Annotated in this window: 40 protein-coding genes, 5 pseudogenes and 1 riboswitch (1 of these 46 running past the window's edge); of the genes and pseudogenes, 30 read left to right on the top strand and 15 right to left on the bottom strand. The window is 37.8% G+C overall.

Going from position 1 to position 57671, the window contains the following annotated elements; genetic code table 11:
* The 3 genes in view from gcvP to gcvT are tightly spaced (at most 6 nt apart) and all read right to left on the bottom strand, a layout consistent with a single transcriptional unit that may run on beyond the window.
* Positions 1-402, bottom strand: the beginning of a protein-coding gene (gcvP, locus tag ACFIMQ_RS06180) for an aminomethyl-transferring glycine dehydrogenase (RefSeq protein ID WP_375703623.1). It extends 2394 nt beyond the left edge of the window; the window shows 402 of its 2796 coding nt (coding positions 1-402); the start codon lies at positions 400-402; the stop codon falls past the left edge of the window.
* 5 nt (positions 403-407) lie between these two features.
* On the bottom strand, positions 408-776 hold the full coding sequence (gene gcvH / locus ACFIMQ_RS06175; protein ID WP_375703611.1) for a glycine cleavage system protein GcvH: 369 nt from the start codon (positions 774-776) through the stop codon (positions 408-410).
* A gap of 6 nt (positions 777-782) precedes the next feature.
* Positions 783-1895 (bottom strand): glycine cleavage system aminomethyltransferase GcvT, encoded by a 1113-nt coding sequence (gene gcvT / locus ACFIMQ_RS06170; protein ID WP_375703610.1) that lies wholly within the window; start codon positions 1893-1895, stop codon positions 783-785.
* Between the two features lie 136 nt (positions 1896-2031).
* A riboswitch (glycine riboswitch) is annotated at positions 2032-2129 on the bottom strand.
* Positions 2130-2576: 447 nt separating this feature from the next.
* Between gcvT and ACFIMQ_RS06165 the strand changes: the two genes are divergently transcribed.
* Positions 2577-3239 (top strand): LON peptidase substrate-binding domain-containing protein, encoded by a 663-nt coding sequence (locus ACFIMQ_RS06165; RefSeq protein WP_375703609.1) that lies wholly within the window; start codon positions 2577-2579, stop codon positions 3237-3239.
* A gap of 13 nt (positions 3240-3252) precedes the next feature.
* On the top strand, positions 3253-3459 hold the full coding sequence (locus tag ACFIMQ_RS06160; RefSeq protein ID WP_375703608.1) for a Trm112 family protein: 207 nt from the start codon (positions 3253-3255) through the stop codon (positions 3457-3459).
* Between the two features lie 1803 nt (positions 3460-5262).
* On the opposite strand, the gene ACFIMQ_RS06155 is transcribed toward ACFIMQ_RS06160, so the two are convergent.
* Together ACFIMQ_RS06155 and ACFIMQ_RS06150 are read right to left on the bottom strand one after the other, a co-directional pair.
* Positions 5263-6279: a bifunctional riboflavin kinase/FAD synthetase gene (locus ACFIMQ_RS06155; RefSeq protein ID WP_375703607.1), complete on the bottom strand. Its 1017-nt coding sequence runs from the start codon at positions 6277-6279 to the stop codon at positions 5263-5265.
* Positions 6279-7124 carry a TIGR01459 family HAD-type hydrolase gene (locus ACFIMQ_RS06150; protein ID WP_375703606.1) on the bottom strand — a complete coding sequence of 282 codons (846 nt, stop codon included), beginning with the start codon at positions 7122-7124 and terminating at the stop codon, positions 6279-6281. The genes ACFIMQ_RS06155 and ACFIMQ_RS06150 overlap by 1 nt, the downstream gene beginning before the upstream one ends.
* Positions 7125-8295: 1171 nt before the next feature.
* Between ACFIMQ_RS06150 and ACFIMQ_RS06145 the strand changes: the two are divergent.
* A pseudogene (locus tag ACFIMQ_RS06145) lies at positions 8296-8688 on the top strand (helix-turn-helix domain-containing protein); the annotation flags it as partial.
* 377 nt (positions 8689-9065) lie between these two features.
* Here the strand turns inward: ACFIMQ_RS06145 and ACFIMQ_RS06140 are convergent.
* The 3 genes and pseudogenes from ACFIMQ_RS06140 to ACFIMQ_RS06130 form a co-directional block, all read right to left on the bottom strand.
* A pseudogene (locus ACFIMQ_RS06140) lies at positions 9066-9458 on the bottom strand (integrase); the annotation flags it as partial.
* Between the two features lie 466 nt (positions 9459-9924).
* The gene (locus ACFIMQ_RS06135; protein ID WP_375703605.1) at positions 9925-10161 is read right to left on the bottom strand and encodes an EexN family lipoprotein; all 237 of its coding nucleotides are present in this window, start codon (positions 10159-10161) and stop codon (positions 9925-9927) included.
* A 1026-nt stretch (positions 10162-11187) separates the two neighbouring features.
* Positions 11188-11913 carry a hypothetical protein gene (locus tag ACFIMQ_RS06130; RefSeq protein WP_375703604.1) on the bottom strand — a complete coding sequence of 242 codons (726 nt, stop codon included), beginning with the start codon at positions 11911-11913 and terminating at the stop codon, positions 11188-11190.
* A gap of 398 nt (positions 11914-12311) precedes the next feature.
* Here ACFIMQ_RS06130 and ACFIMQ_RS06125 point away from each other — a divergent pair, with 398 nt between their 5' ends.
* The 21 genes and pseudogenes from ACFIMQ_RS06125 to ACFIMQ_RS06025 all read left to right on the top strand — a co-directional run bounded on the left by ACFIMQ_RS06125 (position 12312) and on the right by ACFIMQ_RS06025 (position 41250).
* Positions 12312-12632, top strand: a complete 321-nt coding sequence (locus tag ACFIMQ_RS06125; RefSeq protein ID WP_375616686.1) for a TrbC/VirB2 family protein — start codon at positions 12312-12314, stop codon at positions 12630-12632.
* A complete protein-coding gene (locus ACFIMQ_RS06120; RefSeq protein WP_375703603.1) occupies positions 12633-12941 on the top strand; it encodes a type IV secretion system protein VirB3 in 309 nt (102 codons plus the stop codon).
* A gap of 22 nt (positions 12942-12963) precedes the next feature.
* Positions 12964-15318 (top strand): VirB4 family type IV secretion/conjugal transfer ATPase, encoded by a 2355-nt coding sequence (locus tag ACFIMQ_RS06115; RefSeq protein WP_375616684.1) that lies wholly within the window; start codon positions 12964-12966, stop codon positions 15316-15318.
* A complete protein-coding gene (locus ACFIMQ_RS06110) occupies positions 15315-15800 on the top strand; it encodes a type IV secretion system protein VirB5 (protein WP_375616683.1) in 486 nt (161 codons plus the stop codon). Before ACFIMQ_RS06115 ends, ACFIMQ_RS06110 begins: the two co-directional genes overlap by 4 nt.
* Positions 15787-16773, top strand: coding sequence for a type IV secretion system protein (locus ACFIMQ_RS06105; RefSeq protein WP_375616706.1), 987 nt, complete (start codon positions 15787-15789; stop codon positions 16771-16773). Before ACFIMQ_RS06110 ends, ACFIMQ_RS06105 begins: the two co-directional genes overlap by 14 nt.
* 211 nt (positions 16774-16984) lie before the next feature.
* Positions 16985-17287: a type IV secretion system protein VirB7 gene (locus ACFIMQ_RS06100; RefSeq protein ID WP_375616682.1), complete on the top strand. Its 303-nt coding sequence runs from the start codon at positions 16985-16987 to the stop codon at positions 17285-17287.
* On the top strand, positions 17241-17945 hold the full coding sequence (locus ACFIMQ_RS06095) for a virB8 family protein (RefSeq protein ID WP_375616681.1): 705 nt from the start codon (positions 17241-17243) through the stop codon (positions 17943-17945). The genes ACFIMQ_RS06100 and ACFIMQ_RS06095 overlap by 47 nt, the downstream gene beginning before the upstream one ends.
* On the top strand, positions 17942-18808 hold the full coding sequence (virB9, locus tag ACFIMQ_RS06090) for a P-type conjugative transfer protein VirB9 (RefSeq protein ID WP_375609219.1): 867 nt from the start codon (positions 17942-17944) through the stop codon (positions 18806-18808). Before ACFIMQ_RS06095 ends, virB9 begins: the two co-directional genes overlap by 4 nt.
* The gene (gene virB10, locus ACFIMQ_RS06085) at positions 18801-19961 is read left to right on the top strand and encodes a type IV secretion system protein VirB10 (protein WP_375703602.1); all 1161 of its coding nucleotides are present in this window, start codon (positions 18801-18803) and stop codon (positions 19959-19961) included. Before virB9 ends, virB10 begins: the two co-directional genes overlap by 8 nt.
* A complete protein-coding gene (virB11, locus tag ACFIMQ_RS06080; protein WP_375703601.1) occupies positions 19958-21028 on the top strand; it encodes a P-type DNA transfer ATPase VirB11 in 1071 nt (356 codons plus the stop codon). Before virB10 ends, virB11 begins: the two co-directional genes overlap by 4 nt.
* Before the next feature lie 65 nt (positions 21029-21093).
* Positions 21094-21309: an antitoxin VbhA family protein gene (locus tag ACFIMQ_RS06075; protein WP_375703600.1), complete on the top strand. Its 216-nt coding sequence runs from the start codon at positions 21094-21096 to the stop codon at positions 21307-21309.
* A gap of 10 nt (positions 21310-21319) precedes the next feature.
* Entirely contained in the window at positions 21320-22954 is a 1635-nt protein-coding gene (locus tag ACFIMQ_RS06070; RefSeq protein ID WP_375703599.1) for a BID domain-containing T4SS effector, read from the top strand.
* Positions 22955-23111: 157 nt separating this feature from the next.
* Positions 23112-25031, top strand: a complete 1920-nt coding sequence (traG, locus tag ACFIMQ_RS06065; RefSeq protein ID WP_375703598.1) for a Ti-type conjugative transfer system protein TraG — start codon at positions 23112-23114, stop codon at positions 25029-25031.
* Between the two features lie 516 nt (positions 25032-25547).
* Positions 25548-27176 carry a BID domain-containing T4SS effector gene (locus tag ACFIMQ_RS06060; RefSeq protein WP_375703597.1) on the top strand — a complete coding sequence of 543 codons (1629 nt, stop codon included), beginning with the start codon at positions 25548-25550 and terminating at the stop codon, positions 27174-27176.
* Positions 27177-27424: 248 nt separating this feature from the next.
* A pseudogene (locus tag ACFIMQ_RS06055) lies at positions 27425-27607 on the top strand (type IV secretory system conjugative DNA transfer family protein); the annotation flags it as partial.
* A gap of 1609 nt (positions 27608-29216) precedes the next feature.
* Positions 29217-30815 (top strand): BID domain-containing T4SS effector, encoded by a 1599-nt coding sequence (locus tag ACFIMQ_RS06050; protein ID WP_375616674.1) that lies wholly within the window; start codon positions 29217-29219, stop codon positions 30813-30815.
* A 306-nt stretch (positions 30816-31121) separates the two neighbouring features.
* Positions 31122-32468 (top strand): BID domain-containing T4SS effector, encoded by a 1347-nt coding sequence (locus ACFIMQ_RS06045; protein ID WP_375703596.1) that lies wholly within the window; start codon positions 31122-31124, stop codon positions 32466-32468.
* Positions 32469-32811: 343 nt separating this feature from the next.
* Entirely contained in the window at positions 32812-33735 is a 924-nt protein-coding gene (locus ACFIMQ_RS06040; RefSeq protein ID WP_375703595.1) for a BID domain-containing T4SS effector, read from the top strand.
* A 355-nt stretch (positions 33736-34090) separates the two neighbouring features.
* Positions 34091-35401, top strand: a complete 1311-nt coding sequence (locus tag ACFIMQ_RS06035) for a BID domain-containing T4SS effector (protein WP_375616671.1) — start codon at positions 34091-34093, stop codon at positions 35399-35401.
* Positions 35402-35706: 305 nt separating this feature from the next.
* Positions 35707-37701 (top strand): BID domain-containing T4SS effector, encoded by a 1995-nt coding sequence (locus ACFIMQ_RS06030; RefSeq protein WP_375703594.1) that lies wholly within the window; start codon positions 35707-35709, stop codon positions 37699-37701.
* A 318-nt stretch (positions 37702-38019) separates the two neighbouring features.
* Positions 38020-41250: a BID domain-containing T4SS effector gene (locus tag ACFIMQ_RS06025; protein ID WP_375703593.1), complete on the top strand. Its 3231-nt coding sequence runs from the start codon at positions 38020-38022 to the stop codon at positions 41248-41250.
* 214 nt (positions 41251-41464) lie between these two features.
* Here ACFIMQ_RS06025 and ACFIMQ_RS06020 read toward each other — a convergent pair whose 3' ends face one another.
* Positions 41465-41644, bottom strand: a complete 180-nt coding sequence (locus ACFIMQ_RS06020; RefSeq protein ID WP_375703592.1) for a hypothetical protein — start codon at positions 41642-41644, stop codon at positions 41465-41467.
* A gap of 375 nt (positions 41645-42019) precedes the next feature.
* Between ACFIMQ_RS06020 and murJ the strand changes: the two genes are divergently transcribed.
* The 4 genes from murJ to ACFIMQ_RS06000 all read left to right on the top strand — a co-directional run bounded on the left by murJ (position 42020) and on the right by ACFIMQ_RS06000 (position 45915).
* Positions 42020-43591: a murein biosynthesis integral membrane protein MurJ gene (gene murJ / locus ACFIMQ_RS06015; RefSeq protein WP_375703591.1), complete on the top strand. Its 1572-nt coding sequence runs from the start codon at positions 42020-42022 to the stop codon at positions 43589-43591.
* A gap of 60 nt (positions 43592-43651) precedes the next feature.
* The gene (gene trpS / locus ACFIMQ_RS06010) at positions 43652-44722 is read left to right on the top strand and encodes a tryptophan--tRNA ligase (RefSeq protein WP_375616667.1); all 1071 of its coding nucleotides are present in this window, start codon (positions 43652-43654) and stop codon (positions 44720-44722) included.
* A 62-nt stretch (positions 44723-44784) separates the two neighbouring features.
* Positions 44785-45276 carry a universal stress protein gene (locus ACFIMQ_RS06005; RefSeq protein WP_375703590.1) on the top strand — a complete coding sequence of 164 codons (492 nt, stop codon included), beginning with the start codon at positions 44785-44787 and terminating at the stop codon, positions 45274-45276.
* A gap of 60 nt (positions 45277-45336) precedes the next feature.
* A complete protein-coding gene (locus ACFIMQ_RS06000) occupies positions 45337-45915 on the top strand; it encodes a NifU family protein (RefSeq protein WP_375616665.1) in 579 nt (192 codons plus the stop codon).
* 1400 nt (positions 45916-47315) lie between these two features.
* Here the strand turns inward: ACFIMQ_RS06000 and ACFIMQ_RS05995 are convergent.
* Together ACFIMQ_RS05995 and ACFIMQ_RS05990 are read right to left on the bottom strand one after the other, a co-directional pair.
* Positions 47316-47651: a zinc ribbon domain-containing protein YjdM gene (locus tag ACFIMQ_RS05995; protein WP_375616664.1), complete on the bottom strand. Its 336-nt coding sequence runs from the start codon at positions 47649-47651 to the stop codon at positions 47316-47318.
* A 1186-nt stretch (positions 47652-48837) separates the two neighbouring features.
* The gene (locus tag ACFIMQ_RS05990) at positions 48838-50466 is read right to left on the bottom strand and encodes an alpha-D-glucose phosphate-specific phosphoglucomutase (RefSeq protein ID WP_375616662.1); all 1629 of its coding nucleotides are present in this window, start codon (positions 50464-50466) and stop codon (positions 48838-48840) included.
* Between the two features lie 216 nt (positions 50467-50682).
* Here ACFIMQ_RS05990 and ACFIMQ_RS05985 point away from each other — a divergent pair, with 216 nt between their 5' ends.
* Positions 50683-51207: a peroxiredoxin gene (locus ACFIMQ_RS05985; RefSeq protein WP_375616661.1), complete on the top strand. Its 525-nt coding sequence runs from the start codon at positions 50683-50685 to the stop codon at positions 51205-51207.
* A 561-nt stretch (positions 51208-51768) separates the two neighbouring features.
* Here the strand turns inward: ACFIMQ_RS05985 and ACFIMQ_RS05980 are convergent.
* The 3 genes from ACFIMQ_RS05980 to pyrF all read right to left on the bottom strand — a co-directional run bounded on the left by ACFIMQ_RS05980 (position 51769) and on the right by pyrF (position 56282).
* Positions 51769-52314: a replication protein gene (locus ACFIMQ_RS05980; RefSeq protein WP_375616659.1), complete on the bottom strand. Its 546-nt coding sequence runs from the start codon at positions 52312-52314 to the stop codon at positions 51769-51771.
* A gap of 1117 nt (positions 52315-53431) precedes the next feature.
* Positions 53432-54922 (bottom strand): histidine--tRNA ligase, encoded by a 1491-nt coding sequence (hisS, locus tag ACFIMQ_RS05975; protein ID WP_375616658.1) that lies wholly within the window; start codon positions 54920-54922, stop codon positions 53432-53434.
* A gap of 514 nt (positions 54923-55436) precedes the next feature.
* Positions 55437-56282 (bottom strand): orotidine-5'-phosphate decarboxylase, encoded by an 846-nt coding sequence (gene pyrF, locus ACFIMQ_RS05970; RefSeq protein ID WP_375616656.1) that lies wholly within the window; start codon positions 56280-56282, stop codon positions 55437-55439.
* A 517-nt stretch (positions 56283-56799) separates the two neighbouring features.
* Between pyrF and ACFIMQ_RS05965 the strand changes: the two are divergent.
* Positions 56800-56904 (top strand): annotated as a pseudogene (locus tag ACFIMQ_RS05965) (transcriptional regulator); the annotation flags it as partial.
* A gap of 623 nt (positions 56905-57527) precedes the next feature.
* On the opposite strand, the pseudogene ACFIMQ_RS05960 reads toward ACFIMQ_RS05965, so the two are convergent.
* Positions 57528-57671, bottom strand: a pseudogene (locus ACFIMQ_RS05960) (DNA adenine methylase); the annotation flags it as partial.

The following is a 57671-nucleotide window of genomic DNA, read 5'->3' as shown; positions in this document are numbered from 1 at the left end:
AACAGGCAAACCTGTTAGTTCACTAACCAATGTCTGAAAATAAAACAAAAGTTCTAAACGACCCTGGCTAATTTCTGCTTGATAAGGCGTATAAGCAGTATACCAAGCCGGATTTTCAAACAGATTTCGTAAAATAACCGGAGGCACATAAGTTCCATGATATCCTTGCCCAATAAAACTTTTGTGCACATGGTTACGCTCCATCATCTTGGAGAGTTCTTCCAAGGCTTGGTTCTCACTAGCAGCCTCTGGAAGATTCAATGAACGTCCCAAATGGATAGAATGTGGAACAGCTTGAGAAATGAGTGTCTCAACACTATCAAGCTCTAAAACATCAAGCATTTTTTGTGTTTCATCAGGACGAAGCCCAATATGTCGAGAAGAAAAAGAACGCTCGATCATGCTACTCATCCAATCAAATCCTTATAAGCATCTTCATCTAACAACTCATCCAGTTGAGTTTCATCTTGCAATGTCATCTTCCATAACCAGCCTTCTGTTTCGGGTTTCTGGTTTACCAGTTCAGGATTATCAGTCAATGCTTCATTTCTTTCGACCACTTCACCATCAAGAGGCGCATAAACATCTGAAGCCGCTTTCACCGATTCCACAACAGCCGCCGCCTCCCCCTTGGAAAGTTTTGTCCCACTTTGCGGTAAATCAACAAAAACCAAATCCCCTAATTGCTCTTGCGCATAATGCGTAACCCCAACAGTCACTACTTGTCCTTCAACTCTAAGCCATTCATGGTCTTGTGTAAAATAAGTTTTAGACATAAAAAATCATCCTTTAAAATAACGTTGTTCAACAAAGGGAAGAGAATGAACTGATAGTGCAATCTTTTTGCCTCGCAGTTCTGTAAAGACTTGTGTTCCTTCAACTTTACAATCAACAGGAACGTAACCCATTGCGACAGGCCCCTCAAAAGAAGGACCAAAACCACCTGATGTTACAACTCCAATCTCATGGCCTTGATCATCGAGAAGCACTGCACCGGCACGAATAGGTTGGCGCGTCTGCGGTTTTAATCCAACGCGACAACGAGTAGGTCCTTTTTGCAGTGCTTCAAGAAAAGCCTTTGCACCATAAAATTGTGCTTTTTCTCGAACACTTTTAGGAACAGCCCATGTTAGAGCCGCATCAATAGGTGTCGTATCAGGGGTAATATCATTTCCATGCAAACACAGCCCCGCTTCCAACCGCAAGCTATCGCGTGCGGCAAGTCCAATCCACTCAACACGAGAATCACTCAGCAATTTTTCAGCCAACATATGCGCATGCCCTATAGGCAAAGCAATTTCAAAACCATCCTCTCCCGTATAACCAGAACGCGTTATAAACCAATCTTGTTGTGGTTCGAACCCTTGCATAAAGAACAATTCATTCCCTGGTAGATCTGCATCTGCAAGAACAGCTGCTGCTTCAGGACCTTGAAGAGCAAGCAATACCCTTTCAAGGGCAATCACTTGACATTCAAAATCAACAGCACGCTTTTCTAATTCTACAAAATCAGCCTGTGCATTCCCAGCATTGGCAACCAACATAAAACGGCACTCTGCCAAACGGGTAATAATAAGATCATCAAGAATACCAGCCTGCTCATTAAGCAAATAATTATACCGTGATTGCCCAATCTTTAAAGCTGCTGCATCAATGGGAAAAGCATAGGATAAAAATTCCACTGCTTGTGCCCCTTCAATGGTAATCAATTTCATATGAGAAATATCAAAAAGTCCTGCATGTGCACGCGTATGAAGATGCTCTTTCAAAACGCCAAGAGGATAAGTTAAAGGCATGTTCCAACCCGCAAAAGCGCCAAATTTTGCTCCTGCTTTTTCATGCAAATCATATAAAGGAAGTGTTTTTAAAAAAGATGTTTCTTGTGCTGTGCCCATAATAACTCCAAAGCCGCGTAACGCCCACACAATATGGCCGCTTCTGCACCCCTCTGTCATCAACCTGAGAGACTCGCGAAAAGACCTTTCGCTTACACCTTCGGCGCGGGCTCTCCCGACTTTCCAGATCTGCCTTCTTCCTTTTACGGTCCTTAAAGCCTGAGAGATTATGGGCTATTTCCCCTTCGGCGGCAATGCGAAAATTTGCAATCTGCACTCTCCCGCAAAAGAATGAAAGAAACGATAACGCTCTTTCCAGCATATTTAAACCTATAGCCTATCTTTATCACACTGTCATCAGTAAATTGATGAAAATACTCTCATTTTAAAACTTGCATAAGCGGCTTCAAAGGATTTATAATAGTATCCTTTTGAACTTTACAAAAATTGTAAGGAACGCATTTTAGGAAATTTAAGACAAAAATCAAAAGCTATCAAAAAAGATACCCCTTGAAAATCATGCAAAACGTCACACACTAAAAAGATCGCAAAGCAATATTCTTTCTCGCGCGGTTCAACCTTAAAGATAGGGTTTCATATTCTTTTTGAGAATAAGGACTTCAAATATTTTATAAGTATGATTTTAATGCACAAGAAGTGGATTTTCTGCTTTACTCAATAGTGTCACAAATTGCAACTATTTACAGACTAAAACTACCGAACAAAGGTGACAAAATACTCATGAAAGCTGGTAATATCTCTTACAATTGTGAAAATGATCTTCCAAAGCAAATTGCTCTTTTTCCTTTAGAAGGTGCACTCTTACTACCCGGTGGTTTTTTATCACTCAACATTTTTGAGCCAGAATCACTTGAAATGATTGAAAACGTTATGGTAACTGATCGTCTATTGGGCATTATTCAACCACTTTCATCGGATACAAACCGCTTCTCTACACAACTTTATAAAACAGGTTGTATAGGACGCATTACAAACTACAGTGAAACAGGAAATGGACAACTGTTCATTATCTTACAAGGTGTTTGCCGCTTCACCTTAGAACAAGAATTGAAAAACACAAAATCCTATCGAACAGCTCTCATCCAATCAAACATAAAAGACTTGCAAGAATTTGATATTGAAGAAAGCATTAACCGAGAGAACTTACTTGACGTTGTAGAAAAATATCTAACCATCCATGAAATGGAATATAATTGGAGCAGTATCATAGAAGCCCCTACACCTATATTAGTTAATGCTTTTTCAGCTCTTATTCCCTTTACACCAGCAGAAAAACAAGCTCTCCTTGAAGCTCCAGATATCAGAAGTCGTGCCCAAACTCTTCTTGCATTAACAGAACGCTCACTCATGAAGCAAACAGGAACAAATTACCGTTTAAACTAATGGACGTCCAAACATGAAAAAAATGACCACAGATCCTAAAATGCTTGAATTGCTCGTCTGCCCAATGACAAAAGGCACGCTCTCTTTCAACCCAAAAACACAAGAGCTCGTTTCTTACAAAGCCAAACTTGCCTATCCTATTCGTGATGGCGTTCCCATTATGCTTGCTTCGGAAGCACGCCCTTTGCAAAATAATGAAGAAATAACGCGTAAAAAATAAAAAATTTCCAAGCAATTTCCCTCTACAAGCCCACTGTTATCAAGCCTCTATCCCTATGATATCTCAAGTGTTGACGAATTCTGAAAAAAAGCGTTTTACAATATAGTAATACACCGATTTAAAAGATATTTATATCGCTTTACACCTTGTAATAAAAGCCAAAAATATCATCAGATTCTCTCACATTCCAGCCTGTTCATACTGTGGAGCAATCAAAACCATTTGTTTGTCCAATACAAGCATCTGAACAAAAACAATTAAAAAGGGAATAAAAATGGCCCTTATGAACCTTTTAAATACAAAGGTCATAATAACATTTTGAATCAACCCAAGTGAATGAAGTTTATTAAATATAAAGGTAATTATATTTCATGGACTTTACATTATACCATTCACGAATACCATCGTGAAATAGATATGGGGAGCATTGATAAATGTTTTTTTAACAAGCACATAAATTAGCAAAACAAGTATATTCCGTTTGGAGCTTCTATTTTTTACATAAAGGATGTTATCCTATTCAAAAAACAAGAAAAACAAAAATCCGAGGCAGTGCATCATCTTCATTTTCATTATTTAAGAGATATTGCTTTGGGCACTTTTGAAAGTAGCAAAGTCGAATTTAAAAGAGATGAGTACGCTAGACGGATTTCCTCCTTTATAACCTCATATTTTCCCATAATGAGTATGTAGATCGGTTTTAGAAATTACCCAAACAAGAGATACGCAATACACTCGCTCTCATTTGATAACAAAGGTAGGAACAGCTAATAGAGCTCTTATCCGTCTCAATCTTAGTCTCAAACATGCTCCTGCGTTAGAATTGGATGTTGATTTACAAATAACAACACATGAGAAGAACAACGCCATAAAGTCACGAATAGACCGAAAATGGAATGGAGAAATGCCCCAACTTTTATCCAACCTTTCTATCAAAAAAAACAATGATACCATTGTCTTTGCGTTTGCTTATCCTTACTGGAGTGGCTTCCTTTTGCCTTATATATATGCGTTTATTTGTGAAAGATAAATGAAAATATATAGACAGTTCTTGGCTTGAGAATATGCAAGAGCTACCGTGATACGACAACAAAGTTGTGCCTTTATCATCAAAAGCATTAGAAATTATGAAACAAGATCGCCCGCTTTCTCATAATGATTTCTTTTGTCTGTAATCAATCGCGGTCTCCTTAATGTGAATTCCCTATCACAACATATGAGAGAAACGAGACTTAAAGCCTTTCTCATCAGCTTCATTCTTGTTTACGCGATTGGTTAACACGAAAGCCGCTGCTGACCATTGATCTACTTTACGAGACTCGACAAACTAAAACCCGCTTAAAAATTTTCATCATACGACGAACAAAAAATACTACATGCGTAAAGTTTTACATGAGCCAAATATCATTATAAAAGGCGATATAGTATAAACGACATAATAATACAAATCAGAAAAAAGAAGCAATAAACTTTAAAATAAAAAACATCAATTTTAAAAACAGCATTTCTCCCTTTTCACATTTATTATCATTGCCCAATACTCTTGGTACTTATTCATTTACTACATCTTGCACCATGGATTTTAACGAATCAGAAAGAAACAAGCAGTAAACTTTTGAATGATAACAAAAGCCATAAAATTAACTTTGAAAAAGATAATGCCTAAATCAGATCTTCAGATATTCGATTCTCCCTCTCAACAACGGAAAAAACATATATTCCACGACGTTTTGGAATATATCTTTGTGATTATAATCACTTTAAGTGCTATTTTTACTGCTCTTCTCTCTTTTTCAGATAAATTTAAGGCATATTTTTAAAAGTAAGCAGCCTATCTAACTGTGATAATGGTTGTACTGTCTTTAAAATTTCTTTTGCTTTTTTTTCATCACGGTGCATTTGTGCAATCAAAGGTTCAAGCCCATCAAATTTTTCTTGTCCGCGCAAAAATTGAAAAAAAGAAACGGTACAGCTTTCCCCATAAAGGTCATCGTTAAAATCAAACAAATAGGTTTCCAAAAGTGGTGTACCATCTTTAACAACCGTTGGACGACAACCAAAGCTTGCAACGCCATCATACAAAACACCGTTCGCACGACGCAAACGTACCGCATAAACACCATGTGCCAAACGAACTTGAGGAGGCAACATCTGATTAGCAGTAGGAAATCCCAAAAGGCGTCCAAGTTTTTCGCCTTGAATAATATGGGAGCATACGCGATAGTGATACCCTAATAAATGGGCTGCTTTGTCCACTTCGCCTTGTGAGAGAAGCTTCCGAATACAACTCGAAGAAATGATCATCGGTTGTGAATCTTGATGACGAGAAACGCATGGATGAGAAAAGCAAGGAACTTGCACGACCTGAAATCCATATTCTTTTCCTCTTTGGCAAAGAAGATATACGTTTCCGCTTTTCTGATGACCAAATTGAAAATTTTCGCCTGTCACCACAACGGAAACATCAAAAACTTCCTTTAAAATCGACTTAATAAATTCATCTGCTGAAAGAGCAGCAAACTGTGCATCAAACGGCTGTTCAATCACGCCATCAAAGCCAAGGATTTTAAAAATTTCAGCTTTTTCAGCAGCCTCTGTCAAACGATAGACAGGCGCTGAACGTCGAAAAAAACTTCTTGGATGTGGTTCAAAAGTTAAAACAACTGCTGGTTTCTTTTTTATCGTCGCGAAATCAAGCGCTTTTTGTAACACCACCTGATGCCCGCAATGAACACCATCAAAATTTCCAAGTGCTAACACGGCTCCCCGCCAAGCCGAGGGAAACATATGAATTCCCTGAAGACGCAAAAAATTAGCCATTACTGAAGTGCCCACATGATTGCTTGTGGTTTATAACCATGACGTTCCAGAAAAGAATGCAAAGCTTGCTTATCCACCACACCATTCTTCATATAATCATAACAATGAATCCCCCCCATAATATAAAGGGCATCCAGCCCAAAATGAGCCGCCCCCTTAATATCCGTTAAAAGACCATCACCAATAGCCAAAACTTGACTTTTTTCTACTGTTCCCCGTATTTTTTGAAGTTTTTCAAAGGCACATTCATAAATAGGCGCGTGAGGTTTTCCAGCGATGCGGACTTCCCCTCCTAATTGTTGATAAAGACGCGCTAATGCACCAGCACACCAAAATTCCTTATTTCCATAATGGACAATTACATCAGGATTAGCACAAATAAAAGGTAAATTCCGCGCTCGCATACGATGAAACATCTCCTCATAAGCAGAGGGTTCTTCGTCAAAATCTTCAAGAAAACCACTACAGACAACAACAGAAGCCTCCCATTCTTCAACAAATTCACACTCTAACCCTTCAAACAGCACCAAATCACGTTGTGGCCCAATGAAAAAAACTTTACGCGGTGCAGTCCGAATGAGATCACGCGTGACATCCCCTGAAGTGATAAGTGCATCATAATAGTCGCTATGAACATTCATACTTTGTAATTGGGCAGCAACACCTTCCCGTAGTCGAGGAGAATTGGTCAATAAAATAACAGTTTTTCCCATTTGGCGAATTTTATACAACGCCTTCAACGCTGGTTCAAATGCATGTACACCGTTATGTACAACACCCCATACATCGCAAAAAACAGCATCATAATGTGCTATAATAGTCTCGATATGGGTAAGCTCATTCATAGTGCACCTATCTCTATTTGTCATTTATCAAGCTGTCTTTTACTTCAAAATTACTTATCGAAAGATAATAGTTCTGTCATCTGCTTTCTCAAACTATACCCCAACTTTGTATCGCCTATAGAGATCATACGAAATAATAAATAAAATAAATTATCGTTAAGTTGTGCAAAATTCTAAAATGCTTTATATCAAAAGCTTATCATTCCCAAATATTCATTTTTCTTATTTAACAACAAATGCATTGATACAGTTTTTTTATCTAAAAAACTCAAATTCTTTGCTTGGAAAATAAACGAATATCCCCCTTAGAAAAAACCGCTTCTTTAAGTATAAAATCTTTAATTTATAACAATAATTTATTATTAATGTATCATGAGAAAGCTAAATATCTTTTCTCATTTCAAATCTGTTTATATTGAATCAACCACAACTATTTTCTTGCATATTATAAGCGGGATGAGCGTGTAGATAAAAACACTTGAAAACTAAGAAATAAAATACCTCTTATGGTCCCTCTCAAATACAAAAACTGTCGTAACATTTTGAACTGACAAAGAGTATGTGCTGTCATACAGCTTTTTTTTCAATAAAGATAGAAGTATGACTTTTATACCATGCATGGAGGCTTTACCGTTATACACTTCACGAAACGCCATTGGTGAAATGGGCTTTAGCATTGGGAAATGTCCCTTAAAAACCAACATGTGAATATACAACAACCAAATCTATTCTGTTTTAATTTTGTTTTGCATGAGGGATATTCACTCATAAAAGCTTTCCCCTATCATCATGATATCTAAACCGTATTTAAAAAAACCATTTTGCTCACCTATATAAGAAAAACAAATCTTTTTGGTTATTGATTAAGTACAGCACCATAAGCGGTGCTTTAAGCTTAAAAGCCAAGCTTTATCTTTGTGAAAAACAGAATTGAGAACATAACTTGAATGAGTAAGCGTAAAAAATTGAGAAGCAAAAAACCTTTTAAAGGATGTTTTGATCGTATACGCCAACAATCAATAGGGAAAACAAACCTGAAACCTCGATACATAAATTTACTCCGCGTTACGGATATCTCGGAATTCCGGGAGGCTTTGCTATGTCTAGGTGCTTTCAGCACTACAAGCAAAAAGCTGATTCGAGGTCAGTGCTTGTTACTCCCAGAATACCAATGCGAGGGCGCTCGCAACTGGAGGGAAAAGTGCATGTTCAAAATTCTCATATTGATCTTTTTGTAGGTAAAAAATTCGCTTTAGGCGAAAAATGTTGAAGATGTCTCAAAAAACATTAGGACACCGTTTAGGTGTCACTTTCCAACAAATCCCAAAATAAGAAAAATGTTTAAATCGTGTGAGCTCAGGATGTTTAAAAGAAATTTCCGATATTTTGAATATTCTACTTGCCTTTCTTCTACACTGATATTGTCGCAAAAGAAAATACCCCATATCATCATGATGAAATCGCAGCAAGCAGAGAAGAATTTTTGCTTTTTAAAAATTTTAGAGTCCTCTCATCTGTCAAACAGAAAGCAATTTTAAACTTAATTTGTGATCAAAATAAAAGCGTTTGCATAGGTATAGGATGCCACACGCTTTGTTCTTGGCCTTCTCCTCACACTTCAAAGGACGCCCCCCCTCCTCAAACCGGTTGATAAACGATCCGCCTTTTCAAGAATAACTCCTTCGCAGCTTCCCATTTCATAGGGTTCCTTTCCCCAAATTATAGGAATAAGCCCTCCTTTGAATATTTACCGCACTTCTCTCATCAAAACAGCCTATGCATAAATTTTTGTGTCTTACATCACCATACCGCAAACAATAGTGTTTTACAGAACAATAGGACAAGCATTCATACGTATAAAGGGTAGCCCCCTCTTCGCTGTGGACACTCCATTAATTTTAAACGATGTGCATTTAATATACTTTCGTAAGATGCCTGCTTATAAAGGCATAAAGGTGAAAACCATTTACCATCTTTCCCATCTCCTTTTAATTCAGCTTTACGGCTTTCAAAAATACCCAAAGCAATATCTTTTAAATAATGCAGATTGCTTATTGCCTCACGCTTTTGTTTATCGCGTTCTTTAATGGGGTAACAACCCTCACGTAAAATAGAACGCCACCCAATTTCCAATTCATAGACTTGTTAAAAAAAAACATCTCTTAAAGTACCCAAGCCCACTTCGCGACAATGCCCATGAATGGTATAATGGTAAATTCATTGAGCAGCCCCATCTTTACGCTTGTGGGGAAGCAACCCGGCAACCATCACAAACTTTGCCAGCTCCCAATGTTGCAACAGCTCTTGGCACTTAAGACGATTCATAAGAACTATTTTTAGTCCTTTCTTATACAAATTCTATCCACATACTCACCCCGCTTGTGATATGCAAGAAAGTGATTTTGATTGATTCAACATAAACAGGTTTGAAATGAGAGAATCTTACGATATTCGGGACTCTCACTCAACATACAAAACAGTAAATTATCATTATAAATAAATTTATTGTATAAAGACTTGGTATCGTTATACATTCCTAAAAGCATGTTCTTTCCTCTAAAGTTTCAATGCGATACCAATGCCATCATAAGACAACGCGATCCTATACTCTCGTGAGAATAATCCTCAATTTTACAAAGTTGAAACAAACAACATAATGACCAATACAATTTGAGGCAATTATCTAAAAAATGATAACGATTACTACCTATAAAAATTAAAGAAGCAATTATTCTTTGAATAGTAACTTCTTTATTGAGACATTAATATATCAAAATTTATTGTAGAGTGTATATTTCTATTAAAAGCCGTGTTTACGACCTGTAGAATCAAGCTTTGGCGAGAAAAATAGTTCATTATCTGCTTGGAGAACATTTTGACAATTTTTAGATTCCTGAACAGCTAGTCCTGAAAGAAAACATTTCTTTCCCCATTCTTCTCTTAATTTTGCATCTTTCTTAAAATCTTCCACACTATAAGTTTTTTCACATCCCACAACGAATAATAGAGCCATGCATAATAAAATAATTTTTTTCATTTTACCCCTCTTTAAAGAGCTTATTTGTTAACATCATCCCCCAAATGGATTTTTAATTTTCACACTGTATGAGAATACAGCCTTACTATTACTTGCTTGCTTTCACAGCAAATACTCTGAGTAAAATAACGCAAGAAGAGCTCACGACAACCATTGTATGAATTTGTCATAAATACCATGAGAATGAAAAAGCCAAAACTGACCACAAATGATGAAATTAGAAGGTGCATTAATGCTTTTGTTCAACTTATTCAAATAGTTACATTGCAATAGGCATCGCCCCTAGCCCTATAAAAAGCCTATGAGCATTATAATACTTAAGTCTCACGATCATTAAACCACAAAGCCATAACAAAAAAGTATGAGCTCTTTTTACCTATTTGTATGTTGATTATTGTTCCCCAGCGAAGGCCTAAATAGAAACGTTTTTTGATATATAGAAAACAATCAGCAATGCAAATCATTTTTACGAAGATTTCTTCGTGTAGAGTCTATTTGAAATACATCCATTTTTTGGAAATCTGAATTTAAAAGCAGATAATTATGAAAGCTTTTCAAGAAATGCAACAGATTGATCACTTTTAAATAAGTAAAAAACGTGATCCAATCCTGAAGACAAAATTCTGATGAAAAAACTTTTGCTATGAATTCTTTTAAGGCATTGTGAAAGATTCTATCCGTTATATCAAACCTTACACCATTTTGAAATTTGTTCATTTTTACTTTTATCAACACCACTCTAGAAATCCGTTTCTTGAGCGTTTTTTATCGCCTCACTTTCTCCTTCAAACACAAATACTCAAAAAGACTTTGCCACCAACAATGACATTCCCGCCTCTTTTTAAAGCACATCAATAAGAGAAGCTATTTTAAGAGCAAATCTCTCTTCAACATGAATGTATCATCCATTTACTTCATAAACGAAAATAATCTCACCGTTTATTCAAATTTGCTCTACGATTTAGTACAATTTTATTGATAAAGTTTTTCTATAAAGATTTAAGTCAATAGGTTCGTTAAAACCAATCATGGACTAGCAAAGGGGTTATAGGATCCATTATCTCGCCGCCATTTTAAAGGTTCAGTGAAATCACTCGACCAAAGACCAATCTTGTTGCCACGTGCTTTTTCTTCCGCATGATGATACTGGACTGGAATAGGATTTTTCCCCTCTTTTGAGAGTACCAACATACCTTCTGTAAGACCTGCCTCAGCTAAATCAACCCCTTGAACAAAACATTGCGCATAATAAACACCATTGTGCATCAAAGCCTGTTTACAGGATAAATCCTGCCCAAGTGTTTTGGTGACAAGCCAAGCCATTGTAACCACACCACAGGACCATTCTTGATCATTTAATCTTGCTTTTTGACGGGGTGCACATGTGTCCACACCATAAAGATGAATATCACGGGAGATATGTGAGCGCCAAGATTGTGCAGCAGGCGTCAGTAATTTAAATGTAACCCCACTTGTAACAGAAGCCTTACCATGAAAAACAACAGTATTATTTGCAACATCATTTAATGAAACACTCTTCTGCAAATCGAGAGCTGGTTCATTTTTTTCTAATTGCTGTTTGGTGATAGATCTACCCAACTTTTTTTCTTCTCGATAGAGATCGACAATATCTTGGATATCTTGCGTCTCAAATGGTTTAAGAATGCTAAAATCCATTTTATCTTTATATTCGCTTAATCCCCACACTGTAGCCCCCATAATGTAAACAATAACAATTAATTTAAATGGCATCTCTTAACACGCTCGCTCAAAAAATTCGTTTTTTTCCTATCATTTCAGATTATTGATCAGCAATCCCCTTGTTTTTAAAGAAAAAATCCAAATATAAGTGTTGCAGATTAACTACATTTTGTAAAGAATAATATTCTTTCTTGCATTGTTTCAATATTGTTGTCTTTACCAAGATATACAACTTAAAATTGCCATTTTCATATAACACAATCTCAATTTGAGAAGACTTCTGTCTCTTTACAAAGAAGAGCTTGAGAGTGAACAGATCCACTATCAAGGCTTTTAAAACAAATAAATGAGGAGAATTAAACTGTTATCAAATGACAGCACTCTTCAGTTTGTTAGAGGCAATGGAATGTCGACATATGAACAAATATTATTTGTTAAAGAGAGGTAAAATGACAGATAATAGATTCCAGAACATCATTTTTATTGTGACCATGCTGCTTTTTACAGCAGTGCTTGTATCTGATCCTTCTTATGCTGCTTCTGCTCCTAGTGGAGGTGGTCTGGGAAATCTTGATGGTGTTTTAGGTAACATTGTCACAATGATGACGGGTGGAACGGCAAGGCTCATTGCTATTATATGTGTTGCTGCTGTGGGGATTGGCTGGATGTACGGCTTTATTGATTTACGCAAAGCAGCTTATTGTGTTCTAGGGATTGCTATTGTTTTTGGCGCCCCTACTCTCGTCACTAAATTAGCAGGCACAACATAAATGAACGAAGATACTCTTTTCCTTGCCTGTACGCGCCCAGCCATGTTTGCCGGTGTTACAATGGAAGCGATGGCGTTCAATGTCATGGCGACATCCATTATTTTCATTTTGACCAGTGATTTTACCATGTTTGGTCTTGGGATTGGGATGCATTTTATTTTGCGAGAAGTGACAAAGTATGACCACAACCAATTTCGCGTATTATTTGCATGGCTCAATACACGAGGAAAACAAAAAAACCTCAACCGATGGGGAGGAGGTTCTACCTCCCCTTTACGCCTTGTCCGCACGTATAAGGAACTAAGTTAAAGGAACGAAACCGGTGAACCAGATGTCAATCATGAAACGGGAAACTTTACCTGAAGAATATATTCCCTATATACGCTATATCAACCAACATGTCGTTGCTTTAAATTCACGCTGTTTAATGGTTGTGATGGCTGTTGAGGGTATAAATTTTGACACTGCAGATATTGATCAATTAAATTCTTTACACAACCAATTAAACACCCTTTTAAAAAATATCGCAGACGAACGGCTTGCTTTATATTCTCACATCATCCGCCGTCGTGAAACGATTTATCCAGAAGGCCATTTTCTTTCATCTTTTGCAACAAAATTAGATGAAAAATATAAAAAGAAAATGGTTTCGCAAGAACTGTATCGAAATGATCTGTTTATTTCACTGCTTTGGAATCCCGCAGCGGATAAAACCGAAAAACTAGCTTCATTTTTTCAGCGCTTGAGCAAAGCAAAAAAAACTCATTCTGAACCTGATGAAGAAGCTATTCGTAAACTCGAAGAGTTAAGTCAAGATCTTATGCAAGGTTTGGAGGAGTATGAAGTCCGTCTGCTATCAATCTATGAACATGAAGGACTTTTATTTTCCGAACAAAGTGAATTTCTCCACCAGCTAGTGGGGGGAAGACGTGAGCGTATTCCTCTCACATTTGGAACTATTGCTTCAACAATTTACTCGGATCGTGTTATTTTTGGAAAAGAAATTATCGAAATTCGCCATGAAAGCAATGAACGCTTTGTGGGCATGTTTGGATGGAAAGAGTATCCTTCTAAAACACGCCCTGGTATGACAGATGGTCTGCTTACGGTACCATTTGAATTCATTCTAACACAATCCTTTGTCTTTAAAAGTAAGGCAGCCGCCAGTGCGATTATGAGCCGCAAGCAAAATCAAATGATCAATGCGGCTGACCGTGCTAGCTCACAAATTGATGCATTGGATGAAGCGCTAGATGATTTAGAATCAAACCGTTTTGTTTTGGGAGAACACCACATTTCTTTAGCTGTTTTTGCTGATCATCCCAAAATATTATCTGAAAACTTATCAAAAGCACGTTCCCATTTAACCAATGGGGGAGCCGTGATTGCCAGAGAAGATTTAGGATTGGAAGCGGCATGGTGGGCACAGCTTCCTGGAAACTTTAGCTATCGTGCGCGTTCAGGCGCCATTACCAGCAGAAACTTTGCCGCTTTATCGCCTTTCCATTCTTTCCCTGTTGGCAAACTAAACGATAATGTTTGGGGGGCTGCTGTCGCATTGCTAAAAACACAGGCTGGTTCACCTTACTATTTTAATTTTCATTATGGTGATCTTGGAAACACATTTGTTTGTGGTCCATCGGGATCTGGTAAAACAGTGATTGTTAATTTTCTTCTTGCACAATTACAAAAACACAATCCAACTATGGTTTTTTTTGATAAAGATCAAGGAGCAGAGATTTTTGTACGAGCTGGAGGTGGAAAATACAAACCTTTAAAAAATGGACAATCCACGGGGATTGCGCCCTTAAAGGGCATGGAATACACCGAAAAAAATAAAATCTTTCTTCGTAATTGGATCTTAAAGCTAGTAACTGCTGAAGGTCAAATCGTAACAGAAGAAGAGCGACAAGATATCGCCAAAGCCATTGATTCCTTGGAAAACTTACCCCCAACCCAACGCTCTCTTGGTGCCCTTCAACTGTTTTTTGACAACACATCCAAAGAAGGGATTGCCATACGGCTGCAACGCTGGATTAGAGGCAATGATTTAGGATGGGTTTTTGATAATGATCAAGATGATCTCAATTTAAATGCACAGTTCATTGGATATGACATGACCGATTTCTTAGACAATGAAGAAATTCGGCGCCCCTTAATGATGTATCTATTTCACCGCATTCTTGATTTAATTGATGGGCGGCGCATCATTATCGTCGTTGATGAATTCTGGAAAGCTTTGGAAGATGATTCATTCAAAGCTTTTGCGCAAGATAGGCTAAAAACAATCCGTAAACAAAATGGCTTGATGCTCTTTGCAACACAAAGCCCTAAAGATGCTTTGAACTCAACAATCGCGCACACAATTATTGAGCAATGCCCCACCCAAATATTTTTTCCAAATCAAAAAGCAAATTACAATGATTATGTCGAAGCTTTCAAACTTACTGAGCGTGAATTTGAACTGATACAGTCAGAATTAAGCAGAGAATCCCGTCGTTTTCTCATCAAACAAGGACAAAGTTCCGTCGTTGCAGAACTTAACTTACGTGGAATGAATGATGAGATCGCCGTTTTAAGCGGCACAACAAAAAACATTGAACTCATGAATGAAATTATCAACGAATATGGAGCTGCCCCGGACAAATGGCTGCCCATATTTTATCAAAGGAGAAAAAATCAATGAAAAAATATGGCTTAGTTACACTGTTATCTTTTTCTTTTATTTCTCATGCAATAGCGCAAACAACACCCGATGCAGATGAATATTATAAACAAGCACTCGAGAACACACAAAAATTAAATGCTGCAAAATCAGAAACAGCTGAAACCATTTATAAAACTGCAACTGAAACTGCAAAAAAAATTAAAGAAATAAGTGATCAGCTTGAGCAACTTAAATCAAAACCAGATACAAAACCCGAAGAATTGCAAGTCCTTCGACAAGATCTTCAAGTAAAACTTTCTCTTCTTCAAGCCGATCTTCAAGTGGCTTCTTTAAAACTTCAGTCTCTTGACATGATTCAAGCAAGAGATACGAAAACAAAAGACGAATTGCGTGAAGAAAAGGAGCAACAAAAGCATAAGTATCTTGCGGCCCAATTAAAAGAAAAAGAAAAAGAATTAAAAGAAAAACTTGAAAGTACGCGTACAAATGTCAGACTTTAGTTTTTCTCCCTTTGAAAGCGTTTCTGGGTATATTTTAAAACCCCTTGATAATGTGATGGACACAACGGTGAGTGGGCTGTCTTCTGCTATTTCAGCGCCCATAAATCTCGCCGCAATTATTTTTATCTTTCTTTATGGCTATAATGTTATGACAGGTCGCGTTGCGCTTTCGATGCATAGTCTTCTCAATAATGTTGTTAAAATTGTTGTTGTGACAACAATGGCAACGAATGCGGATACATTTAATACTTATGTCAAGGATATTTTCTTCAATGATTTATCCAACGCTATTGGGAATGCGCTGAACAGCAATCCAGCAAGCTCCAATGTTTTTGATTATATTTTGTTAAAGGCAAGTTCGCGCTATCAAGAAGTCTTATACAATGCTTGGTTTTTTGAAAAAATCATTGTGGGTCTTCTTGGTTCTATCATGCTTCTCGCCGTTATTCTTTTTTGTATAGGTGGTTTTATTGTGCAAATGTTTGCACAAGTTGCACTCGTCATGATTATAGGTCTTGGTCCTCTATTCATTAGTTTGTATTTGTTCAATGCAACGCGAAAATACACCGATGCATGGATTGCAACTTTGATCAATTTTACCATTTTACAAGTTCTCGTGATCATGCTTGGAACCATTATATGTCAAGTTATCCTACAGGTTCTCAAAGTTTCATATGAATCAATTTACGTTCTTTTCCCCCCTGTCATCGTCATTTCGATCATAGGAGTTATTATCTTCCGTGCGCTTCCCGGTATTGCAACAGCGCTGGCCTCTGGCGGACCATACTTTAGCGCTGGTGTCTCTTCAGGAGGACAGATTTTCACAATGCTTGCCAATGGTGCAAGAACGAGCGGTAATGCAGTAAAAAGTGCCGCTTTACAAATCTCAGGTGCTGCCAGTAACGCTGCTAAAGGTGCGGCAGGCGCGGCAGCAAAAGCAGGAAGATCCGGAGGTGGTCGTGGTCGGTTTTAAGATAAAGCGCCTCTTTATAAAGAATAAGCATTTTTGTTTTTGCCTTGTGTGTGCCCTTTGGCGCACGCACCATGATCCTGTTCCAGATAAGTCCTAACATCTTGGGTCTTACAACAAAACCAATCAAAGTCTTGCATCACATAGACTTGTAAAAGTGTCCAGAATAAAGGCTCTCATGCATTGTATTCTAAGATATTTGTGAGTTCAAAAAATGAAACGAAAAATAACTTTTGTTATGGTCCTAACAATCGCTCTTACTGGTTGCGCCTCTTTGAGTGGACCCAAAAAACCACCACGCTGTAATGGCAAACATACACGTGCTTTAAATAAAGATAAGTGGAATTGGGACAATAAAAACGTTGTCCATCCAGAAAAGAGCGTAAAGCCTGTTACCACTCCCATCATTCTCAATACTTTGGAAAGTGAAAAAGCAACAGCCAATTCAGCTTTATTAAAGCCAATTATTCATGAAGCACAATCTGATAAAATTGTGGAGGTTACGCGTGAAAAGTGATGCCCTTGAAGAATATATAAAAGAAGCGCGTTCATTTGACATTGACCGCATGCATAGCATGCGCGTGCGAATGAAAATTTCCATGGCTTTAACAGTACTTTTGGGATTGATGACGATTGCGCTAGCTTTAGCTGTCGCAGCTTTGACGCCTTTGAAAACAGTAGAGCCTTTTGTTATCCGCGTTGATAACTCAACAGGCATTATTGATACTGTAAGTGCCCTCAAAGAATCCCCTAACGACTATGATGAAGCGATAACGCGTTATTTTGCCAGCCAATATGTTCGTGCCCGTGAAGGTTTTCAAGCATCAGAAGCAGAAAATAATTTTCGCTTAGTTTCTCTTTTATCTTCTCCCAAAGAACAAAACCGTTTTGCAAAATGGTACGCGGGCAATAATCCAGAAAGTCCGCAAAATATTTATCATAACATGATTGCTACCGTCACAATCAAATCAATCTCTTTTATAAGCAAAGATCTTATCCAAGTTCGTTATTATAAAACGATCAGAGACTTTAATGAAAAAGAAAGTATTTCCCATTGGATTTCAATCTTAAATTTTTCCTACGTAAACGCACACATTTCAACGTCTGATCGTCTTATCAACCCTCTTGGTTTTCAAGTATCGGAATATAGATCTGATCCAGAGGTGATAAAATGATCAGACTTTTACAAACAATCTCTTTAATTTTTACGATCACTCTCAGCTTTCACACAGTCCTCTCATTTGCGGAAACAGCGCCTATTAGCGCACGTAAAGATAACCGCATCAGATTTGTCAATTATGACCCCTACAACGTCGTACAAATTATTGGCTCCATTCGCTCTTCGGTTCAATTAGAATTTGCCGTTGATGAAGAAGTAACTTATGTAGGAATTGGAAATTCAGTTGCTTGGCAAGTTGCACCAGCTGGACACTTTGTTTTTCTCAAACCACGTGAAGTCCAGCCTGTAACCAATTTACAAATTGTCACAAGCCGCCAAGATGGAACACAACGCTCTTATCAATTCGAGCTACAAGTCCGTGAAGGCGATGTTTCAGCCGGCAATGAGACGTATTTCTTGGTAAAGTTTCGTTATCCAGAAGATGAAGCCTTACGTAAGAAATTAGCCGAAGCAGAAAAAGAAAAACAACGTGAAGAAAACTTTGTCAATGATATTTTAAATATCCATGAAGATTTTGGACCACGCAATTGGGCTTATGAAGCCCAAGGCTCTCCCCTCATTGAACCTGCTTCTGTCTATGATAATGGGAAAACAACAACCTTTACCTTTTTAGGCAACATTGAAATCCCTGCCATTTACATTGTATCGCCTGATGGGCAAGAGGCCCTTATTCCCAAATCGATTAAAGGCAACAAGGTTATTGTCCATGCAACATCTGCACAATTCACACTACGGCGTGGGAACGAAGTATTGTGCATTTTTAATAAAAGGTTCGTACCAGAAGGAATTAACCCTGAAACGGGTACGACATCACCATCTGTACAACGTAAAGTGAACATAGGAAGCAGCCATGAATAACACCGTGGATGAAAAAAACATTAATGATCGCGATACAATAAAAAATGCTCAGGGAAAAAGCCAACAGAGCAATGTAGGGAAAGCAGTCGCTCTTGTTATTCTTTTTAGTGTCTGTCTTTATTTAGCCTATTCAACACTTGTCACAGAGAAAAAACAACCGGTTGAATCTTCAAAAGAAGAAAAAGTTATCAAACAAACAGAACTTTTCCACCCTGCAAAGCCTACCCCTACCCCCCTTGAACAATCTCAACGAAAGAACGCTCTGTTGCCACAAATCGAGCTACCAACACCAACCATCAATCAATCAAATTCTAATGATCCACTGTTGGAAGCAGCACAACGTGCTCCTGTATTAGCTTATGCGCATACACAACAAAGCAAAATAGATTCACAAACAAATAATGGCGCTTTGCCTCACCAACTTGAAAGCAAACCTGATGAAACGACACAACGTTTTAATCATCTTCTCAAACCCACAGTGCTTGAAGGTATTCGCGCTTCAGCTCTTGGCAATCGAAATTATATCATCACGATGGGAACTTCTGTCCCTTGTATCTTAGAAACAGCCATCAACAGTGATCAACAAGGTTTTGCCAGTTGTATCGTCTCCAGAGATATCTTATCAGACAATGGTCGTGTTGTTCTTCTTGATAAAGGCACTCAAATTGTTGGTGAATATCGCGCTGGCTTGAAAAAAGGCCAAACACGTCTCTTTGTGCTATGGAATAGAGCAAAAACCCCTAATGGTATCATTATATCCTTAGCTTCACCTGCAACAGATGCTTTAGGGCGTTCTGGTATGGATGGAGACATTGATAATCATTGGTTGGAGCGGATTGGATCTGCACTTCTTGTATCACTGATAAAAGATGCAACAAGCTATACCAATAAACGTTTATCAAAAAAACAAGAAAAAGAAGAAACTGAAACACTCTCTTCAGGACAAAATATTGCAAATATTGTCGTCGAAAATTACGCCAATATTCCTCCAACATTATCCAAAAACCAAGGAGAAATGGTGAATATTTTTGTTGCCCGCGATTTAGATTTTTCCAGTGTTTATAAATTGAAAGTCATCGAAAACAAAAAACAGATTATCCATCGAGCTGTTTCAAAAAACTTTTACAAAAATTCTACGATACCTTTAAAATGAACCACAACTTACATACCATGAATAATGAAACTGTCGCGATTGTTCTCACAAAACTTAAACCCATCAGTGCTTTTTTGAAAGATGATAGTCTTTTTGAAATTGTTATCAATCGTCCCTATCAAGTAATGACTGAAGGATTTGATGGATGGAAAACAATAGAAGTACCAGCTCTCTCTTTTAATGAGCTTATGGGTATTGCGAAAGTTGTCGCATCCTATTCCAAGCAAAACATATCGGACAAAAAACCAATATTATCTGCCACTCTACCAGGCAATGAACGCATTCAAATTGTCATTCCGCCGGCTGTCGAAAAAGACACGATTAGTATGACAATTCGTAAACCATCATCGCAGAGTTTTTCTCTCGAAGAACTCGCAAATAAAGGACTCTTTTCGCTCTGTGAGCAGGTATCTTTCACGCCATTGAATAATTATCTTTCTCGTTTTAATGAACTCAAAATCATCGAGCATAACTTAGCCAATGCCTACTGTAATAAAGACTTTGTCTCCTTTTTAAATCAAGCTGTAAAATGCCAGAAAAATATTTTAATTGCGGGAAAAACCGGTTCAGGTAAAACAACATTATCAAAAGCATTAATCGCCAAAATCCCTCAAGAAGAGCGTATTATCACCATTGAAGACACGCAAGAATTGGTGATACCACACCCTAACCATGTCTCAATGTTCTATTCAAAAGATGGACAAGGCTTAGCCTCCGTTGGCCCCAAAGAGTTGCTTGAATCATCTTTACGGATGCGTCCTGATCGTATTCTTTTGCAAGAACTTCGAGATGGTACAGCCTTTTATTATATCCGCAATGTCAATTCAGGCCATCCAGGTTCCATTACGACGGTTCACGCATCAACAGCCCTTGCTGCCTTTGAGCAGATGACCCTTTTGGTCAAAGAAAGTGAAGGCGGTGGTGATTTAGAGCGTGATGATATTCGAGGACTGTTGATTTCAATGATTGATATCATCATCCAATGCAAACGGATTGAAGGAAAGTTTAAGGTCACAGAAATTTATTACGATCCCTTCAAACAACGAAACATCTTTGGAGGTGACTAAAAGAAGTTCACACCGGCTGCCAAAGGCTTTTTTAAAGCAACGATTGCAAATAAGAGAAAGAATGCATGAAAACCAAAGAAACAGAAAATAGAGAAAATCTTTTATCGATGACAGAAGAAGAATTTAAAAAACGCCATGAAGCCGTTGAAGCAGCCATCAGCACTCATGCGATAGAGGGAATAGCGCTTCATCCTACAACACTCAAAATCTTAGAAGAATACGCAAAGGGGAATATTTCACTCGAGGAATTTAACACTCTGATGGACAATGCAAAATTATAAGGAAAGTACAATGCCAAAAGCAAAAGAAAAAACAAAAAATATACAGACAGTTTCTCCCCATCATTATGTCTACCCAAATACCACAACACTCAAAAATAAATATGGAATAAAAGACTTTAAATCCTTTCTGGAGAAATGCTCGCAGGATACAGCAGAAGCGATGGTTAATCTGCGTGAAGCTCCCCTACCAGAAAAATTTGATACCTCCTATCTATGTTCTATTCATCAACATCTATTTAAAAATACCTTTGAATGGGCTGGTCATCTTCGCTATCTTCCCTTTACATTTGAAGATGGTACCACAGCCGCCATGCCCGAAATGAAAAGAACAGGATGGAAAAATCCTTTTGCACTCGGTGATGAAATCCCTGAAGGTTTACAAAAATTAGATCAAACACTTGCCGAAAAAGATAATTTGCAAGGCTTAACGCGTGAGAAATTTAACTCTGAAGCAATAAGCTTATTTAACTTTCTTCACCAACTCCATCCTTTTAGAGGAGGAAATGGACGCACACAACAGGTCTTTTTTGAAAATCTCGCCAAAGCAGCAGGGCATCAGCTTGATTTTTCACTTGTTACAAAAGAACGCATGATGCTCGCCAGTGTTGCTGTAGCAGAAAATGGTGATCTAAAACTAATGGAACATCTATTTGAGGATATCTCTAATCCCAATAAAATACTTCTTTTAAAGGAATTCATGAGCAACATGAAAGAACTTGGGCGCAATGTTAATGATCGTCCCGTTATGGTTGCAAAAGAAGGTGAAACCTATACAGGGATGTATAGAGGTGCTGGTTATGATAGCTTTGCATTCAATGTTAAAGGGGCTTATATCATCGGTAATAAAGAGCATCTCACACAAGAACAACTCAAAACATTAAAACCCGGTGACAAATTTACCTTTACAGTCCCAAAAACAAAAGAGCTTGAAAGCATTCTCATTCCACAAGAAAGATTAGCTCCTTTGACAGAAAATGAAAAAGCCGAAATGATTGCTGAAGATTCTTGCGTCCACACAAGCTTAAAACAGATCCAGAAATTGGCAAAAATTGTTTATGGTAACGAAAAAATATTAGACAAACAGATGGTAGAGATCATCAAAGATCCAAGCTTAGGCCAGCAGCTCGCCAACCAGATTGAAAGAGCACCGTACTCTATTTCTCATCTTGCAGGTTTCAGTTTATGTGGACTACAAAATCAGGCACGCGCAAACGCTAAAAATCATCTTGAGATGCTCTGTACTGCCGTTGCAAATTTTGCCCATGCAGTGAGATATGCTGGGAAGGAAATTACGCAAGAACATGCAACAGAACAGAAGCGCCGTGCAACCACAGTAGAAATGCCAAGTCAAAGCTTGCAAGACCTCTTCACCTTGCCAAAAGAATTACAGCAAGAAGCTTTAGCAAAAAATCCTGCACTACAAAAAGAGCTTACCGACTTTGTAAAAAACATCAATACCCGTCTCTCACAAAATGAACATAAAGCAGTCCAAAATAATGAGTATGAAACACTAGCTCAAAGCATTGGTGTATCAGAAAGTAAAGCTAGGCAAATTACAGAAATTATTAAGCAAACCAAAGAAGTACATCAACGAGCACAAATATGCACAATGCATCGTTTCCAAGCATTTGCTATGGCCTGCTAAGAATAGATAAAACCTTCCTTCTTCATGAGAAGAGCTCATAAACGAAAACTGTTTGGAGCTTTATCTGCACCTTTGCAAAAAAGAGAGAGTGTTAATATCACACGCCTAAAAAAGAACATTTCGCAGCATATTCTGATAGAATTGAAAGTAAAATACAATGAAATATACCAAAACACAAATGGTACTCATTTTAACCCCTATCGCTTTAGGTGCTTTAACGATATTCCTTATCCCTCACTTTTTGTTGTTTATAACAAATGGACTAAAGAGCGATCAAATTTATTGGACTCTTCGTTCAGAACCTTTATTAGTCCTAGCACTAACGGCTACTGTTTCATTGTTTTATAGTCTCTCGCAAAAACTGCACCTGCGTAGAATAATCACTTTTGTCTCCGTTGTCTTTTTTGGAATGACTGCTCTTTACTATATTGGTGGTGAAATAAAACGCTTAAGTCCCTATGTTGGACAACAAGGAATAACGTGGAGCTACGCTCTTCAATTTATGGATCCCATGGTTGTCTTTGGCATCATCATTGGTGTTTTTTTGTCCCTCATTCAATTCATAACAACCTCTCCACCTAAAAATAGGGTCAAGCGTGCAAAAAAAGGTGTTTTTGGTGAAGCATCATGGATGAATTTAAGAGAGGCAGCAAAAATCTTTCCTGCCAATGGGCAAATTGTTGTGGGTGAAAGATACCGCGTTGATCAAGATAATGTGTGCAAAGTTCCCTTTGCACCTGGCAATAAAACAACATGGGGAAAGGGTGGAACAGCCCCTTTGTTGACCTTTAATCTTGATTTTGGTTCAACCCATATGATCTTTTTTGCTGGTTCTGGTGGCTATAAAACCACAAGTACAGTAGTTCCCACGTGTTTAACCTATCCAGGGTCTGTTATTTGTCTTGATCCTTCAACAGAAGTTGCCCCAATGGTCAAATTTGCGCGTCAAAAAATGGGAAATAGAAATGTTATTGTTCTCGATCCCAATTCATTGTTAACAAAAAATTTTAATGTTATCGACTGGCTTTTAGATGATAGTGTACCACGCACACAACGTGAAGCAAATATTGTTAGCTTTTCCAAATTGCTTCTCACAGATAAAAAATCAGACAATTCTTCAGCGGAATATTTCTCGACACAAGCCCATAATCTTTTAACCGCTCTTCTTGCCCATGTCATATTTTCTGACGAATATGAAGACAGCGAGCGCAATTTAAAAACATTGCGTGGAATTCTCTCTCAATCAGAAACAGCTGTTGTTAATCAATTGCGCATGATTCAAGAAACAACACCTTCTCCTTTTATTCGTGAAATGGTGGGTATTTTTACAGAAATGGCAGAGCAAACCTTTTCAGGAGTCTATACAACCGCCTCAAAAGACACCCAATGGCTTTCTTTATCCAATTATGCAGATCTTGTTTGCGGAGATGATTTTTTTTCCTCAGATATTGCCAATGGCAATACAGATGTTTTTCTCAATCTCCCCGCAAGCATTTTAAACAGTTATCCAGCTATTGGACGTGTGATTATTGGCGCCTTTCTCAATGCCATGGTTACAGCAGACGGTAACTATAAAAAGCGTGTTTTATTCGTCTTAGATGAAGTTGATCTTCTAGGCTATATGAATATTTTAGAAGAAGCCCGCGATCGTGGACGTAAATACGGCACATCCTTAATGCTCTTTTATCAATCCACGGGTCAGTTGGTCAATCACTTTGGCGAAGCAGGAGCACGTTCATGGTTTGAAAGCTGCTCCTTTGTCAGTTATGCGGCCATTAAAGACCTTCAAACAGCTAAAGACATTTCAGAACGCTGTGGTCAAATGACCGTTGAAGTCACCGGAACGAGCAAATCAAGAGGTTTATCTTTAGGAAAAAGTTCTTACAACATCAATTACCAACAAAGAGCTCTCATTTTACCCCATGAGGTAATTCAAGAAATGCGTCAAGATGAACAAATTATTCTTATGCAAGGACAACCCCCTTTGCGATGTGGACGCGCCATCTATTTCAGAAGAAAAGAAATGTTAGCCGCAGCTGCAAAAAACCGTTTTGCCCCAAAAGCACAGAAAAACTAAAAATCACCCTCTAATGGAGGCCATGCATCAAAACAAAAACATCAAAGGATAAAAGCAGAGATTCTATCTCATAAAAGCCTATAAAGAAGGGATTCCCGCTTGATACAACAAGAAAAATATGGGGAAAAGTCTTTGAATGATGGTATTATGCCTGTGCTTACCAATGCCAATTTTCTTTATAAAGCACTCTCCTCATCTCCAAATAATAAATACCAATCATATCTATGCCTTGAGAATCCTATCAAGAAACTTTTGAAGGCACCGCTTTTATAGGGAAATTTTTCTACAAAAAAATTAAAAGACAATATGCATGAAAACAACCCAAATGAACCATTCTCTCTCAGTAAAAGAAAAAAGTGCCAAGATAAAGATTGATACACTCAAAAACACCTACGAATTTGAGGGGGTTTTTCCTCACCCAAGTCTCAACATCTCAAAACAATATGCGTGGGGGATTTTCAAACAAAAAGTTTAACACACTCTCATAGACAATGTAACATTATAAGGAATGTAACAATGCCAAAAGCAAAAGAAAAAACAAAAGGAATTCCCTCACCCCATAATTATATCTATCTTGGTACCCAAATTCTCAAAAATAGATATGGAGAAACAGATTTAAAACGCTTTCTGGAAAAATGCTCACATGATAGGCAAACAGCCATGATCAATCTGCGTGCAGAACCCCTGCCAGAATATTTTAATTCAACTTATCTATGCCATATCCACCAACAATTGTTTAAAAATACCTTTGTATGGGCTGGACATCTGCGCCATATCCCCTTCGCATTTACAGACGATAGCATTGCCGCCATGCCAGAAATGAAAAGAATGGAATGGGGCAATAATTTTGCAACCGGTGAAGAAATCCCTGAACTCTTACAAAAATTAGATCAAACGCTTGCCGAAAAAGACAATTTGCAAGGCTTAACACGCGAAGAATTTGTCAAGGAAGCAACGAGTCTATTTTATTCTCTTCACAAAATCCACCCATTCATAGATGGCAATGAGCACACAGAACAAGTCTTTTTTGAAAATCTTGCCAAAGCGGCAGGACATCAGCTTGACTTTTCGCTTGTCACACAAAAACGTATGATGGCTGCCTGTAGCGAAGCAATGCAATATAGCAATACACAACTGTTGAAAGATCTTTTTGAGGATATCTCCAATCCCCCCAAAATACGTCTTTTAAAAGAATTTATGGACCATATAAACAATACGGGACGCAAGGTGGATGATCGCCTTGTTATAGCAACAAAGGCAGGAGAAACCTATATAGGAACTTATAAAGGTTGTTATTCAGAAGGTTTTATACTCGATGTGCAAGGAACTTACATCATTGGTAGCAAAGATGATCTCACACCAGAACGATTAAAAACACTAAAACCTGGTGATATCATTACCTTTACCGCCCCCAACAGCAAAGAGCTTGAAAACACGCTTATTCCAAAAGAAACATTAGCGCCTCTCACAAAAAGTGAATGTGCCAAAACAGTTGCGCTAGATAGTTACGTTCTCAAAGCTCAAAAGCAAGTCCGAGCTTACGCAAAAACTGTTTATGGTGACGCAAACGTATTAAACGAACAGATAGAAGAGATTATTAAAAATCCAGAATTAGGCAGACAGTTTGCTAATCAGATTAAACAGGCACCGCACTCTGTTTCTCCTCTTGCAGGTTTTAGTATATGCGGTCTACAAAATCCGGCACGTGTACACGCTCGAAATTATCTTGATGTGCTCTCTCTTGCAATTGAGAATTATGTGTATACTGTAGAAGCTACCTATAATATAGTCACTCGAGACCATAAACTTAAACAAGAACGCCTTGGAAAAGCGGTAGAGAATCCCAGTCAAAACTTGCAAAATATTTTTGCTTTATCACCGGAAAAACAAAGAGAAATCTTGTCTCAATCTCCTCAATTACACCAAGAGCTCCGTACTTTTATAAACAGTTTAGAACATCGTCTCTCATCAAACGAATGTAGTGCGATCACAAACAAAGATTATGAAACACTTGCACAAAGTATTGGTATATCAGAACAGAAAGCACGAGAAATTACCGACATTGTTCAAAAAGCAAGGAACGCTCATAGCCAATTCTACACACGCACACAAAATCGTTCAAATACCCTTGCTATGACCAACTAAAAAATATGAAACTTTGTTTTTTTGATTTAAACACCTATGTGGAAGAGATATTTTAATATTCTTATCATACATGCAAAAAATAGACTACTTAAGCGCCCTACCACCAATTTTGCACATAGCATATACACCATATCCAAAGCAATTGGACAGGATAATTGTTAATTCCTTTTAAATGTCATGATTACTACTGACGAAAGCTGCAAAAGCCTATTTTATTTGTCTTAGATGGAGTCGATTTTCGTGGTTATATGAATATTTTAAAAAGAGCACTCATTTTACCCCACGAAGTTATTCGAGAAATGCGTCAAGATGAACAAATTATTCTGATGCAAGGCTCCCCTTCGCGATGTGGTCGCGCCATCTATTTCAGAAGAAAAGAAATGTTAGCCGCTGCTACAAAAAACCGTTTTGCCCCACAAAAGAAAAACTAACCTCCATGATGAGATATTGATGAAAAATAACAACAAAAAGGTATACATCCCTGTTTTTTTAAGCCTGTGAACGAAACAACTCCGTTCACATATAAGAAAAACAGGATCAAAAAATCCATGATTTTTTCTTTTGTATTTTGTGCATCATTTACCAGCAACCATGATTTTTAAGAAATCTCTATAAAAAACGTCCATACACCCAACCAATAGCGACACCAATATCCCCCAAAAAGGAACACATTCCTACAAAGGATTTTCATATATAATTTAGAAAATACATTGATTCATAATGATAATTTATATTTTCATGTTGAATGAGAGACCAAATAGCGTAAGATTTTCTCATTTCAAATCTGCTCCACGTTAACTCAATCACAACCCTATTACTTCGCATGTCACAAACGGGGCCCCCAAGTGAAGTGGAACTGTACAAGAAAGGCATGCCTTTTCATAAATCGCCTCAATACCCAAGGGGTGGTCCGCAATATTTTAGCGCTGGCATAAAGTGTGTGATGGTACCAGCTTCTTTATGAAGCGTAAAAATGGGAGCGCTCAATAGATTTTATACGCTTTATGGGGACTTTACCCCATCGCCAAATGGGTGTGTTAAAAGATGTATCTTTAAAATAATCCTGTAAAGATGCAACACAATGGTGTTCTTATTTTACGTAAAAAAACGTGCCTCCATTAAAGAATATAATAAACAAAAGATTTGCCTTTGAAACAAGCAACTCTCAAAATCCCCACACGATAAACATTGGTTCCCCCCAAAAAAACATCCAAGATATACACTAAAATGAATAAAACATTCTTAGACAAAGTTTTTCCCCTTTACGATGCCATCATGTGTTCTATCTTAACAACCAAGCGCTGAAAAAACACCTTTTTTCCTAGCCAAAAGAAAGTTTTTTTTCCTCTTATGGATCTTAAAGCAGCGCGACACAATTAAAAGCAACAACACAAAGTAAAAAACATTTTGTTGTAAACCTACACAGACAAGATGTCCACACACACCAGTAAGAAAAACATAATGGAGAAAAATTCTTGATAACTGCTTTTATCTATAGACTTCCTAACCTAAACACTATGTATGAAAAGTCCCCAAACCATCCAATAACCAAGAGCAATCTTCTCCGTCACATCCACGTCCTTCATCAAAGTGCTCTTGCAAACAACTTTGCTAAAGGCAAAACAGCGAAAATATTAAGCAACATTTTTCTTTTTGACCTCTTCCCCTCCACCTCAAAGGATAAAGATTTCACCCAAAATTGATTTATAAAAAATCTATCTTTTGCCCCCTCATAGGTTTCATATCACCGTCTTAAATATCGATATTTTACAGCACAACAGAATAATAAATAAAAGGAAACATCATAGAAGCTAAAATAAATAAAAAAGAATAGGCATGAAAACAATCGCCATAGAACATTATGTATCTATCAAACCAAAAGCCTCTCAAAAGAGTTGATACAACTATCCGCACACTTGAGGGAAAAGTGTTCCCTCTCATAACACCCAAAATCTCAAAAGAATATGCGAAGGGGAATTTTTCACATACAGCGTTTAAGGCGCTTATCAACCACGACCTTACCTACTTAGGAGAGATTACATGTTAGAGCAAAATTATCTATATAAAGGAACCAAAACACTCAAAAATAAATATGGCATCAAAGACCCTAAAAAACTGTATGAACGCAGTACCCATGACATCGCTAAAGAAGCCGTCAATTTTCGTCATGAACCGCTCCCACAAAAATTTGATTTCACTTATTTAAAATTAATCCATTGGAGCCTCTTCCACGAAACTTTTGAATGGGCGGGCCACACCCGCGATACATTTTTTACATTTGAAGATGGCACCACTGCCCATATGCCGGCGATGCGTCCCAAAGGTTATGAAGCTCCTTTTGCTATCGGTCCACAGATTAAAAAAGAACTCACACAACTCGAAAAAACACTTAATGAGAAGAACAATTTAAAAGGTTTATCGCGTCAAGAATTTGCTGAAAATGCCGCTGAAGTTTTTATGGCGCTCGAGCACGCGCATCCTTTCAGAAAAGGCAATGGACGTGTCAATAGAATGTTTATGGAAAAACTTGGACAAGCAGCAGGACATACCATTGACTTTTCTTTCATCACAAAGGGACGCATGACAACAGCTTGTATTGAAGCTATGCAATATGGCAATTCCCAACCGATGAAAGATCTTTTTGAAGATATCACCCATCCACAAAAAGCCCTTGTTTTAAAAGAATTCATCTCCCAGATGAGAGAAGCTGGACTGGATGAAATTAACAATCGTATTGTCGTTGCTGCAAAAGAAGGGATTCCCTATGAAGGCGTCTTTAGAGGTTTTTCAGCAGAAGGTTTTGTCATGGAAGTAGAGGGAGCTTTCGTCGTCGGACACAAAGATGATCTTCCCCCAGAACAAGTCAAAACATTACAAAACGGCGCTCGCCTCTGCTTTCAAAAAACCAACATTCAAAACTTAAAAGAAATACTGATCCCAAAAGAAACATTAGCCCCTCTTACCCATGAAGAGTTATTTAAAAGGATTTCAAATGACGCTTATGTTGAAGGAAGCCGAAAAGAAATCGAAAATTTATCAAAGCTCGTTTATGGTAAAACCCACGCCTTAAATACAAAAATGGATATCTTAACGGCTAATCCAAGCTTAGGAAATCAGTTTGCTGATGAAGTTTTACAAAACCCTCAATCAATTTCTAAACTTGCAGGGGGTAAAATACTTGGTATGAAAAATTCAAATCGCAGACAAGCCGAACAAGCTGTTCCACAACTCAGCCAAGCCCTTAAAAATTATGGCGCAATAACACAACAAACAAAAGAAGAAATTTTAGAGCAACATCAAAGAGAACAAAATCGCCTGAGCCACACCGTCGAAAAACCTGGAAAAAATTTACAAAACCTTTTTGCCTTACCAGAAGAACAACAAAGGGAAGCTTTATTGCATTCTCGTTCACTGCGACAAGAACTCCATACCTTTTCACGCCAACTACACAATCGTCTATCCTCAGAAGATCGTAAAGCTATACACGAAAAAGATCATACAAGACTGGCGTGCCTCCTTGGTACATCGGAAAGCAAAGCAAAAGAAATTGCCCACACTGTAAAGAACACCCAAGAAGCACAATGTCAAGCCCGCAGCTTGAAAGTTAGTCGTTCCTCATCGCTTGCTCTTACTGGATAAAAACGCGTGAACTTTTGCCTTCCAACAGAACTCTTTAAGCTAATCATTTTATCTCCATTGCGTCTACCAATTGTTTTAGAATATTACAAAAAATAGTCCTAAAAATAGATCCGGTAATTTACTATAACTTACTGATAAAATTTCATAAAAAAACTGTATAAAAGACATAAATGTCCATTAGGCTGGTTGTGAATAGCGCAGATCTTTGGAGATCATTCAATTTGATATCTTACTTGTGTCTTGAAGTTATCAAAAAGTGGGAAATGCGCCAAAGAGGTTTTCTAAAAATATTGAAAGGAAACAGCCATGAAAAAAAGTCACCCACAACCAGCTCCCCAGAACCCAGCCCCCCAGAAACGAGAAGCTCTCTACGCAAATCTCAGTGGAAGCGGAAATGGTTCACAAGGGCCCTTACAACAAGAAGCATCTCCTTACAACAAACCGAGAGGGAAAACAAATGAGCAAAAAAATTCCCCCTACAATACACAAAAAGAAAGTGCATATGAGACGCCCTCTTCTCCACAACCACTAGGAACTATCTATGCTCCCCAATACCCATTAGGAGCTACCCGTGCAGCGGTTGGTAGGGGTCCGCGTGATCCTTCTCCAGAAAACCCCTCAAATCCCTATGCAGTCGTTAATCTAGCGTCGGGTGAAACAGAGTTCCAAGAACGAATAAACTCCCTCTACAACTCACCAAGCGGAAGCTCTCAGGATGTGCGATTTTCCCAAGAACCAGAACATCTCTATGCAGAGCCTGATTTTAGCGAAAATAGTGGACGCTCTCCCCATAAACCTCTAGAATCTGTCTATGCAAAACTTGGCATGGGCGCTGAAGGCGGGCAAGAACCTCAAAAACCAGAACATCTCTATGCAGAACCTGATTTTAGCGAAAATAGTGGACGCTCTCCCCATAAACCTCTAGAATCTGTCTATGCAAAACTTGGCATGGGCGCTGAAGGCGGGCAAGAACCTCAAGAACCAGAACATCTCTATGCAGAACCTGATTTTAGCGAAAATGGTGGGCGCTCTCCCCATAAACCTCTAGAATCTGTCGATGCAAAACTTGGCATGGAGACTGAAGGCGGGCAAGAATCCCAACAACGAGAAAATCCCACCTACCAAGGCGTTGGAAGAGCAGCAACACCTCCTCCAAGAACCTCAAAAGATGTGATTACAACAAAGCTTTTACAAAGCAGAGAATTTCAATATGGTGTAAGAGAAACCCAAGAATGGTGCGCTGTTGTTTATGGTAACCCACATGCCTTGAATAAACAATTTGCTCAGATTCTTGAAGATCCCCCAAATGCAGAAAAAGTCTTATGGGACCTTTTAGAACATCCTGAAAGCCCTGCTAAACTCGCTGGTCGGCAAGTGCTTGGCGTAAAAAGCTCCGATCGCAAAGCAGCTGAAGATGGTTTTTCTCCCCTTTGCTCAGCTCTTGAAAGACATATTTATAACGCACAAAAGCTCCATAAACAGTTTACACGTGAACAGGAAAGAGATCAAAGACAAGAAAGTCCAGAAAGAGACGCAGGACACAAACGTCATCACCATCATCGTCGTCACGCAAGAGGACAAAACCGGGAGAGTCCAGAACACAGCCCTCAACGACAAAAACATGGAGAAAAAGGATTTTCTTATGCCATGTAAGGAGGCATAAACATAAAAACAGATAGTTTTTGTTTTTCACGTAATCTCTTTTTCATAGAGTTTCTTGGTGTAAATCATTTTATCGTGGTTGCGCCAAGAGTTGTTTTAGAATGTTACATAAAATATGTCCTAAAAATGGATTCTGTAATTTATCATAACTTATTGATAAGATTTCATAAAAAAACTGTATAAAAGACATAAATCTTCATTACATATCAATATGAATAGCGCAAAATCTTTGGAGGTCATTCGGTTGGATATCTTCCTTTATATAAAAGTTATCAAAACTAAAAGTGGGGAATGCACCAAAGAGGTTTTCTAAAAATATTGAAAGGAAACAGCCATGAAAAAAAGTCACCCACACCCCCAGAGCACAGAGCCCCTCTATGCACAAGTTAATAAACCAACCAGAGGAAACCAGCGCGGACCAACCCCAGAAGAGGAAGTTCTATACGCAACAGTTGGCAGCGTTACCCCTTCTTCAAGAGGTAAACATCAAAGGAAAGAAGATCCTGAAACTGACTATACAACGGTTGCTTCTCCAAGACACGAAGCTGATGTTCTATACGCATCAGTTAGCAGCGTTACCCCTTCTTCAAGAGGTAAACATCAAAGGAAAGAAGATCCTGAAACTGACTATACAACGGTTGCTTCTCCAAGACACGAAGCTGATGTTCTATACGCATCAGTTAGCAGCGTTACCCCTTCTTCAAGAGGTAAACATCAAAGGAAAGAAGATCCTGAAACTGACTATACAACGGTTGCTCCACAACAAAGAGGAAGATCTTCATCTTCCCTCACAACTGAGCAAATAACTGTCATGCTTTTAAAAAATCCACAAGTTCAAGCACGTGTAGAAGAGGTTGTGCATTGGGGGAAGGTCGTTTATGGCAGTGATACGATTTTCCAGAAGCACTTACAAGACATACTTACAGATCCCAGTAAAGGAAAAGATCTTTCAAATCAACTTGCTGAAAGTCCTGAATCTATACATAAGCTCGCTGGCCATTCCGCACTTGGCATAAAAAGTCAAGCACGCAAAGCAGCTGAAGACGGTTTTAAACCGCTCATTGACGCCATTGATAGTTATACAAGAGCTGTAGAAAACGCAAAGGAACAGCTATTGCAAACTCCTCTAGCGGAACAAAGACGCCAGCATCACCATCATCATCATCGTCATCACGAAAGAGGACAAGAACAAAATAGTCCAGAGCACAGCCCTCAACGACAAAAACATGGAGAAAAAGGATTTTCTTATGCCATGTAAGGAGGCATAGGCATAAAAACAGATAGTTTTTGTTTTTCATGTAATCTTTTTTTCATAGAATTTCTTGGCGCAAATCGTTTCGTTGCGATTGCGCCAAGAATTGTTTTAGAATGTTACAAAAAATGATCCTAAAATAGTCCTAAAAATGGACTCTGTAATTTACGATAACTTATTGATAAAATTTCATAAAAAAACTGTATAAAAGACATAAATCTCCATTAGGCTGGTTGTGAATAGCGCAGATCTTTGGAGCTCATTCAGCTCAATATTTTCTTTTGTCTCAAAGCGATCCAAGCATAAAAGGCAAGAATGCTCCGAAAAAGTTTTCTAAAACAATTCTTGAAAGGAAATATGCATGAAAAAAAACCATCCTCATCCTTTTCTATCCTCTTCAATACAAGAACTTATAAAGCTTTATGAACAAGCGGCGGCAGAAGTCTCTGGTCCAGCCCCCCTCCCTAAAGAAGCTCCTTCAAAAAACAAAAGGCTGTCAACGATACTGGAAAAAGATGAGGAAAGACAATCTCTTTTAAGAGAAGAAACTGTTACGGAAGAAATTGCACAAGCATCCGTTAGAATGACACATTCAACAATACCTCTCACAAGAAGTAGCTCGACCAAAAGACCGCAAGAAGCTGAAACGACACACGCAACAGTTCCTCCACAAGTTGCTTCACAAAAGGCAACTATAATCCTCTCAGAAGAAGAAATCACTAAATTTCTTCCACACAATTCATTGGTTCGAGCATATCAAGAAGAAATCCAACGTTTATCCGCAAATGCCTACGGCAACCCAAACATTTTGCAAGAAAAAATGCAGGAAATTCAAAAAAATCCCGCTGCAGGAGAGGAGCTCTCATGGCGCATGGCAGCCCATCCTGAAAGTATAGCTAAACTTTCCGGTACCAGCATGTTGGGCTTCAAAAATCGAACGCGTAGACAAGCGGAAGAGAGTTACTCCGCCCTATGTGTCACCATTGATTGTTATACAGAAGCTGTAAAACAGGCAAGAGAAAGCCTAGTACAATCTCCAGAGAAAGAACTCAAAAACTATGAACGCTTTATGGAGAAGGAAGCCGTCGCTGAACTTCTAAAAAAACAGGATCGTTCCCAAAGAGAAGAAGAAAGCCTTTCAGAAGTAGAAATTTCTACCCAAATTCACCAACATTCAAAAGTCAAAAGATACCATGCCCAAATCCAATATTGGTGTAAAGTTGTTTTTGGGAACGAAAACATTTTACAATCACATGTGGAAATGCTTTTCCAAAACCCTGAAACAATAGAACAGCTGGCACAGCAACTTGCCGGAAATCCTCAGTCTTTTAACAAATACACTGGTCACAACTTTTGTGGTTTTAAAAATCAAGCACGCAGACATGCTGAAGCGGGTCTTTCTCACCTCATTGACGCCACTGACAATTATGCAACAGCTGTAACACAAGTAAGAGAGAGCCTTTCAAAAATTCAGAAGACAAAACAAGAACGCCATGAAACATCTGAGAGAGCGCAAAATTTGCATCAACAACAAAGCGTCTCACAGTCTGCTCAACGCCTTGAGCCTTCAACAGTAACGCATGAAAGAACAACACCCTCTACTCAACAAAGAGAAACAGATTTTCGTCCTCGCAAAACTGCCGCCCCAAAAGCGATGGCTTTTGCCAGCTAAACAGACATAAGTTTTCACGTTGAATCCAACGTATTGGCGCAGTCATGGGAGGGGTTATTTGCGCTAAGAGAGAGAGAAAGTTAAAACAAAACTCATTCTCCCACCACTTAATCTAAGCTATTGATAAAACAGTATTTAGAGAGTGATTATGATCTGCACTAAGAGAGTCAAATCTTGTGAAACTGCTCAGTTTTATATCCTCTCTTATAAAAGATAAGTGAAAAAGCATAAAACAGAATAAACACCAACGCGTATTCTTAAACAGTATTTAAAAACAATATTGGAAGAATTTGAAAGGAAAATGCATGAAAAAAAGAAATCCCTCCCCCTTTATCGCCGAAATGATGGAAAAATTTCAACAGCAGGATGAACAATTTCCCACCAGAACGCCCCCTCCCCAAGTTTCTCAAAGTGTACCAAAACCACCTGTACAAAAACGCCCAGAGAATTTGTCACATTCCCCAAAGGTTGCACCACCGCCCCCCCCACGTATGAGAAACAAAACGCCAACTGATGCAAAAATCCAAAAGCCTGAAACTCAAAAAAATCCCTCCCTACAGACAGAAATGGCTCCGCCTAAACCCCCACGTATGAGAGACAAAACGCTAGCCGATGCAAAAGTCCAAAAGCCTGAAACTCAAAAAAATCCCTCCCTACAGACAGAAATGGCTCCGCCTCCCCCCCCACGTATGAGAAACAAAACGCCAACTGATGCAAAAATCCAAAAGCCTGAAACTCAAAAAAACCCCTCCCTACAGACAGAAATGGCTCCGCCTAAACCCCCACGTATGAGAGACAAAACGCTAGCCGATGCAAAAGTTCAAAAGCCTGAAACTCAAAAAAACCCCTCCCTACAGACAGAAATGGCTCCGCCTCCCCGCCCACGTATGAGAAACAAAACGCCAACTGATGCAAAAATCCAAAAGCCTGAAACTCAAGAAAGCCCCTCCACGCGCATAAAAACAGCTCCACAAAGACCCCCGCGTGCAAAAGATAGAGAACAAAACAAACTAACTGCTCAAGAATCCCCCTCTCTACAGACAAAAGTGGCTCCGCCCCTTCCACCACGCATGAGAGAAAGAGCACAAAACGGCACAAAAATTCAAAATCCTGAAACCCTCGCCCCAAGTGTTAGGCCCAAAACATCATCACATATGAAAGTCAGGCAGCAAAGCAGTTCATCATCACAAGACAGTGGAACATATGCCGTCCCTCCTTCAAGAAAACCGCATCGTACAAAAAACAGAAAACAAAGCGATACTGTCATTCCAAAACCTGCTTCTCCACATATAGCAAGAGAACAACCAAAACCGTCTCACGAACAAAAACCATCTATTAATACAATGGAAAGAGAGCTATTGCTCGTAGCATATCAAGAAGAAATACGATTTTTGAGCGAAAAGGTTTATGGCGAACCGCTTATTTTAAGTGAAAGAATAGAAGCAATCAAAGAAAACCCCGATATGGGAGAACAGCTCTTATGGGATGTTACAGAACGGCCTCAGACTATTTCTAAGCTTGCTGGTAGAAAAGTTCTTGGCATAAAAAATCATGCGCGCAAACAAGCTGAAGAAACTCTTCCTACCCTACGTGCTGCTATTAACGGTTATGTGTATACTTCAAAATATACAAAAAGTGAAAATATTTCCCAAGGTCCTCACACGGAACAACAACATCAGCGACAAGCACAGGAGGAAGAGCTAACAAATCAACATTTACAAAATCCGCTCAATTCAGAAAAGAAAATAAAGCCACTCTCAAATGAGGAAATTGCTCGCAGAGTTCAACAAGATCCATCGGTTCAATATGGTCAAAGAGAGATCCAATATTGGTGCAAAGTTGTTTATAATGATCCATTTATTTTGCAATATAGAATGGAAGATATGCACAAAATTCCAGAGATGGGAGAAGAAATCGTATTTCAAATTGAACAGGATTCTACATCTTTTTCTCCGCTTGCTGGTAAACAAGTCCTTGGCATAAAAAATGGAGCACGCAAAGCTGCTGAAGAAAATCTTCCTACTCTTTGTACCGCCATTAAAGATTATGCTGAAACTGTAAAACAGTTAAGAGAAACCATTGTGCAAAACCATCAGGAAGAACAACAAAAACGTTATCAACCGCTTCACAATCCCGATAAAAAATTGCAACAGCAGCAAAGCCTATCGCAGTCCCCGAAGCTACCTGAATGCTCAACAGCAAAGCAACATCAGGAGCTTACAGAAACATCTAGACAAGAAGAGAAACCGCCTATTCGACCGCGTAGAGCCGAAACATCAAAAGCAATGGCTTTGTCGTGATAATCTAATCATCATTGACTTTTCATACAAAACTTTGGTGCAATTATCTTGCCAAGATTGCATCAAAGACGGTGTGTGAAATACAGAAAACTTTGAATAAGGCACCCCATTATTTTACAGAATTCATTGATAAAATTTCACGATAATAATTTATAAAAATTACAAACTTTAACTTTGTTCCATGCGAATAAGGTCAATTTTTTCAATCATTCAAATAGGCATTCTTCTTTGAAGAAAACGCTATGAAAATAATAAAAGGCAAAAAATGTAAAAAAGAAGATTTCAAAAAATAATGTTACCATTTGAAAGGAAATATGCATGAAAGAAAACACAGAACATTGTGCCTCCTCTACACAAGAAGAATTGCAAGAACAACACTCTGCAATTAATGCAGCCATTTCAAAGCAAATCAATGAAGAAGCGCAAAATTTTTTCTACCCCAATAGCAAAGTGCTTAAAAATAAATACCGCATCAAAGATAAAGAAATATTAAAAGAACGCTGTTCTAATGATGTAAAAAAAGAAATGATAAAACTGCGCCAAGAGCCACTACCAGAGCAGTTTAATGCCTCTTATCTAAAATACCTTCATCAACGCCTCTTTTCCCGTACATTTGAATGGGCCGGACAAACGCGCGAAGAGCTTTTTACATTTGAAGATGGCACTGTTGCTTCTATGCCCATTTTGAAAAGAAAAGAATTTACAAAACCTTTTGCGATTGGCAGAAAAATACAGGAGGGACTAGAAAAGTTAGATAAAACGCTTGCTGAAAAGAATAATTTACAAGACTTAACTCGCGAAGAATTCGTTGAACAAGCAGCTGGTATAATGATAGATTTGCACCACTTGCATCCTTTCAGAGAGGGCAATAGGCGCACAAAGAGACTGTTTGTTGAAAAACTCTCTCAAGCAGCAGGACATGAGCTAGACTTTTCTCTTGTGAGCAAAAAACGTAAAGACTTTGTCCGCGCCGCTGCCATGGAACATGGCGACCCAGAGCCTATGAAGCATCTTCTTGAGGATATCTCAAATCCAGAAAAATTGCTCCTCTTACGAGAATTCACCAACTCTATGAGAGAGCTTGGATTGGATGAAAAAAATTATCATTTCGCTGTCGTTGCAAAAGAAGGAGAAACCTATCATGGTACCTATAGAGGCAGTGGACCCAATGGCTTCATGCTTGATGCCAACGGCATTTTCACCTTGGGAAATAAAAAAGATCTTACCCCAGAGCAAATACAGACATTAAAAATCGGTGACGCCCTCTCCTTTACAGCGCCAAAAGTTCAAAACCCAGAAAAAACCCAGAAAAAAACATTGCTTCCAGAAGAAAAAGAAGAAAAAAGAGCCACTCTTAAAAACGATGAAATAACTGAAAAGAGCAAAGACAACGCATCCATTCAAACAAAGAAAAAGGGAAAATCCTATTTTTCACCATGGATTGCCTCTCATGTTTTACATGACAGCGTTGAAGCTATGCCCAAAAGTTTGCAAGAACAAGAAAAAGAACAAATGGCACAACCAATTGCTCAATCGGCTTCCGCTATGAGGCAAATGCAAAAAGATTTTCAAAAAAACATTTTACAGAGCAGTAATACAGCGACAAATGATCCAATATCTGTCAAAATGACAAAGGAAACACGCTCGGATCATCCAGAAATAGAAAAACAGCCTACCAAAAAAGCAATGGCATACTGGGATACTGGTACAAGAAAAACGGACACCGTCCCTCTCACCTTACAGGAGAAATTATCCTCACCGCCTGAAACCGAAGAAAATAAGACAATACACCGTAATTTCTTTTACCCCAATAGTATCATCTTAAAGAATAAATATGGAATAAAAGACTATGGAAAATTAAAAGTGCAATGTGCCCATGATACAACAAAAGCAATCATTCATCTGCGCCAAGAAGCGCCACCACAAAAACTAACCTCCACATATCTCCAATATATTCATCACACCCTATTTAAAAATACTTTTGAATGGGCCGGACAAACACGCGAAAAACCATTTACATTTGAAGATGGTACCGTTGCTTATATGCCAATGATGAAAAAAGCTGGTATTTCTTTTGCCTCAGCAAAACAGATACAGGAGGGACTAGAAAATTTAGATAAAATACTTGCTGAAACGAATAGTTTAAAAGGCTTAACCCGCGAAACATTTGTTGAATATGTCACTGAAATGTTGATACAGCTCAACTATACGCATCCTTTCAGAGAAGGTAATGGACGCACGCAACGAATGTTTTTTGAAAAACTTGGGCAAGTTGCTGGCCACACACTCGACTTTTCTCTTGTAACAGAAAAACGTATGAATCTTGCCAGCATTGCATCGCTAAAACATAACGATAAAGAAGAAATGAAACATCTGCTTGAAGATATCTCAAATCCAGAAAAAATACTTATTTTAAAAGAATTCATGGACAGTATGAAACATATCGGGCTTGAGAGTATTCATCATCATCTTATTATAACAGCAAAAGAAGGTCATACCTATAAAGGCTTTTACAGAGGCAGTGGACCCAATGGCTTTATGCTTGATGCTAACGGAATTTTCATCTTGGGAAATAAAAAAAATCTCACCCCAGAGCAAATACAGACATTAAAAATCGGTGACACCCTCTCCTTTACAGCACCAAAAATTCAAAACCAGCAAGAAGTGCTTATCCCTGCACAAACAATAGCCCCCCTTACCAACAATGAAATTGCCACAAGGATAAAAAACAACGCATCCATTCAAGAAAGAAGAAAAGAAATAGAAACTTTGTGCCAAATCATTTATGGCAATCGTCATATTTTGCGGGAAAGAATTGAGATGATCCATGAAAATCATACTGTGGGAGAACAGCTCACCTATCAAATTACCACCTCTCCCCAATCGATTTCGAAGCTTTCTGGTAGCAATGTATTTGGCATAAAAAACAACGCGCGCGCCAATGCTGAAGAAAATATTGTGCCCCTCTGTAGAGCCATTGATCATTATATCAATATTTCTAAACAAACAGAAAGAGACATTCTCCATACCCATCATGTAAAACAAAGGCGGTGTGAACAGTCGGTAGAAATACCTAAAGCTTGGATAACAAATCTCTTTTCCGTGTCAAAAGCACAACAGCAAGAAACGTTATCAAACTCTCCCGAATTAAGGGGGGAGATAAGGACTTATATCAAAAAAATCAATGAGCGCTTATCCTCAAGCGAGCATGAAGCTATAAAAGAAAATAATCCTGAAAGACTTGCGAAGAGTCTTGGCACATCAACCATCAAAGCAAAAGAGATTATAGAAAGCGTAAAACACATAAAAGAGATAGAACCGCATATACAACCCATGTATTTTTATAACCATAAATTCGATGAGCGCTTCGCACCAAACCAGTATCAATCTATAAAGAAAAACAATGAAAAAAAATGTTCCAATACTCTTGATAAAGAAGCAATTAAAGTGCAAAAAATGACAGAAAACGTCAATCAGAGTCCCAAAAGACAAGAAAATATTCAACCTCACAAAACGGAGCACGCAAAAGCAATGGCAATGAATGTCTAAAAGGTTCATAAACTTTAACTTTTTCGCCCCCTCTGGTAAAAATGATAGCCTTTCCCCCCTGCCTTCATCGGCAAATCAATCGCACCTCAACGAGAATGGAAACCATGAGAGAGCAAATTTATCTTATTTCCTCAGATTTTATCCTCATCAACTGTGAAAAGAAACCTGAACAGGAAAAATGCTGTTGAAAGATCATGTCTTCCTATCCTCTTTTTTATGTAATCTCTAAAACGGCAAGGCTGCCACATTTGGGGAGAACATAAAGTCGTAAAAGTGAAAACCAATCACCAGCTTTACCATCACCTTTTAGCTCAGCCTTACGACTTTTTAAAACATCTAAAGCGCTGTTTTTTTTAAATAATGAATAAATAATGGAAATTGCGCATTGCTTCACGCTTTTATTTGCGTTCTTTTAATAGGATCACGCCCCTCACGTAAAACAAAACAGTATTGGGTTACACTATTCACGATATCACACCATCAAGAGAAATGATCATTATAGATCCCTGAACTGTTATGACAGTGCTCCCATATTTCAGTTTGAAAAAGAAATTTTAATTATTTTATGGCAACAATAAAAATTTTAATGCAACAGTAAACAAGGAGCATAGAAAAGTCTTCAAGCACCATCATTGACAGAAAGATAAACACCGTCGTAAAACGCTTTCAAAAAGTATCCTTGATTAGGATAGAGATCAGATTTTTACGATTTAAACGGTTTATTTCTCCTGTCATCGCTTCTCTTTTACAACAAAGTTGATATATCTTTATGACATTGATTAAAAAAATTGCGACAGTTGCTTCCGGAACCCTCATGAGCCGTATTTTTGGCTTCGTACGCGAAATGCTTATGGCAGCAGCCCTAGGGACAGGTCCTGTTTCTGATGCCTTTAACGCTGCTTTTCGTTTTCCCAACACATTTCGTCGTTTTTTTGCTGAAGGTGCCTTTAACGCTGCTTTCATTCCTCTTTTTGCAAAAAAAATCACTGAAGAAGGCCACGAAACGGCATGCAAATTTGCAGAAGAGGTCTTTGGCGTTCTCTTTTCACTGCTCTTACTGTTAACGATTGCGATGGAACTCAGTATGCCTTTTTTGGTACGAACCATTATTGCTCCAGGTTTTACAGAAGATGCAACAAAATTTAACGCTACAATTCACTTTACTGCAATCATGTTTCCCTATTTAACCTGCATGTCGCTTGCTGCCATGATGGGGGGCATGCTTAATGCGCTGCGACGCTATTTTATTGCCGCCATTGCTCCACTCTTTTTAAACATTGTTCTGATTGGTGTGCTTGCCTATGCTTGGATCTATAAACTTGACGCTTGGCATATCGGTTTAAATCTCTCTTGGGGTGTGTTGGCAGCAGGGCTTCTTCAACTCACCTTAATTGCCCTTGCTTTACGTCAAAGTGGAATGAAAATTTCCTTCCGCCAACCCCATTTAAGTCCTAATGTTCGCAAGCTATTAACTTTAGCATTTCCAGCAGCCATAACGGGTGGCATCACGCAAATTAATTTGCTCATTAATACCAACATTGCTTCTAGTCAATCAGGTGCTGTCTCTTCTTTAATGTATGCGGATCGTCTTTATCAATTGCCTTTAGGCGTAATCGCCATTGCCGTTGCAACGGTTCTTTTACCAGAATTAACACGCGCTTTGCGAAGCAAAAAGCATGAAGAAACCCACCATTTACAAAACCGCTCTATTGAATTAACGCTATTGTTAACACTTCCAGCATCCATCGCTTTTTTGCTGCTCTCCACTCCCATTGTCAGTTTGCTCTTTGAACGAGGACAATTTACCAGTCAATCAACACACCATGTTGCACAATTACTGGAACTTTATGGACTAGGACTTCCAGCTTTTGTTCTCATTAAGGTCTTTATTCCTAATTTTTTTGCCCATGAAGATACCAAAACACCGATGATTTTTACAGGTATTTGCGTTTTTATCAATATCGGTCTCGCCTTAACATTATTTCCTATTCTATCTGCACGAGGCATTGTTATTGCTGAAATTACCTCTGGATGGGCCAACACCCTGTTGCTGTGGAGTGTCCTTATCAAACGCGGTTATTGGAAATACGACTTCCAACTGATAAAGCGGATATTATGTCTCATGATGGCAACTCTTTTGAGTGCGCTAGCCCTCTATTACGGATTGAATGTGTTTGGTTTTTTATCTTTTCCTTTATCCTCACAAGCATCCTTTTTCTTGCGCGCGATCACCTTAGCAGGAATCATGATTGGCATATTTTTGATCTATTTTAGTGCCTATTTTTTATTCAACACCCGTTCCTTTTTTCACACGCTTAAAAATTTGAAAAAACGCTCATAATATCTATACTTTGTCAAAAACAATAAAACGAATAACCTTAATTAAAGAAAGAATACTCCTATGGATACTTTCACACCACTTGTCTTCTCCGGCGTACAACCGAGTGGTCACTTACATCTTGGCAATTATCTTGGAGCCATTCAGCATTGGGTTGAACTGCAAAACTCTCATCACTGCCTCTATTGTGTTGTGGATATGCATGCGCTCACAGTCAACCCAGACCCTCTTACTTTACGCGAATCCACTAGAACAGTGACAGCAGCCTTTTTAGCCGCCGGCATTGATCCTCAAAAACACATTATTTTTAACCAGTCACGTGTTTTTCAACATGCTGAACTCGCATGGATTTTTAATTGTGTTGCCCGCATCGGCTGGCTTCAACGCATGACACAATTTAAAGATAAAGCAGGAAAAGATCGTGAAAAAGCATCCCTTGGGCTTTTTGCCTATCCCACTTTGATGGCTGCTGATATTTTAGTCTATCGTGCAACACATGTCCCAGTAGGCGAAGATCAAAAACAGCATGTTGAACTCACACGCGACATTGCACAAAAATTTAACAACGACTATGCACAGCGTATTGCCGAATTAAATTTTGGCATCTCTATGCAAACAGATGAAGAAAAAAGACAAGGCTTTTTTCCCCTCCCAGAAGCGCTTATTGGAACAACAGCCACACGTGTTATGTCTTTGCGCGATGGAACAAAAAAAATGTCAAAATCAGATCCTTCAGATTTTTCACGCATTAATTTGACCGATGATGCTGATCTTATTGCAAAAAAAATACGCAAAGCCAAAACAGATTCTGCCCCTCTTCCCGATACCCTCGCTGCTTTAAAAGAACGACCAGAAGTTGACAACCTGCTTGGTATTTATGCCGCCTTTGCCAAAGTTAGCAAAGAAAAGATTCTTTTAGAATTTTCTGGTCAACAATTTTCGCATTTTAAAACAACCCTAGCCGACCTTGCCGTTCATAAGCTTGCCCCCATAACACAAGAATTACGTCGACTTCATCAAGAAAGCGGTTATATCGACTCCGTTTTGCATGATGGCGCTAAACGTGCTACTATGCTTGCAGAAGAAAATATGAAAAAAATTCGTGAAATTGTTGGATTTTTGCACGATACATAAAAACAATGAAACTAAAAACTGTAGAGAGCAAAAAAATCGTTTGTACAAAATAGAGAAAGTGCATGATTTCTAAACCCAAAAATCCAAAAAAAGAACCCAAGAAAAAAAACTTAGTTATTATTGATGAAACACCAGAATGTCGGCGTGCCGTTGCGTTTGCCGCACAGCATGCCCAAAATACCAATAGAACATTGGTACTGCTTTGTGTTGTGGATAGTGCAGAATTTCAACATTTTCTGGGTGTAAACAACCTTATGCGTACAGAATCAACGCAAAGTGCTCATAAAATATTAGGAAACATTGCCAGTGAAGTCCGCACCTCCCATGCTCTTGAAACAGAAATAGTCGTGCGTGAAGGAAAAAAAATTGATGAAATTTCCAAACTTATCGACGAAGATAAAAGGATTGCACTGATTGTTTTAGCAGCAAGTGGACATACAGAAGGACCAGGCCCCCTTGTCCAATTAATCGGAAATAGAGGAACAGCTTTTTCAATTCCTGTCATTGTCATTCCCAGTAATATCGCTGATGAAGATATTAAATCTATTGCCTAAAAAATATAATATTCTAAAATATAATGATCTTTCTAATCCTTCATTATAAAAGGAGAGTCTATGTTTATTCAAACTGAAACCACCCCAAACCCTGCAACACTTAAATTCCTACCAGGGCGTGTGGTTCTTTCCGAAGGCGTATTAGAATTTCGTGACCATGAAAAAGCAGCGAAAAACTCACCTTTAGCGGCTAAACTATTTAATATTCCAAATGTCAATGGTGTCTTCTTAGGCTATGATTTTATCACCGTAAGCAAAAAAGAGGGGGAATGGCAACATCTCAAGCCCATCATTTTAGGCACAATTATGGAACATTTTCTGTCCAATGAGCCAGTTATCACCACCAACGCCACAACACAAGCACAAGCCAACGCTCTTAACGAAGAATTTTATGATGAGAAAGACTCTGATATCGTTTTAACAATTAAAGAGCTCCTTGAAACGCGTATTCGCCCAGCTGTTGCCAATGACGGTGGAGACATTACTTTTCGCGGGTTTGAAAATGGTATTGTTTACCTCAATATGCGGGGCGCCTGCGCTGGATGTCCCTCTTCAACAGCAACACTCAAACATGGTATTGAAAATCTTTTACGCCATTTCATCCCTGAGGTTTTAGGCGTTGAAGCCATGCCACAGTAAATATTGACCTCAATATACAAAACGGTCACACTAATTGTCCCTCTTCAACAGCGCTCAAACATGGAGTGCAAAAGTCTTACGTCATTTTATTCCTGAAATTTTAGAAGTAAGTTATGCAGCCATAAAAATAGAGTATTGTTAAAAAAATCTATTCAATATACCTTCGCTCACCTTGCTTCTCCACATATGCCTTAAAAAGCTTTCTGCCCCTTTAAGAGGCACAAGTTGTTTCAATAAACCAATCGCATAGACAGAAATAGAACGCATAGGGATATGCATTTTAAATTTATTTTATTTCATAATCTTGTCATGCAATTTTAACCAAGAAAACACGCCCCGTTACAAAAAAGCCCCCCCAAAAAAACATTGTAAGATAGAGAGCCCATTTACTTCATCTTTTTCAGCTCTCCCAACGATAAAATCACGCAAAATACTTCTTGTAGCAAGCCGGCACCATCATTATATCTGCCAGCCCCCAATGCTGCAACAGCCCTTGGCACTTAAGACGATTCATAAGAGCCATTTTTAATCCTTTCTTTCCTCATTTTTACCCACACGCCAGCCCGCTTGTGGTGTGCAAGCAAGTGATTTTAATTGATTCAACATGGAATAGATTTGAAATGAGAGAATCCCACGTTATTCGGGGTTCTAATTCAATATGAATAACGCTAATTTATTATTACAAATCAATATGTTGTTTCAGCAACTCGACAAAGATCACATTTTGAAACTTGCAATGAGAATTCTGACATTCTTCTTATTTCAATTTTGTTTTTATTGCATCAATAAAAATCGTCCGCTTACACAGCACAAACTAGATAATAAAAAAAACTATTTTTAATAGCTCTTATGCGCACTTTTATAAGAGACTGTTGCAGAACTAAGAGCTGGAAAATACATGACAGTACGACCTTATCAAGATCATAGCGTCCTTTTTACATTCTTAAAATCAAGAATTCCCCCTCTATCATTTTCAATCTCATTTCCATAAATATGACACAAAAGGTGTAACTACCTGTAAAAAATAAATACATCGAAGCCAGATCTATTATGGTTGTTTGAGAAATTATCTGATAAAAAAATGAGAATATTTTTTCAATTCAGCAGGAATAAGTTTGTCTACTTTACGGCGTTGTTCTTCTCATAAAGCGCATACTTTTATTGTTGTTTGCGAGTCAACATCCAGTTCCCCCATAACCACATATTAAAAGAAAAGACAGAGTCACTATTTCTCTGCGATACATGGCTTTGCAATAAAGGAAAATATATTGCTTCTATCTGATTGGTGTAATCTATGAAACAAGAAAAGAAGCCCATTGGAGGAAAATATGCCCAATTAAAGAAGAATGTAAAGATAGAAAAGCAAAGAAATACAAAAACAATTGCAATAGGATAAACGTCTAAACTTTTTTAACAAACTCAGACTTTAAACTCATCTGCCCAATCCCAGGAATTTTGCAATCGATATTATGATCCCCATCCACCAAGCGAATATTCTTTACCTTCGTCCCCCCTTTTAAAACAGATGAAGCGCCTTTTACTTTCAGATCTTTTATCACCATAACGGTATCTCCGTTTGTTAAAATCTGACCATTGGCATCATAAACATTATCGGAAAGAACCGTATCATCATTTTTTTGTGGCCATTCATGCGCGCATTCAGGACACACAAAATTTTCACCATCTTCATAAGTATAAAGACAATCACAACGAGGACATTTGGGATATTGGGTCATAAATTTCCCTTTTTTAGAAAAGTCATTCATTATGACGGTCATAAAGCAAGAAATGCTTATTGTCCATTATTTTAGAAAAATACGTCCCTTTGTTTCATTCCCCATCTGCCAACTATGTTTGTCAATGCGATCACCACAGACAAGACGTTAATTTATAAGAATGATTTATCATTGTACACCTTAAATAAGCCCTACCTATCATAAAATTTACTCCTTTCATTCTCTCTTATAAATCAATCAAAATCATTTTCTTATCCGTCACAAATGAAATTAACGAATGGATAAAAAAATGAAAAAAGGAACATCTCTTAATAAATTCTCTCAAAGAGCGAAGCACGACTGAATATTGCGAGAAAAGAAAGTGATGCCCTAACTTGACCTTTTATTTTAAGATTCTCTTATTTCAAATCCTCTTCTATTGAATCAACCAAAGCCTTGCGCTTGCATATTACAAGTGGAAAGATGCACATTGGGAACTAGTCAATAAGTGTGATGGAGCTGGGCTTACTCTCTCATAAAAATGGTGGTGCTCAATGTTGTCACTGCCCTTGGCACAAAAGATGATTGATTCATAAGAGGTGTTTTTAGTTCTTTTTTGTACAGTTTTTATCCACACGGCTCTCCCCGCTTGTTATGTGCAAATGAATGGTTTTAATTGATTCAACATGGAATAGATTTGAGATGAGATAATCTTACAATATTGGAGAGCTCTCATTCAAATTGAATAATACTAAATTATTATTATAAATTAATTTATTATCTAATATATATCGACCATTATATTCTTCACGAGGATTTACCGTTATCTCCTACATGAATAGCATTCCATAAAGAAGGGCATAAGTGTATTGAGAGAGGCTTTTTAAATTAAGCATATGAAATGCGCAATAACGACAGTATTCTGTTTTGCATGAGAAACATCATCCTATTAAACAAACACTTCTATCAAACCATCAGAAACCATTGGGCATAAATGCTCCGATTATGCTGGATTATAATTGCCTACAAAATTCGGTTTTAAGAAACCCGCAGTTTTAGGAATCGGATCGATATGTAAAGGTGAAAAAAACAAAGCGAGCTTGAAAATGGAGTTAAGCTCTTCCTTATGGCAAATAAAATCATGCCCCTAAAAACATACCCCATGTGATCAATCATTATACCTTTACAAAAAAACATTCCAATGATCTTAGGTGATAATATCAGGATGGTCTCGTCCCAATACTTGTTGTATGTTTAACAGTTTTAGTGCCACCTGTTGCAAGGGTTGGAGAACTTCTTGCGGATTAAAATTGTGTTTGCGTGGATCACTTTCATACTGTTCAAAATAAAGTCGTAAAGTAGCACCTAGCGTCCCTGTTCCCGACAAACGGACTACCAACCGTGCTCCATTCTCGAAAAAAATACGTATGCCTTGCCGCGTGCTAACGCTCTGATCAACAGGATCATGATATGTAAAATCGTCTGCTTTTTTGACAAAAAATCCAGCAATTTCAGTTCCTGAATGTGGTAAGTGTGCACGCAAATGTTCTATAATTTCCAAAGCTTTATCTGCTTCGACTTCTTCATAATCATGCCGTAACGTGTAAAAACGCCCATAGGTGTACCAATGCTGTTGAACAATTTGTGCGACAGTTTTTTCTGTGACCGCTAAAAGATTTAACCAAAATAAGACAGCCCACAAACCATCTTTTTCACGGATATGATGAGATCCAGTTCCAAAGCTTTCTTCCCCACAAAAGGTTACTTTCCCCGCATCCAAAAGGGTTCCAAAAAACTTCCATCCCGTTGGTGTTTCAAAAAATTTTAATCCTTTTTTTTCCGCAACCAGATCAGCAGCACGCCCCGTCGGCATAGAACGCGCTATCCCCACAACACCTTTTCGATATCCTTTAATGAGGTGTGCATGTTCAGCCATAATAGCCAGAGAATCTGACGGCGAAACAAATTGCCCACGACCAATAATGAGGTTACGATCTCCATCACCATCAGATGCTGCACCAAGATCTGGTCCTTTCTCTGACATCAATAAATCATAAAGAGCCTTAGCATAAACTAAATTGGGATCTGGATGACCACCTCCAAAATCTGGCAAAGGAATACCATTGACCACCGTCCCTTCAGAAAACCCTAAGCATTTTTCAAAAATTTCATGAGCATAAGGCCCTGTTACCGCATGCATGGCATCAAACCGTAAAGTAAGACCTCGAGCAACAGCCTTGGCAATACAGTCAAAATCAAAAAGCTCCTGCATCAAAGCAACATAATCAGCGACAGGATCAATAATATCAATCCGCATGGCTCCCATAAAGATCGTACCTTGCCTATCTAAATCAACATCTGGTGCTTCAAGAATTTTATAAAAAGAAAGACGTTGCGATGTTGCAAAAATAGCATCACATAAAGAATTAGGAGCGGGTCCCCCATTAGAAATATTATATTTAATACCACAATCTCCTTCTGGACCACCAGGATTATGGCTTGCAGAAAGAATAAGTCCACCATGGGCATGAGTTTTACGAATAAGATGCGAAACAGCAGGTGTAGAAAGAATACCGCCCCTTCCCATTTTAATAAGAGAGATACCATGCGCCGCTGCCATCTTCAACACAATCTGAAGGATAGTACGATTAAAAGTGCGCCCATCCCCCCCAAGAATCAACATTTTTCCTTCAAGAGGCCCAATGTTATTAAAAAGAGACTGTATAAAGTTTTCTACATAATGGGGTTGTTGAAAAACAGACACTTTTTTGCGCAAACCAGATGTTCCCGGTTTTTGCCCCTCAAAAGCCGTGGTCAAAACTGTCTTTATGGTCATATCCATACCTTTATATTCTTTCCTATAATTTTAAGGTGAAGAGTATCCAAAGTCGACCATTAATTCTACTTGACGGAAGTGTGAAATATTTGCACACTTACTAGAAGTAAGAATTTTTTAAGAAGCCCTTTTATTTAAAACGATCTTTCCCATATGTTTTAAATACAAAGGTTGTTTTAAAAAAGATTTTCGTTAAAAAAATACAGGAGCATCCTTATGATAAAAAAAACAGTTCCCAATGTCACATTTCATACACGTGTACGCGATGAATCAACGGGGGGAGATAATCCTTATCGGTGGCAAGAAGTTAAAAGTGATGCTTATTTTAAAGGAAAGCGTGTTATTCTTTTTTCTCTTCCTGGAGCTTTTACCCCTACTTGCTCAACCTTTCAGCTGCCTGACTTTGAAAAACTCTATGATGAATTTAAACAAGCTGGTATTGATGAAATTTATTGCCTTTCCGTCAATGATGCTTTTGTCATGAATGCTTGGGGAAAAGCACAAAATATCAAAAACGTGAAATTAATTCCCGATGGCTCTGGTGAGTTCACACGCAAAATGGGTATGCTGGTTGCAAAAGACAATGTTGGTTTCGGCATGCGATCATGGCGCTATGCTGCTGTTATCAACGATGGTGTGATTGAACAATGGTTCGAAGAAGCAGGTTTTTCAGACAATTGCACAACAGATCCTTACGAAGTTTCTTCACCACAAAATGTTTTAAAAGCTTTGAAAAGCTAATTTCAACCAAAAAATTGTATATTTAAATTCTACGACACAAATTCCTTTTAGAGAGGGAATTTGTGTTGTTTGTATCTCTTTAAACATCTATTCGACATTTTAATTTACAATAATAATTTAGCGTTTTTCAATTTGAATTAGCCCCTTGAATATCGTAATACTCCTTTATTTCAAATTTTTCTCTACTGAATCAATTATGATTACTTGTTTGCACGTCATAAGCGGGTGTGGCGTGTAAGTAAAAACGCTTAAAGCACTAAAAACGCTTCTCCTAAGCGCTCCCGAATGCCAAGGCATTAATAATCCAAGGTTCACAAAAGCATCACAAGAAAAAATACAGATCAAACATTTATTTAAAAAGGCACACACTTGAAATTGAGTTATGTCTCATAAAATAATCGAATATAGCATAAAAACTGCTCTGGATAAATAACCGTTGACGAAAAGAATTAAATCAAAACAGATCCCGTAAACATTCCAATTCACATACCATAAACAACCTCATTGCTGTTCTCATAGCAATTTATTCTAAGCTTTTATTTTTCTCTAAGAGAGAAACAGTTAAAGAAGTCGTTTATTTGGGTATTCTACCATAAAGTGTGTTTTCATTTCTTCCTCTTCTATCTCTTCCTCTTCATCGAGCTCAAAATCTTCATCACATTCAGGAAGACCAAAAATATCTGGATTGATGAAATAACAATCTCTTTTTGTCCCCTTCGCTACAATTTTATTCTTTTCTAATTCTTTGATACCTTCTTTAAAACTTTCAAAATTAAGATATTCTGGTTCTTGAGTCGAAAGATCGCAAGTCAAAAATTCCTCAAGAATGTCATGATCCAATGTTATCTGATCAAACCATAAATCCACATCATCTTCATCTGACATTTTCCCTACTTGCCACAACATCACAAAAAAAGCTTTCATACCACTAAATGATAGTGCAAAAATCATACGTCGACACGACGAGGCGCCTGAAAAAGTGATTTGCGGAAAATCTTCAAATCCAAAATTTGAAGGAGGAAGTTTAAATGACTTTCCAATCTCTTCAGGTTTTTTCAAAATAAAGGGATTTCTTTCATATAACACTGTAAAATCATATTTGGCCATTTTCATTTCTCCCTAAAAAATTTATTTGTTATAATAAATGAATAATTTCAAATGGTTGTCATTATAATTTCTTATAATGCCTCTCATATTTTCCCTTTAAAAATTGTCTGATTTAAGTTATTCGTTGTTTCTGAAACTAAAAAAATCTTCTAAAATAAAACTTTTGAGATCTCTTTCATCTCTCATGGATGTGAGATTACAGACTGTTGACAATAAAACAGTAGAAAATATGATACCAGCAAATGAGAATTCAAAAATTAAATCTATATGAATGATCAATATTTCTATAAACTAATGGATTTTTATAAACCTATTGGTCATCAATTTTTCTAAACATGGTTGCGCAAGTCCTCAAGCACTTCACTTTCCAGTGTTTTTCTTCACGAAGATGTTCCCATCACGCCCTCAAAAAAACGCATTTTATCGCCTTCAAAAACATTCATTTTATAATGAATACAAAATGTTTTTACCTTTTAAAAGAATTTTCTTTTTATGCCATACGAACTTAAAAAATAACGCGATTTGTTGCTTTTCAGTTTCTAGATATGCGTTAAAATGAAATGATTTATTAGGTATTAATTCATTAAAATTGTACAGACAAACAGAAAATTTCTCTTTTTTCTGCTTGTCATTTTTTTAATTCTCTGCGAGTTCCTCCAACACTTTCAGTATTCACAAGTCCAGAAGGGACGCATTCATTCATTTGGTACCTAAAGAAGTCCTAAAATGTGAGTTTTCATATTTAATTACATCTATTTAAATTTTGTCATTCGCTTTTATTTTTTATTGAATCACCCAATGTAGCTCCTATTACAAACCTCTATCGGGAGCGGAGAGCTGTTTTTTTAATTGTCTGGTGTATTTTTTCCTGTTCCTAAGATTTTAATTAAGTACCATGTTTTATCTTTTTTAATGCGTTTAATACCATTTGTTTTCACTAGGTACTCCAAACCTTTCAACGATTTCAAAAAAGTCACGCAAAGCTGTATAAACTGTTATGAAAAGAACACGACCATTATCAAGATAAAGATATATCTAAACAAGTAAAAAACAAATTCTGAAAATTGAAGAAGAAAATTTCAAACTTTTCCCCGCAATCGCTTTCACAAAACTTTTACTATGTCCCTTTTTGGGCTGCCAAAATATCTTGTACTGTTTGAACCAATTGCTCTTCATCAATCATCACTTGCGCAGGGCGGCTTTCACGCCATGTTTGATTATCCTTAATTTCATGAGACAAACGCGCCCCTTCAATCAAATCTTTGATCTGTATTTTTCCACTCTCACGTTCTTGTGAACCTTGGATAACCACACAAGGAGCTTGGCGACGATCTGCATATTTCATCTGCGCTTTAATTCCCGATACTCCCAAATAGAGTTCAGCACAAATTCCCGCATTTCGCAATTTCATCACCATTTTTTGATAGCGCGCAACAGCTTCTGGCTCTTTATCCATCATCAGCACCACAACGGGTCCAAGAGTATTTTTTACCGGCAATTTTCCAAGGTTTTGCAAAGCAGCGATCAAACGTGAAACCCCCATTGAAAAACCTGTTGCCGGAATATTTTCCCCACGAAAACGCGCAACCAACCCATCATAGCGCCCGCCCCCACCAACAGAGCCAAAAATAACTTTTTGCCCATCATCATTGAAAACATCAAAAAGCAATGCCGCCTCAAAAACAGGTCCCGTATAATATTCCAATCCGCGGACCACCGAAGGGTCAATTTTAATGCGATTATGATAACCATTAGCGGCAAAGATTGCTTGCATTTCTTCAAGCTCGCGAACCCCTTCTAGCCCTTGAGCACTCTGACCAACAACTTGTCTGAGAGCATCAAGCGTTTCTTCTGCTGTTTTAGAATTTACCGTGAGTAAGGAAAGAATACACTCAATCTCTTTATCCTTAAGCTCGGCCCCTTTTGTAAAATCACCACTGTCATCCAAACGCCCCTTACCTAAAAGCAACCGTACGCCTTCAGGACCAAATTTATCAAGCTTATCCATTGCTCTTAAGACAGTTAAGCGCTTTTCAATCTGCTCTCCTTCATCTAAACCAATCAACTGCAAAACACTTTCCAGAATTTTTCGGTTATTCAAACGAATGGCATAATCATGTTGCTGAATTCCTAATTTTTCCAAACTATCCGCTGCCATCATGCAAATCTCAGCATCTGCCGCAACGGTTGGTGTTCCAACAATATCAGCATCAAATTGCATAAATTGCCGAAACCGCCCCGGTCCAGGCTTTTCATTGCGAAAAACAAACCCCAACCGATAACTGCGATAAGGTTTTGGTAACGTTTCAAAATTTTCAGCAAAATAACGGGCAAGAGGAGCAGTCAGATCATAGCGCAAAGACATCCATTGTTCATCATCATCTTGTAGCGAAAAAACCCCTGCATTGGGACGATCTGAATCAGGTAAAAACTTCCCCAACACATCCGTATATTCAAAAATTGGTGTTTCAAGCGCTTCAAAACCGTAAAGTTCATAAACTTCACGAATTTGCGCAATCATGGTTTCAGTTGCATACAATTGTGCACTTGTGCGATCAACAAAACCACGCGGTAAACGGGCTTTGGTTTTTTCTTTTTTCAATGACATGTTATTCTCTAGCAACGATATGTGTTCACAGATAACCATTATCTCATAGAAACAAACGCTGCAATGACTTTATCAACCTAGAAGCTTTTAACAACATGTTAGAGGTTTTTATTTTACAAAAGCACTACCCTTATCAAGCAATAGTCTAAAAGAGTTTCTCTTTAAAGGAATCAGAGCCATAAAACGAAAACACTCTCTAAATTCTCTTAAGCCTTATCCTTTAGCATTGTTAGCGTCCTTTTTGTATTTTTTTGCCTATCTTGCCTCCTTAAAACAATTATTCATATATTTTCCAAAGTTTCTGCATTTTCTCCAAACACTTGACTTAGGTATTTGATCCCCCAACTCCAACAGAAAATGAGAAATATATTGTGCCTCTTTTTGAGAAGATAAAAGCAACTCTTGACTTTGAGATAAAGCAAAATCACTTCTTGAAAACAGTGTCTTCCTTAAAATTTGATAAGCCACCCCTTCTTTAATAAGAGTTTTCTCTCTTTGATGGCTTAGCAAAAAATTAAGACAGAAGTGTATTTTTAGATTGCTCAGCAAAGTTATGAATGACATTTTTTAAATCAACACTATTTCGTCCCGCTTCTGTAATCGATCTTGAAATTGAAGGAATAATATTTTGCCATAACCTTTGAGGAAACTGTTGAGTTAATTGTGTTATTGTTCCCCCTTGAGCACCGATACCAGGAACGAGAAACAAGCTATTTTCTAACTGTTTGATTGTATCTTTTGCTTCATGACCCAATGTTGCTCCAATAACTGCCCCGATAGGGCCAACCTGATGAGATTGACTTAAAGATTGGTTATTATATTCAAAAATACGCTGCGCCAAATGAACCGAAACAGTTTGATCACCAATACGCGCATTTCGAATTTGCTTTCCCTCTGGATTAGAAGACTGAACAACCATAAAAACAGCTGTTTTTGTTTCTTCTGCAATCTTTATCAAGGGAATGAGAGCATCAAACCCTAAAAAAGGATTGACAGTTATGGCATCCGCTTTGAATGGACTATTGGGGCCAAGCCAAGCTTTACCGTAAGCTTCAGCGGTAGAGCCAATGTCCCCTCTTTTTGCATCAACGAGAACTAATAAACCTTGTTCGTGTGCATTTTCAATGAGTTCTTTCAAAGCTTGAAGCCCTTCCGCCCCATATAACTCAAAAAATGCGGCTTGCGGCTTTATTATCCCCACTTTGCCCACAACGGCTGTTAAGAGAATATTACAAAAATCTTTTAGACCTTTATAATCACAGCTTAAATTCCATGATTGCAAAACTTTATAACTCGGATCAAAACCAACACAAAGGGGTCCATATTTTTCACTATTTTTCAAAAAAACTGAACAAAACATTTTATATCCTAACATAGCCTCTCTTTAGACTTTCTAATACAATCAAAAAAAAGCATTTGTCAAAATAATACAATACTGAACAGTGACACAGCAACTATCGAGTTTTTGTGATAAAAACGTATCATGAACTGTTAACATGATAGCTGCCTTTCATTCCATTTGAACGTTTACATGCATTATAATGTTTGCATCATAATTTGCTTTTATAGTCTGTTCTATACACGGCAATCTTTTATAAAAAATGGCGATTGAATCATGCATAAAAGTGTGAATTCTAAAGGAATTTATATAAAAATAAATTGGTTCAACCAACTAATTTTATTGCATTTTTATGTAAAATTCTCCTATACTAAATTGATAGCCTTTTAAAGCCGATATCAAAGCAAATGATCTTGTCTTCTCGGCGTCTCATTTCCCCCCAAACCGCTCGTACCAAAGCATTTCCTGTAAAAATTGGTATAAACTCTTTCAGGACAATGCTACTCTCTCCTGTCGTCATCTTGCATTTGCAGAATAAGCGGCAGAGCTTTATAGAAAGTTGTAAGAGCGTGTTCAAAACATCAACGATATGGAAGAAGTAAAGCTTACTTTGCCTCTTCTAAAATTGCATTTAAAGCCTTAAATAGAGACTAAAAATGCACATCTAAAAACGACACAAAACACAGCTTAATTCCCCTAATATGCAAAATGAAAGTGGAAGTCTTTTTACATGAAAATCATACAACCATTTGATTTATAAGTATATATTTCATCAAAAAATAGATAATCACCAACAGATGAAAATCTTTTTTGCTTTTTGGATCATTTGGGGTTTATTTTGATACAAAATTCACTTTTTGTTTAATTTTTCTCAAAGGGTCTTCAAAGACGATTTTCTGGGCTTTCAAAGCATTTTTAAAAACCTTTCAAAGCTTTCTCTTATTTTGCCATTGAAACGCTCTTTTTTCTGATTTTCAGTAATTTTTACAATTTTAGATGACAAAATCTAATTTGAAAAAACGAGCATTTAATGGTAAAAATTATGCATAAAAATAAAAAATTAACAAATAATCCCCCTAATTTCACCTCTTGCCACATACTTGTCACACTAGAATAATTTTACCTAATTTGCTCTCATTTATCCTATATTTTTCTTTATAATAAAAAGCCCCCTTTTTATCTATATAGATAATTGATTTGATTTATATTTTTGTAAAGTTAGGGACGATATAATAAAGTTCGGGAATAGAATTTTGCAATATACTTCTAATTATTACGAATCAAGAGTTCTTTTCGGGGTGGCTTTTTAGCAAAACCAGAGGTCCAAAGGGTTTCTAATTCTAAAAAATCAAAATCCTTAAAAATCTCTCGAACCGCATCACAATCATTCAGACTCAAAACAAACTTCCC

The organism is Bartonella sp. AD13SXNS (assembly GCF_042196465.1).
GTDB lineage: Bacteria > Pseudomonadota > Alphaproteobacteria > Rhizobiales > Rhizobiaceae > Bartonella.
This window is presented reverse-complemented; position numbering and strand designations above follow the sequence as displayed.

Coding starts and splice junctions, on each gene's coding strand:
- gcvH (WP_375703611.1), bottom strand. CDS start 776: ATGTCTAAAACTTATTTTACACAAGACCATGAATGGCTTAGAGTTGAA.
- gcvT (WP_375703610.1), bottom strand. CDS start 1,895: ATGGGCACAGCACAAGAAACATCTTTTTTAAAAACACTTCCTTTATAT.
- ACFIMQ_RS06165 (WP_375703609.1), top strand. CDS start 2,577: ATGAAAGCTGGTAATATCTCTTACAATTGTGAAAATGATCTTCCAAAG.
- ACFIMQ_RS06160 (WP_375703608.1), top strand. CDS start 3,253: ATGAAAAAAATGACCACAGATCCTAAAATGCTTGAATTGCTCGTCTGC.
- ACFIMQ_RS06155 (WP_375703607.1), bottom strand. CDS start 6,279: ATGGCTAATTTTTTGCGTCTTCAGGGAATTCATATGTTTCCCTCGGCT.
- ACFIMQ_RS06150 (WP_375703606.1), bottom strand. CDS start 7,124: ATGAATGAGCTTACCCATATCGAGACTATTATAGCACATTATGATGCT.
- ACFIMQ_RS06135 (WP_375703605.1), bottom strand. CDS start 10,161: ATGAAAAAAATTATTTTATTATGCATGGCTCTATTATTCGTTGTGGGA.
- ACFIMQ_RS06130 (WP_375703604.1), bottom strand. CDS start 11,913: ATGCCATTTAAATTAATTGTTATTGTTTACATTATGGGGGCTACAGTG.
- ACFIMQ_RS06125 (WP_375616686.1), top strand. CDS start 12,312: ATGACAGATAATAGATTCCAGAACATCATTTTTATTGTGACCATGCTG.
- ACFIMQ_RS06120 (WP_375703603.1), top strand. CDS start 12,633: ATGAACGAAGATACTCTTTTCCTTGCCTGTACGCGCCCAGCCATGTTT.
- ACFIMQ_RS06115 (WP_375616684.1), top strand. CDS start 12,964: ATGTCAATCATGAAACGGGAAACTTTACCTGAAGAATATATTCCCTAT.
- ACFIMQ_RS06110 (WP_375616683.1), top strand. CDS start 15,315: ATGAAAAAATATGGCTTAGTTACACTGTTATCTTTTTCTTTTATTTCT.
- ACFIMQ_RS06105 (WP_375616706.1), top strand. CDS start 15,787: ATGTCAGACTTTAGTTTTTCTCCCTTTGAAAGCGTTTCTGGGTATATT.
- ACFIMQ_RS06100 (WP_375616682.1), top strand. CDS start 16,985: ATGAAACGAAAAATAACTTTTGTTATGGTCCTAACAATCGCTCTTACT.
- ACFIMQ_RS06095 (WP_375616681.1), top strand. CDS start 17,241: ATGAAGCACAATCTGATAAAATTGTGGAGGTTACGCGTGAAAAGTGAT.
- virB9 (WP_375609219.1), top strand. CDS start 17,942: ATGATCAGACTTTTACAAACAATCTCTTTAATTTTTACGATCACTCTC.
- virB10 (WP_375703602.1), top strand. CDS start 18,801: ATGAATAACACCGTGGATGAAAAAAACATTAATGATCGCGATACAATA.
- virB11 (WP_375703601.1), top strand. CDS start 19,958: ATGAACCACAACTTACATACCATGAATAATGAAACTGTCGCGATTGTT.
- ACFIMQ_RS06075 (WP_375703600.1), top strand. CDS start 21,094: ATGAAAACCAAAGAAACAGAAAATAGAGAAAATCTTTTATCGATGACA.
- ACFIMQ_RS06070 (WP_375703599.1), top strand. CDS start 21,320: ATGCCAAAAGCAAAAGAAAAAACAAAAAATATACAGACAGTTTCTCCC.
- traG (WP_375703598.1), top strand. CDS start 23,112: ATGAAATATACCAAAACACAAATGGTACTCATTTTAACCCCTATCGCT.
- ACFIMQ_RS06060 (WP_375703597.1), top strand. CDS start 25,548: ATGCCAAAAGCAAAAGAAAAAACAAAAGGAATTCCCTCACCCCATAAT.
- ACFIMQ_RS06050 (WP_375616674.1), top strand. CDS start 29,217: ATGTTAGAGCAAAATTATCTATATAAAGGAACCAAAACACTCAAAAAT.
- ACFIMQ_RS06045 (WP_375703596.1), top strand. CDS start 31,122: ATGAAAAAAAGTCACCCACAACCAGCTCCCCAGAACCCAGCCCCCCAG.
- ACFIMQ_RS06040 (WP_375703595.1), top strand. CDS start 32,812: ATGAAAAAAAGTCACCCACACCCCCAGAGCACAGAGCCCCTCTATGCA.
- ACFIMQ_RS06035 (WP_375616671.1), top strand. CDS start 34,091: ATGAAAAAAAACCATCCTCATCCTTTTCTATCCTCTTCAATACAAGAA.
- ACFIMQ_RS06030 (WP_375703594.1), top strand. CDS start 35,707: ATGAAAAAAAGAAATCCCTCCCCCTTTATCGCCGAAATGATGGAAAAA.
- ACFIMQ_RS06025 (WP_375703593.1), top strand. CDS start 38,020: ATGAAAGAAAACACAGAACATTGTGCCTCCTCTACACAAGAAGAATTG.
- murJ (WP_375703591.1), top strand. CDS start 42,020: ATGACATTGATTAAAAAAATTGCGACAGTTGCTTCCGGAACCCTCATG.
- trpS (WP_375616667.1), top strand. CDS start 43,652: ATGGATACTTTCACACCACTTGTCTTCTCCGGCGTACAACCGAGTGGT.
- ACFIMQ_RS06005 (WP_375703590.1), top strand. CDS start 44,785: ATGATTTCTAAACCCAAAAATCCAAAAAAAGAACCCAAGAAAAAAAAC.
- ACFIMQ_RS06000 (WP_375616665.1), top strand. CDS start 45,337: ATGTTTATTCAAACTGAAACCACCCCAAACCCTGCAACACTTAAATTC.
- ACFIMQ_RS05995 (WP_375616664.1), bottom strand. CDS start 47,651: ATGACCCAATATCCCAAATGTCCTCGTTGTGATTGTCTTTATACTTAT.
- ACFIMQ_RS05990 (WP_375616662.1), bottom strand. CDS start 50,466: ATGACCATAAAGACAGTTTTGACCACGGCTTTTGAGGGGCAAAAACCG.
- ACFIMQ_RS05985 (WP_375616661.1), top strand. CDS start 50,683: ATGATAAAAAAAACAGTTCCCAATGTCACATTTCATACACGTGTACGC.
- ACFIMQ_RS05980 (WP_375616659.1), bottom strand. CDS start 52,314: ATGGCCAAATATGATTTTACAGTGTTATATGAAAGAAATCCCTTTATT.
- hisS (WP_375616658.1), bottom strand. CDS start 54,922: ATGTCATTGAAAAAAGAAAAAACCAAAGCCCGTTTACCGCGTGGTTTT.
- pyrF (WP_375616656.1), bottom strand. CDS start 56,282: ATGTTTTGTTCAGTTTTTTTGAAAAATAGTGAAAAATATGGACCCCTT.